This window comes from Clostridium sp. AM22-11AC, assembly GCF_003473545.1.
Lineage (GTDB): Bacteria > Bacillota > Clostridia > Lachnospirales > Lachnospiraceae > Enterocloster.
On sequence record NZ_QUCM01000028.1, the window covers coordinates 1 to 42,528 of the forward strand.

General features: G+C 46.1%; 45 protein-coding genes. 4 read left to right on the forward strand and 41 right to left on the reverse strand.

The window, feature by feature from the left end:
* Positions 1–192 precede the first annotated feature (192 nt).
* From DW251_RS16105 to nth, 8 genes are all read right to left on the reverse strand, one after another.
* Positions 193–1,233: a hypothetical protein gene (locus DW251_RS16105; RefSeq protein WP_021869023.1), complete on the reverse strand. Its 1,041-nt coding sequence runs from the start codon at positions 1,231–1,233 to the stop codon at positions 193–195.
* A gap of 186 nt (positions 1,234–1,419) precedes the next feature.
* The gene (locus DW251_RS16110; RefSeq protein WP_347474687.1) at positions 1,420–1,935 is read right to left on the reverse strand and encodes a tRNA (cytidine(34)-2'-O)-methyltransferase; all 516 of its coding nucleotides are present in this window, start codon (positions 1,933–1,935) and stop codon (positions 1,420–1,422) included.
* A 7-nt stretch (positions 1,936–1,942) separates the two neighbouring features.
* The gene (locus DW251_RS16115; RefSeq protein WP_118301736.1) at positions 1,943–3,115 is read right to left on the reverse strand and encodes an aminotransferase class I/II-fold pyridoxal phosphate-dependent enzyme; all 1,173 of its coding nucleotides are present in this window, start codon (positions 3,113–3,115) and stop codon (positions 1,943–1,945) included.
* Complete coding sequence (locus tag DW251_RS16120) at positions 3,112–3,594, reverse strand: Lrp/AsnC family transcriptional regulator (protein WP_021869026.1); 483 nt, start codon at positions 3,592–3,594, stop codon at positions 3,112–3,114. Before DW251_RS16120 ends, DW251_RS16115 begins: the two co-directional genes overlap by 4 nt.
* 47 nt (positions 3,595–3,641) lie before the next feature.
* Complete coding sequence (locus tag DW251_RS16125) at positions 3,642–4,247, reverse strand: AIR synthase-related protein (protein ID WP_021869027.1); 606 nt, start codon at positions 4,245–4,247, stop codon at positions 3,642–3,644.
* Complete coding sequence (locus tag DW251_RS16130; protein ID WP_118301737.1) at positions 4,244–5,821, reverse strand: VanW family protein; 1,578 nt, start codon at positions 5,819–5,821, stop codon at positions 4,244–4,246. Before DW251_RS16130 ends, DW251_RS16125 begins: the two co-directional genes overlap by 4 nt.
* 175 nt (positions 5,822–5,996) lie before the next feature.
* Entirely contained in the window at positions 5,997–6,719 is a 723-nt protein-coding gene (locus DW251_RS16135) for a 3'-5' exonuclease (protein WP_118301738.1), read from the reverse strand.
* A 55-nt stretch (positions 6,720–6,774) separates the two neighbouring features.
* Positions 6,775–7,455, reverse strand: a complete 681-nt coding sequence (gene nth, locus DW251_RS16140) for an endonuclease III (protein WP_118301739.1) — start codon at positions 7,453–7,455, stop codon at positions 6,775–6,777.
* Between the two features lie 317 nt (positions 7,456–7,772).
* Here nth and DW251_RS16150 point away from each other — a divergent pair, with 317 nt between their 5' ends.
* A complete protein-coding gene (locus DW251_RS16150) occupies positions 7,773–8,621 on the forward strand; it encodes a MerR family transcriptional regulator (RefSeq protein WP_118301740.1) in 849 nt (282 codons plus the stop codon).
* Here DW251_RS16150 and DW251_RS16155 read toward each other — a convergent pair.
* The 24 genes from DW251_RS16155 to DW251_RS16270 all read right to left on the reverse strand — a co-directional run bounded on the left by DW251_RS16155 (position 8,589) and on the right by DW251_RS16270 (position 29,761).
* Positions 8,589–10,358, reverse strand: coding sequence for a B12-binding domain-containing radical SAM protein (locus tag DW251_RS16155; RefSeq protein ID WP_118301741.1), 1,770 nt, complete (start codon positions 10,356–10,358; stop codon positions 8,589–8,591). The two genes, DW251_RS16150 and DW251_RS16155, sit on opposite strands and share 33 nt — an antisense overlap.
* A 1-nt stretch (position 10,359) precedes the next feature.
* On the reverse strand, positions 10,360–10,854 hold the full coding sequence (locus DW251_RS16160; protein WP_021869034.1) for a dCMP deaminase family protein: 495 nt from the start codon (positions 10,852–10,854) through the stop codon (positions 10,360–10,362).
* A gap of 202 nt (positions 10,855–11,056) precedes the next feature.
* A complete protein-coding gene (locus tag DW251_RS16165; protein WP_021869035.1) occupies positions 11,057–11,434 on the reverse strand; it encodes a DUF1667 domain-containing protein in 378 nt (125 codons plus the stop codon).
* Entirely contained in the window at positions 11,431–12,690 is a 1,260-nt protein-coding gene (locus DW251_RS16170; protein ID WP_243035015.1) for an FAD-dependent oxidoreductase, read from the reverse strand. The genes DW251_RS16165 and DW251_RS16170 overlap by 4 nt, the downstream gene beginning before the upstream one ends.
* Before the next feature lie 8 nt (positions 12,691–12,698).
* Positions 12,699–14,156 carry an NAD(P)/FAD-dependent oxidoreductase gene (locus DW251_RS16175; RefSeq protein ID WP_021869037.1) on the reverse strand — a complete coding sequence of 486 codons (1,458 nt, stop codon included), beginning with the start codon at positions 14,154–14,156 and terminating at the stop codon, positions 12,699–12,701.
* 280 nt (positions 14,157–14,436) lie between these two features.
* A complete protein-coding gene (locus DW251_RS16180) occupies positions 14,437–14,997 on the reverse strand; it encodes a rhodanese-like domain-containing protein (RefSeq protein WP_021869038.1) in 561 nt (186 codons plus the stop codon).
* 45 nt (positions 14,998–15,042) lie between these two features.
* On the reverse strand, positions 15,043–16,125 hold the full coding sequence (locus DW251_RS16185) for a phosphotransferase (protein ID WP_021869039.1): 1,083 nt from the start codon (positions 16,123–16,125) through the stop codon (positions 15,043–15,045).
* A 14-nt stretch (positions 16,126–16,139) separates the two neighbouring features.
* Positions 16,140–17,474, reverse strand: a complete 1,335-nt coding sequence (locus DW251_RS16190) for a TIGR04283 family arsenosugar biosynthesis glycosyltransferase (RefSeq protein WP_118301742.1) — start codon at positions 17,472–17,474, stop codon at positions 16,140–16,142.
* The gene (locus DW251_RS16195) at positions 17,475–17,903 is read right to left on the reverse strand and encodes a C-GCAxxG-C-C family protein (protein WP_118301743.1); all 429 of its coding nucleotides are present in this window, start codon (positions 17,901–17,903) and stop codon (positions 17,475–17,477) included.
* 4 nt (positions 17,904–17,907) lie between these two features.
* Positions 17,908–18,612, reverse strand: a complete 705-nt coding sequence (locus tag DW251_RS16200; protein ID WP_118301744.1) for a TVP38/TMEM64 family protein — start codon at positions 18,610–18,612, stop codon at positions 17,908–17,910.
* 14 nt (positions 18,613–18,626) lie between these two features.
* Positions 18,627–19,583 carry a (Fe-S)-binding protein gene (locus DW251_RS16205; RefSeq protein WP_118301745.1) on the reverse strand — a complete coding sequence of 319 codons (957 nt, stop codon included), beginning with the start codon at positions 19,581–19,583 and terminating at the stop codon, positions 18,627–18,629.
* Positions 19,583–20,299, reverse strand: coding sequence for a TVP38/TMEM64 family protein (locus tag DW251_RS16210; RefSeq protein WP_243035013.1), 717 nt, complete (start codon positions 20,297–20,299; stop codon positions 19,583–19,585). Before DW251_RS16210 ends, DW251_RS16205 begins: the two co-directional genes overlap by 1 nt.
* Before the next feature lie 170 nt (positions 20,300–20,469).
* Positions 20,470–21,147: a FadR/GntR family transcriptional regulator gene (locus tag DW251_RS16215; RefSeq protein ID WP_021869045.1), complete on the reverse strand. Its 678-nt coding sequence runs from the start codon at positions 21,145–21,147 to the stop codon at positions 20,470–20,472.
* A 27-nt stretch (positions 21,148–21,174) separates the two neighbouring features.
* Positions 21,175–22,284 (reverse strand): L-threonylcarbamoyladenylate synthase, encoded by a 1,110-nt coding sequence (locus tag DW251_RS16220; protein WP_021869046.1) that lies wholly within the window; start codon positions 22,282–22,284, stop codon positions 21,175–21,177.
* Positions 22,285–22,459: 175 nt separating this feature from the next.
* Complete coding sequence (gene atpC, locus DW251_RS16225) at positions 22,460–22,864, reverse strand: ATP synthase F1 subunit epsilon (RefSeq protein ID WP_021869047.1); 405 nt, start codon at positions 22,862–22,864, stop codon at positions 22,460–22,462.
* 17 nt (positions 22,865–22,881) lie between these two features.
* Positions 22,882–24,279, reverse strand: coding sequence for a F0F1 ATP synthase subunit beta (atpD, locus tag DW251_RS16230; RefSeq protein ID WP_021869048.1), 1,398 nt, complete (start codon positions 24,277–24,279; stop codon positions 22,882–22,884).
* A gap of 15 nt (positions 24,280–24,294) precedes the next feature.
* On the reverse strand, positions 24,295–25,152 hold the full coding sequence (gene atpG, locus DW251_RS16235; RefSeq protein WP_021869049.1) for an ATP synthase F1 subunit gamma: 858 nt from the start codon (positions 25,150–25,152) through the stop codon (positions 24,295–24,297).
* A gap of 76 nt (positions 25,153–25,228) precedes the next feature.
* The gene (atpA, locus tag DW251_RS16240) at positions 25,229–26,749 is read right to left on the reverse strand and encodes a F0F1 ATP synthase subunit alpha (RefSeq protein ID WP_021869050.1); all 1,521 of its coding nucleotides are present in this window, start codon (positions 26,747–26,749) and stop codon (positions 25,229–25,231) included.
* Positions 26,750–26,763: 14 nt separating this feature from the next.
* Positions 26,764–27,303: an ATP synthase F1 subunit delta gene (atpH, locus tag DW251_RS16245; RefSeq protein ID WP_021869051.1), complete on the reverse strand. Its 540-nt coding sequence runs from the start codon at positions 27,301–27,303 to the stop codon at positions 26,764–26,766.
* The gene (atpF, locus tag DW251_RS16250; RefSeq protein ID WP_118301746.1) at positions 27,300–27,806 is read right to left on the reverse strand and encodes a F0F1 ATP synthase subunit B; all 507 of its coding nucleotides are present in this window, start codon (positions 27,804–27,806) and stop codon (positions 27,300–27,302) included. Before atpF ends, atpH begins: the two co-directional genes overlap by 4 nt.
* A 96-nt stretch (positions 27,807–27,902) precedes the next feature.
* Positions 27,903–28,184, reverse strand: coding sequence for an ATP synthase F0 subunit C (gene atpE, locus DW251_RS16255; protein ID WP_021869053.1), 282 nt, complete (start codon positions 28,182–28,184; stop codon positions 27,903–27,905).
* A 65-nt stretch (positions 28,185–28,249) separates the two neighbouring features.
* Positions 28,250–29,011, reverse strand: coding sequence for a F0F1 ATP synthase subunit A (locus DW251_RS16260; RefSeq protein ID WP_021869054.1), 762 nt, complete (start codon positions 29,009–29,011; stop codon positions 28,250–28,252).
* A 22-nt stretch (positions 29,012–29,033) separates the two neighbouring features.
* Positions 29,034–29,456 (reverse strand): hypothetical protein, encoded by a 423-nt coding sequence (locus DW251_RS16265; protein ID WP_021869055.1) that lies wholly within the window; start codon positions 29,454–29,456, stop codon positions 29,034–29,036.
* Between the two features lie 38 nt (positions 29,457–29,494).
* Positions 29,495–29,761 (reverse strand): AtpZ/AtpI family protein, encoded by a 267-nt coding sequence (locus DW251_RS16270; RefSeq protein ID WP_021869056.1) that lies wholly within the window; start codon positions 29,759–29,761, stop codon positions 29,495–29,497.
* A 392-nt stretch (positions 29,762–30,153) separates the two neighbouring features.
* Here DW251_RS16270 and DW251_RS16275 point away from each other — a divergent pair, with 392 nt between their 5' ends.
* The 3 genes from DW251_RS16275 (at position 30,154) to pcp (ending at position 32,546) form a co-directional block, all read left to right on the forward strand.
* Entirely contained in the window at positions 30,154–30,837 is a 684-nt protein-coding gene (locus DW251_RS16275) for a DUF969 domain-containing protein (protein WP_347474688.1), read from the forward strand.
* 1 nt (position 30,838) lies between these two features.
* Positions 30,839–31,771 (forward strand): DUF979 domain-containing protein, encoded by a 933-nt coding sequence (locus DW251_RS16280; protein ID WP_021869058.1) that lies wholly within the window; start codon positions 30,839–30,841, stop codon positions 31,769–31,771.
* A gap of 133 nt (positions 31,772–31,904) precedes the next feature.
* The gene (gene pcp, locus DW251_RS16285) at positions 31,905–32,546 is read left to right on the forward strand and encodes a pyroglutamyl-peptidase I (protein ID WP_021869059.1); all 642 of its coding nucleotides are present in this window, start codon (positions 31,905–31,907) and stop codon (positions 32,544–32,546) included.
* Positions 32,547–32,665: 119 nt separating this feature from the next.
* Here the strand turns inward: pcp and larE are convergent, their stop codons facing one another.
* The 9 genes from larE to DW251_RS16330 all read right to left on the reverse strand — a co-directional run bounded on the left by larE (position 32,666) and on the right by DW251_RS16330 (position 42,451).
* Positions 32,666–33,505 (reverse strand): ATP-dependent sacrificial sulfur transferase LarE, encoded by an 840-nt coding sequence (gene larE, locus DW251_RS16290; RefSeq protein ID WP_207663362.1) that lies wholly within the window; start codon positions 33,503–33,505, stop codon positions 32,666–32,668.
* Between the two features lie 144 nt (positions 33,506–33,649).
* The gene (gene larC, locus DW251_RS16295) at positions 33,650–34,966 is read right to left on the reverse strand and encodes a nickel pincer cofactor biosynthesis protein LarC (RefSeq protein ID WP_118301747.1); all 1,317 of its coding nucleotides are present in this window, start codon (positions 34,964–34,966) and stop codon (positions 33,650–33,652) included.
* A complete protein-coding gene (gene larB, locus DW251_RS16300; protein ID WP_021869062.1) occupies positions 34,966–35,712 on the reverse strand; it encodes a nickel pincer cofactor biosynthesis protein LarB in 747 nt (248 codons plus the stop codon). The genes larC and larB overlap by 1 nt, the downstream gene beginning before the upstream one ends.
* A gap of 139 nt (positions 35,713–35,851) precedes the next feature.
* Complete coding sequence (locus tag DW251_RS16305; RefSeq protein WP_021869063.1) at positions 35,852–36,451, reverse strand: ATP-binding cassette domain-containing protein; 600 nt, start codon at positions 36,449–36,451, stop codon at positions 35,852–35,854.
* Complete coding sequence (locus DW251_RS16310) at positions 36,448–37,581, reverse strand: ABC transporter ATP-binding protein (RefSeq protein WP_347474686.1); 1,134 nt, start codon at positions 37,579–37,581, stop codon at positions 36,448–36,450. Before DW251_RS16310 ends, DW251_RS16305 begins: the two co-directional genes overlap by 4 nt.
* 128 nt (positions 37,582–37,709) lie before the next feature.
* Positions 37,710–38,507: an ABC transporter permease gene (locus DW251_RS16315; protein WP_021869065.1), complete on the reverse strand. Its 798-nt coding sequence runs from the start codon at positions 38,505–38,507 to the stop codon at positions 37,710–37,712.
* A 94-nt stretch (positions 38,508–38,601) separates the two neighbouring features.
* Complete coding sequence (locus DW251_RS16320) at positions 38,602–39,546, reverse strand: ABC transporter permease (protein ID WP_118301757.1); 945 nt, start codon at positions 39,544–39,546, stop codon at positions 38,602–38,604.
* A gap of 113 nt (positions 39,547–39,659) precedes the next feature.
* Complete coding sequence (locus DW251_RS16325) at positions 39,660–41,321, reverse strand: ABC transporter substrate-binding protein (protein ID WP_118301749.1); 1,662 nt, start codon at positions 41,319–41,321, stop codon at positions 39,660–39,662.
* A gap of 338 nt (positions 41,322–41,659) precedes the next feature.
* Entirely contained in the window at positions 41,660–42,451 is a 792-nt protein-coding gene (locus DW251_RS16330; RefSeq protein WP_118301750.1) for a hypothetical protein, read from the reverse strand.
* Positions 42,452–42,528: the final 77 nt, after the last annotated feature.

Consider the following 42,528-nt stretch of genomic DNA (forward strand, 5'->3'; position numbering starts at 1 on the left):
TTCTTTCGAAACATTTGCTGCTCTCTCAAGCGCGAAGATTATAATAGCAAATCACAAAGCGTTTGTCAACAACTTTTTTAATAATTTTAAATTTTTTTAAAAGTATAAAAAGTTTAAACAATAATAAAAAGTCAACAATAAAAATGCCCCGAATTTTAAGGACTTTTCAGGGCATTTCATACATATGATCCTCTAACTCATTAATACGGCTTCCAGCCTACTCAAAAACCGTCCTCTGGCACCTTCCTGGTTTTTAAGGCTCTTTAACTTATCCGTGCTCTTCGCCGGGATCCATGCTTTATTGGTATTATAATAAAAATTCAGCTGCTTCCAGTACTTTTCCGGAAACAGGAACATATAGTAAAGGCATTTTCGCTCTTTCTTATCCATAGGGCGAACCCGTTCATAGGAGTCTAACATGGATATGCCAAGATCACAGTCCCAGCTATGTTTTTCCATTACTTTTCTCATAAGCCGGTACAGGTCTTCTGCCTGGACTCCCAGGTGCATGCGGTTATATTCAATAATCGCTGTGTAACCATTTCCCATAAGTACATGATGCTGGTCCAGGTCGCCGTGACAGAGATAGCCCTGATTTTCCCCGGATCCTTCCGGCGCCAGTTCCGCGGCTTCCAGCCTGTCAGTGATCCCGTTTTCTGGAAACAGGCTGTTCATCTGCCTTACGGCTTCTTTTGCCTGGTCAAAGAAATGATCAAAGCTGTCTATTACACAAAGTTCAAATTCTGTTTTTCCCCGTTTGCCCCGGATAAAATTCCTGGCACGCTTCATTTCCCTTACATGGCGTTCCTGCTCTTTTTCCAGGCTTTCTATACAGATCGACCCCATATTCCATTCTTCTCTTACAGGGATCTGACGCAGCTGGCCATGGAGCATGGCAAGCCGGGAAATCCCCTGACGGATCTCATAGCTGTCCCTGATATTACATTCCCTGTCAGAAAACCATTCTTTCATAATATAACCTGTTCCATCCCCGGCTTTGCTTAAAAGAGCTCCTTCCTGGTTACGTACATACTGATCTGCCCGGAGACTTCCCCTGGTATCCAGGCATTCCAATACCTGATCTTCAAATTCCAGTCTGCGCACAGTCCCCTTATATTCCCGTAAAAGCTTCAGTCCCTTATCGGTTTCACAGATCCAGGCGCCCCTGCCTTTTCGCACAGACAGGGTCTCCACTTCATATTGTTCTAAAACCTCCTGGTATCTTTCATTCATTTTAACCCTCCCACCAAGTTCAAACCTCTGACCACATTTACAGTTTTCCATGATCTTCACTTAAACTGTCTTTTACTGCTTTTACAGACTATGTAGACAAAGGCCTGATTATGCGGAAGTTTTTGCCCTTAAATGTTTACAGACACAAAAAGTCCCCCTGCAAACGCAGGAGGACAATTGGTTCATTTATTTCTGTTCCCAGCCATCTTTCCACTTCATGTGATGAAGCTGGCCTTCTAATGCCATTTTTTCAAAATCATTATGGCGCAGGGCCTCGTAAAGCACCACTGCCACGGAATTTGACAGGTTTAAGGAACGGATCTCGCCCCACATAGGGATGCGGACGCAGTGATCTTCATTTTCCACTAAGATCTCTTCCGGGATACCGGCGCTTTCTTTTCCAAACATAAGATAGCAGTCCGGCTCGTAGTCTACTTCTGAGTAGACTTTATGTGCCTTTGTGGTAGCAAAATACATTTTTCCCGGGGCATCCGGGTTCTTCTCCAGAAAATCCTGGTAATCGCTGTATACATGTACATCTAATTTATCCCAGTAATCCAGACCGGCTCTTTTTAAAGCTTTTTCATTTAACTTAAAGCCCAGAGGCTCGATCAGGTGGAGTCTGGTGTTGGTAGCCACACAGGTACGGCCGATATTTCCTGTATTAGAGGGCATTTCCGGCTCTAAAAGTACAACATTCATCATAATCTTATTCTGCCTTTCCATCATGGCGCTTTACAAAGCGCTCAATACGGCTTAACGCCTCTTTCAGGCTCTTTAAGGAGTACGCATAGGAAATACGTACAAAGCCTTCTCCACAGGCACCAAAGGCCGTTCCAGGAACTACAGCTACCTTTTCTTCCATCAGAAGCTTGGTAGCAAATTCCTCAGAAGTCATACCAAAACGGCTGATATTTGGGAATGTATAGAATGCGCCTAATGGCTCAAAGCAGTCGATTCCCATTTCACGGAATGCATTTAATAAAAATCTGCGGCGCTGGTCGTAGGACTCACGCATCATCTCTACATCCGGATCACCATTTTTCAGTGCGGAAACTGCTGCATACTGGCTGGTGGTAGGCGCGCACATAATAGCATACTGGTGGATCTTTAACATCTGCTTTAAGATCAGGTCTGGCGCTGCCGCATATCCAAGACGCCAGCCGGTCATAGCATAGGACTTGGAAAAACCGTTGATCAGGACGGTACGCTCTTTCATGCCTGGAAATGCTGCAATAGTAGCGTGTTTTCTCTGGTAAGTCAATTCAGAATAGATCTCGTCTGTTACTACAAACAGGTCTTTTTCAATGACGATCTTTGCGATCTCTTCCAGTTCATGTTTTTCCATAATAGCGCCGGTTGGGTTATTAGGGAATGGAAGGACCAGGATCTTAGTCTTGTCAGTGATCTTTTCCAGCAGCTTCTCAGGAGTCAGCTTAAACTGGTCTTTTTCCTCCAATTCAATGATCACCGGAACACCATCTGCCAGAGTAACACATGGAAGATAGGAAACATAACTTGGCTGTGGGATCAGTACTTCATCTCCCGGATTTAACATAGCACGCATGGCAACGTCGATGGCTTCACTTCCGCCCACTGTTACCATAATTTCTGTATCCGGATCATAGCTTACTTCAAAACGACGCTTTAAGTAATTACAGATCTCATCCTTTAACTGTTTTAAACCTGCATTGGAAGTATAGAAGGTACGGCCTTTTTCAAGGGAGTAGATGCCTTCTTCCCTGATATGCCAGGGAGTGTCAAAATCCGGCTCGCCTACACCTAAGGAAATAGCGCCTTCCATTTCATTTACAATATCAAAAAATTTACGGATCCCGGAGGGCGGGATACTTACGATTTTGTCAGATAAGGGGTTTCTCATGGTGTGATCAGCATCCTTTCATCCTGGACCGGCTCACTGATAATGGTGCCGTGGTCCTTATATTTTTTCAGTACAAAGTGGGTTGCTGTACTTAATACAGACTCCATAGGAGCTAATTTGTCAGATACAAACTGTGCTACCTGGCGCATGGTCTTTCCTTCGATAAATACGGTAAAGTCAAAAGATCCGCTCATCAGATATACAGCGTTTACTTCATTATACTGGTAGATGCGCTCTGCGATCTTGTCAAAGCCCATACCTCTCTGAGGAGTTACTTTTACTTCGATCAGGGCTACTACTTTTTCTTCACTGGTGTTATCCCAATTAATGAGAGTGTGGTATCCGCAGATAATGTGCTCTTTTTCCATCTCGGCGATCTCGTTGGCCACTGCGATCTCACTTTCACCAAGTAATACCGCCAGGTCTTTGATATCGATCCTGCTGTTCTTTTCGATCACCGCCAGAATTTTTTCCCTCATGATAACTTCCTCCAATATTAAAATCACAATATTAAAATCATATATTCTTATATGGTATTGCCGTCAATACGGCTCAGTTCATCGGCTCTTGGCCGCTCTAAATATCCGGCTGTTTCCTCTCCGTGGCGTATAACACGGGCAATTCCCTTTTCTGCGCTGCCGATCACTGCTGCAGGGATCCCCTGTGCGCTGAGGCTTCGCACCATCTGGCCGCCTCTGTCACAGGCTAAGATCACGCAGTTTTCACTGAAAAGACGGTAAGGATTGACCTCAAAGATCTCACATACTTCCACTACTGCCTGTTTCATAGGGATCATGCGCAGATCAATGTCTACGCCTACGTTATAAATACCGGATAAATTCCATACTGCCGTGAGAATACCGCCTTCTCCTGCGTATTCCCAGGCTGTAACCGGACAATTTTTCTGCTTTAATTCATTTTCAAGCCACTCTTTTACGTTGTAGCTGTCTTTTTCTTCCAGACATCTAAGGAAAGAAGGCGCAAAATGCCCTTCCAGTTTTTCCCTTTTTTTCTGGAAGATCTGTCTGGTTCCGGCAAGACCGGCAAAACCAGCCACTACCAGATCCTGACCTGGCTTTATAAAGCCATCTCTTTTTTCAAATCCGCCCGGACCCTGTCCTGCTGTTCTCATGGATTTTCCTCCTGTGCGGGACTGGCCGGGCTTTCCGCACCAGCATTATCCCCCGCGGGCTGCGCTGCAGTGGTGGGAACAACTCCCGGTCCGCCATTTTCTCCTGTAACTGCTTTATGTTCCGCCTCTGTCTGAGCCGGTTCTGTCTGGGCAGTTTCAGGTGTATGATTTTCTGCTGTTTCAGGTGTAGTGGCAGGTGCTGTCTGCTCTGGTACCGGTGCAGGTGCCGCATGGGCCGGTCCTACACGGTAAATGGCTTTGGAAGCATTGTAAGTATCCTCATTTAAAAGGGTACGCTCCTGTTCCACGCCGTCTACGGTCACTACCTTCCAGAGTCTGGACTTATATCCGGTATGGGCAGACTGTACTTTCACCTTTGCACCTGGTGCAAGGCTCTTATCCGTGATCATTTGCGGCTCTCCTGGATTAGTCGTGCCTATGGTCTCTGAAACATATTCTACCTGTCTGTTAGAAGGTCTGGTCTCTTTTCCGTAGAGAGTAAAAGTCAGCTTCTTTCCAGATGTATATCCTTCGATATATACAGGTGTGCTGTAATTATTCTTAATTTTAATATCTTTATAAGTGCCTGCAATGGCTGCATCCATAGAAGGCTTTACATAAGTTACGATCATGGAATGGTTCTGTCTCTGAACGATCTCCATTTCTGCCTGCAGTGCCGCATCATACAGTGTAGTAGCGATCTGGCAGACACCACCGCCGATACTGTCTACTACCTGACCATTTTCATAGGCTGCCGCTGTCTTGTAGCCATTTTCAAGAGTAAACGGCTGAAGGCATTCGTAACCGGAGATCACCTCTCCCGGCATAAGCACACGACCGTTGATCTTTCCCGCACCAACTGCAAGGTTGGTGGAACGTGCCGCGCCGCTGCTGGAAAAGTCAGTGGTACAGGTTCCTAAAACATCTTCTATGGTCTTAAGATCATCGGAAGTAATAGCTGGCTGTTCTTCTATGATCACTGCCTGGACAGAGATTTCACCATTAGAGTCTTTTAATCCCTCAAAAGCTGTATCTAAAGCGGAAGCCGTGGCATCTGCATCCACGACTTTTCCTAAAACAGACTCTGTGATCACAAATGCGCCGTTTTCTCTGCGGATAGACGCATCCTGAGGCTGTGCCAGTACTCCGTCGCAATGGGTATCTACAAAATCTCTTATCTTATCCGGATCGGCTGCTGTCTTGATGGAAACATCCACTGGTGCCTTTTCCAGATCCTTTTTGTTCATATACTGACGGATCAGGCTTCCGCCTACATAGCTTTTTAGCTCTTTTTCAGCTTCATCCTGATTGCTCCAGTGAAAGCCCAGCTCTCCGGCTGTAGTCTCTGCCTTTTTGTCCTCAATGGTTAAGGCAACGGATGTACCCGCCTGATCTTTCACTTTTTCTTCTGCTGTATGCAGGGCATCTTCCCAGGTTTTTCCAGCCAGACTTTCCCCGTCTGCGCTGATACCTTCAGGAAATACCGGTGCCGCCCATGCACTCATGGGAAGCACCCATAAAGCCCCGGCAGCCAGTGCTGCAAAAAGGCCTGCTTTTAATGTCCTGTTTCCCATAAATTCTCCTAATCTTTTACCGTTTTAATCAGTGCTGCATTTAAGCAGCATTTAATTAATACATCAGTGCGCTCAGTGCCATTGGTACGATCATGGCAAGTACCAGAATTACAACGATAACAGTAGAAATGATCTTCTTTACTTTAGGGTCTCTCATATTTAACATTTTATCACCTCATTTATTCTGTGGCTTCACCCGTCCGTACTGGAGGATGATCTTGTCGATCAGTCTGGAAGCGTCGCTCCGGCTTATATCGTCTAACTGCACAGTTATGTCTATTCTATGACATTTTAATAAATCCTGCAAGTATTCTTTTTGCCTTTTCGTTGCCGGTTGCTGCCGCTTCATCCGGCAGTTTAAAGGGGTTGTCACAAAGAGTTCCGGCTGTTCTTCTCCATAAAGGGCAACCAGCTTCTGATACAGGAAATGGGCGGATAATGCATCGGCCTCTGCCCGGTGCGCCAGGGGCTGTTCGATCTTATAATAGGTACAGGCATTTCCCAGATTTTTCTTTTCCTGCTCCGGCATTAGTTTCCGGCACACTTTCAGTGTATCCACTGCCTCACATTCAAATTCCATTTTCTGGTTCACTGCAGCCTGTTTTAAGAAACTGTAGTCAAAGCGGATGTTGTGACCTAAAAGAGGCAGGTTTCCGATAAATTCCAGCACTTCCCCTATAATATCCTCAATTACAGGAGCATCTTTTAACATGTCATCGGTGATGCCTGTTAATTCCACGACCCTTTCTGTCAGCGGCCGTTTTGGATTTACCAGAGTTACGAAACGGCCTGTGATCTGTCCATGCTCTACTTTCAGAGCTGCGATCTCCGTTATTTTTTCTTTTTTCGGCTCCAGACCTGTGGTTTCTAAGTCCAGGGCTATGTATGAGTCAGTCATTTCGACGTATTCCTTTCTATTATGTCAGAAGTTTTATGATTTTACATTTTCCTGTTTAATCTATTTTTTCTGTTTCTTTGAAAACTGCCGGCACTTCACAGGCAGGACACCATTGTTTTAAAAAACAATTCCCGCAGTCCGGTTTTCTGGCTGTACAGATGGTCCGTCCCAGTGTGATGATATGGATATTCCAGAGGATCCAGTGATCTTCTGGCAGCACCTTCATAAGGTCCGCTTCGATCTTTTCCGGCTCTGTTTCTTTTGTAAGGCCCAGCTTCCTGGAAATACGCTTTACATGGGTATCTACTACAATACTTGGCACATGGTAGATATTTCCCCGGATCACATTTGCCGTCTTTCGTCCTACGCCTGCCAGTGTAAGAAGATCCTCCAGTTTTTCCGGCACAACGCCCCCATATTCTTCCACCAGCCGCTTCGCGCACTGGATAATGTTTTTGGCTTTCATATGATAAAATCCAATGGAATGGATGTCCTGTTCCAGTTCTTTTAGATCAGCCGCCGCAAAATCTTCCAGGGTCGGATATTTCTTAAAAAGATCGGCTGTTACAATATTCACTCTGGCATCTGTACACTGGGCGCTTAAGATCACCGCAATGAGAAGCTGCCATGGGGTCTCGTAGTTTAAATAGCAGATGAAGTCAGTGCCATATTCTTTGTCTAAGGCTGATAATATATGAACGATCCGTTCTTTTAATTTTGCTGTCATTTTGATCATATCTTTTTTATCCTTTAATTCTACTTTTCTTTCGCTTTTATTCCGCTTCAGTTTTATTTCCTGTTTTGCATTTTACAATTCCATTTCCTGTGTCTATAATAAAGGAAAATGTGGAAAAGGTAAATGTTATCTCGGAGTTTTTCTGTGCCTGATTTTGTGAAAAGATTTTTTGTCAGTTGTTCCCAAATTTCTGAGGCGTACGCGGTGCGTACGTTGAGGAAATTCGGGAGCGCTGCCGGAAAATCGGCCGCAAAAGCAGGTGCATGAAAGACTCTGAAAGGACATATAATGTTTGAGAGGATAAAAGAGGATAAAACATGCAGTCAAAGAAAGATTTATACCAGATCGGCGAAGTGGCCCGTCTGTTTCATTTAAGTATCAGCCTTCTGCGCCACTATGACAAGACGGGGCTGGTAACGCCGGAGTATACGGATCCGGACACTGGATACCGGTATTACAGCATCCGTCAGTTTGAATGTTTAAATACAATACGCTACCTGCGGGCCTTGGACATGCCACTGGAAGAGATCGGGGATTTTCTTCACAACAGGGATACCGGGCGCATCCAGGAGCTTTTGTCAAAGCAGCTGGTACAGGTGCATAAGAAACAACAGGAACTGACTGTAATTGAGCATCAGATAAAAAACCGTTTAAATCAGATCCAGGGAGCGCTTTCCGCTCATCCAGGAGAGATCTTTTTAGAGAAAAAGTCACCTCTACAGCTGGCCTGCATGAAAAAACAGCTAAATCCGGAAAATTATCTGGATCTGGAGTATTCGATCCGGGAAATGGAACAGGGAAACAGCCCTGCTTCTATTTTCCTGGGAAAAGTAGGAGTAGGGCTGTTTTATGACTCTTTAAAGGCACATCGTTTTAAGCCTTATGATTTTGTTTTTATCATTCTGGAAGAGGATGATCCTATCAATGGTCAGGTCATCCGCATCCCGGAAAGCACCTGGGCTATTGTCCGTTTTCACGGAAGTCATGAGCAGGCGCCGGGATTTTATGAAAAACTTCTGTCCTATTTTAAGGACGAGGGACTTGCGCCAGAAAGCTTTGCTCTGGAAATGACTCTCATCGACTATGGTCTTACCCATGACCAGTCCCAGTTTATCACAGAAATCCAGATCCCATTAAACCCGGACTGTCCGGGCATTATAGCTTAATGGATCCCGCTTTTTGTAATCAAACAACAGATAGGTTCCGTCTCTTAATGGTTCCAAGTGGGCCATTTTTGCCATTTGCCTGGAATCGTAGCCTTCGTAGCCAGATAAATGCTCTGGTGTCTTCTCTTCCCTCTGGAAAAATTCGCGGACAAAGTCCTTGGAGTCGCTTAAATCTCTTGCAAAGGTTGGGCGGCTCTTTACATTTTCACGAAGATACAGGTCGGTCATTAGCAGGTCACGGTATTGTTCCAGTTTTTCAGAAACTCCACCATTTTCCGGCTTTCCCTGAGTTTCACATTTTCCATTTTTTTCCAATCTCTCCTGTATTATCTTCCAGAGGATCTCATATCTGGCAATGCGGCTGTGGCTGATTCCAAACAAATGATTTTTGTTGTAATAACCTGCCATAAAGGAAAACATTTCATAAGGAGTATCAAATTCCTTTTCCAGTTCTTTTAAAGTACAGGTAAACTGACGGCTGTTGTAATGAACTTCCGTCATTTCTTCGATATCTTTTAATTCCAGCACGTCCCCATAGGAAAGCCATTTGGTACACAGCACCTCATAAGGCGGCGCGGCACTGTAAAGCAGGTCACAGGTCGGGATCAGTTCTTCCATATAAGAGCCTTTTAATACCTTTAAAAAGCCTAACTGCAGCTGCTCCGGCTCCATTTCATATACGTCATTAAAGGACTTTTTAAAGCTTTCCAGATCTTCCCATGGAAGTCCTGCGATCAGATCCAGATGCTGGTGGATGTTGTGCCAGCTGTTGATGGTTTCTGTGATCTCACGTATCTCTTCGATGTCGGTTTTGCGCCGGATGGCTTCCAATGTTTTCTCATTGGTAGACTGAACGCCGATCTCCAGCTGCACCAGTCCCGGGCGCATGGTGGAAAGCAGATCCAGCTCGTCCTTATCTAACAAATCCGCTGCAATCTCAAAATGGAAATTGGTAACGCCGTTATCATGGTCCCTGATATACTGCCAGATAGCCATTGCATGGGACTTTTTACAGTTAAAGGTTCTGTCTACGAATTTTACCTGGGGCACTTTCGCCTGAAGGAACCACTCCAGTTCCGGCAGTACCAGATCCAGGCTGCGAAAACGCAGTTTCTTATCAATGGAAGACAGACAGTAGGCACAGGAAAAAGGACATCCTCTGCTGCTTTCGTAGTAGATAATGCGGTGTTCCAGTTCTTTCATATCCATAAAAGCATAGGGAAATGGGATCTGGCTCATGTCCATTACCTGGCGAAAACCTGTATCTGTAAATGTGCCATCAGCATTTCGCACCATAAGACCGGGAACCTGTTTTAAATCTTCTCCTTCAAGGAGTGCCTTTAGAAAATGGGCGAAGGTGATCTCTCCTTCCCCCATCATAACAAGGTCCACTGCCGGTTCTTCTTTCAAAAAGGCTTCCCCATGATAGGAAACTTCCGGGCCTCCTGCCCATATTTTCACATCTGGAAGCACCTTTTTTATGTCAGCCAGTATCACTTTCACATAGGAAATGTTCCAGATATAACAGGAAAATCCAATGACATCCGGCTTACGCTTATAAATATCCTGAAGGATCTGCTCCATCTGGTGGTTAATGGTGTATTCTGCCAGAGAGATCTCCGCCTGCTCTGCCAGTCCCCATTCTTTTAACATCTTCTCCCCATAAGTTTTCAGGCTGTAGATGCCCAGATTGGAGTGGATATATTTTGCATTGATCGCGGCTAAAAGAACCTTCATTTTACACCTCGATCTCGATCTTGCGGCCGGTAGGCTGGTACTGATAATAACGGACGCCTGCTGCATTTAACATGCGCTTGGATGCTTTTACAGCCGGTGTATGGGCGTACTTGTCCCCGCCATAGATAATGGTCTTAATACCCGCCTGGATAATGGCCTTGGCGCACTCATTACACGGGAAAAGAGTTACATACAATTTGCTTCCTTCCAGACTTCCCCCTCTGTAATTTAAAATGGCATTTAACTCGCTGTGGGTGGAATAGAAATATTTTGCATTGTACGGATCGTCCAGTTCATGTTCCTTGCCCCATGGAAATTCATCATCGGAGCATCCCTTTGGGAAGCCATTGTAGCCCATGGAAAGGATCTTGTTATCCTGGCTTACGATGCATGCCCCCACCTGGGTGCTTGGGTCTTTGGAACGTCTGCCGGAAAGAGTGGCAACTCCCATAAAATATTCATCCCATGTAATATAATCAACACGTTTATCTGACATTGTATTTCTCCTTCTTGCATCAATTTCAACTATGATACCGGATTGCTGCGTGCTTCGCACTCTCGCAATTCTTAAAAATATTTATAATTATCATATAATAGACGACCTTAAAATGCAAGAAGGAGCAGCCGGATCAGCTGCTCCTGTGTATAGAATTACTGCTATTCCTGCATTACACTGCAGGTAATGTAACGACCGCTATTTATGCCTTAGCCACATTCTTGGTCACGATCACGTCTGCATCCAGACCTACTATTCCCTTGATCACAACGGTACCTGCTTTCACAGGCGCTTTCAGGCGGCATTTTTTGATCTCATCCATTGCATCGAAAATACGCGCCTTGGGGATCGGGGCAGTAAGGCGTACACTGGCAAGAGGCAGTTCTCCTCCTTCTACCAGTACGGAGGTTGCAATGTTTCTCTTCGGATCTGTCAGCTCCTGTTTTACATACTCTGCTCCTCTTTTGCAGGTGGCGCCCTCTAATGAATGGATCACTACGGACTGATCTGCCTGTATCTCATAATCTGCGCTTATTTCACAGCCATTTGGACAAATGATGCATGTAAATTCTCTTGTCATTCTACCTTCACCTCCAGATCTCCTTTATTTTCCAGTTTTTCTGCTTTTAAATCTATATGGATCATCTCTGCCGGAAGGGCTTTTTTCATCTTTTTGCGGGCAATTTCTTTTCCATTCTGGCTTACAACTAAAACACAGTCCTTAAATGGCCGGTTCACACGCAGGGACAGACAACAGTCTTCTGTTCCGGAGATCCTCTGTGGAACCGTATGATTGATATTTTTATCAGTCTTTACCTGGATCTCACATGCAGGCAGTTTTCCCTCTTTGATATACCGGGCTGCGGAGTCTGCCAGCTTTTCTGCTTCCATGGATACAAAATCCACCAGATCGTGCACATGAAGGACATTTCCTGCTGCGAAAATTCCCGGCCGGTCCGTCTGGAAATATTCATCTACTGTAGCGCCTTTTGTCCTTGCATCCAGTGTTACTCCTGCATCCAGGGAAAGTTCATTTTCCGGGATCAGACCAACAGATAAGATCAGTGTATCACAGCTGTATTCCTCTTCCGTTCCCGGGATCGGCCTCATATGTTCATCTACTTTTGAAACAGTTACGCCGGTCAGACGCTTATCTCCGTGGATCTCTGTCACTGTATGGCTTAAATACAATGGGATATTGTAATCATTTAAGCACTGCTCAATATTCCTTGGAAGGCCGCTTGGATATGGCTGGATCTCAAAAACTGCCTTTACATGGGCACCTTCCAAGGTCAGTCTGCGGGCCATGATCATTCCAATATCACCGGAACCTAAGATCACCACTTCTTTTGCAGGCATACGGTTATAAAGGTTCATATATGCCTGGGCAACTCCTGCTGTAAACACTCCAGTTGGCCGCTCTCCTGGTATGCCAAGTGCCCCTCTGGTGCGCTCCCGACATCCCATTGCCAGGATCACAGCTTTGGCTTTCCACTGTTTCAGACCATCAGGAGTGGCTGCTGTGATCACTTTATCCTCTGAAATCTCCAGAACAGTTGCATCAGTAAGATAACGGATCTTCTTTTCGTTTGCCAGGTCAATGAATTTCTGGGCATATTCCGGTCCGCTGAGTGTAGTTTTAAAACGGGCCAGTCCAAAACCATCATGGATACACTGACGTAAAATGCCGCCTAACTGTTTTTCACGTTCCAGGATCAGAATATCTGTGATCCCGTTTTCATACAGGCGTACAGCCGCTGCCAGACCTGCCGGGCCGCCGCCTACGATCACTGCATCTGCCTGTTCTATTTCCCACATTTCTGTTTTATGTTCCATGTTCACAGTCACACCTCCCGTACCTTTCCAAATAAGACATTAGAACCTTCCCGCTCATACTGCACTTCTGTCTCTTTTTTGCCAAGTTCCTGTTCGATCAGCTGTTCAATACGCATCTGGCAGTAGCCCCCCTGACACCGTCCCATCATGGATCGGGTCCTGTATTTCACACCTGTCATAGTATCTACGCCTAATGGATTGTGAATTGCCTGAAGGATCTCTGCTTTTGTCACCTTTTCGCAGCGGCAGATCACTTCGCCGTAATCCGGGTTCTCTTTGATCAGCTCTGCCTGCTCTTCTTTGGTGCACTGGGCGAAATGGCGGATTCCTTTTCTCACCGGGTTGAAATCCGGATTTTCCTCTAATGTTTCTCTTTCCTTCATCAGTTCAATGGCGTATCTGGCAATGGGCACTGCTGCTGTCAGTCCCGGTGACTCGATACCTACCAGGTTTAATGCATGAGGCGCGATCTCGTCTTTGATCTCGATCTTAAAATCCTGGATCACACCCTTTTCATCTACCCATTTTGGAAGGATACCAGAATAATTGCGGATATAATCTGCCTTATGGATACATGGCCACAGGTCAGAAGCACTTTCTGCCAGATAATCCATATTTTTCTGAGGCACACCGTAATAAGTAAAATCTGTTACCATATCTGCGTTAGGGCCGATGATCACATTTCCGTCTGTGGTATTTGTCACATGAATTCCCATATAGGTGTTGCTTGGAACCGGATAAACAGGCATAGGAAGAAGCGGTCCGGTGCGCTTATCCAGGATAATATAATCTCCCTTGGAACCGATGATGCGGTAGCCGGTGATCCCCAGCATATCAGAGATCTTGCCGCAGCCAAGGCCTGCGCAGTTTACTACCCAGCGGGTCTTAAAGTTTCCCTTGGTTGTGGTTATTTCATAAGTATCATCATCTTCTCTCCGGATTGCAGTCACTTCACAGCCAAAATGATACTCCACACCGTTTGCATGGGCATTTTCTGCCAGGGCAATGGTATAGCCAAAGGGATCTACGATACCGCTGTTATGGGAAAACATGGCAAATTTTCCTACTACTGCAGGAACCAGCTCATGAAGGCGTTTTTCATCGATCAGCTCCAGGTTAGTAGCTCCGTTGTCTTTTCCCTGCTCCATGGTACGCTTTAAGGTCTCCATATCTTCCTCGGTATTTCCTACCAGCACCTTACCGCAGCGGATAAAATGGAAATCCAGCTCTTTTGCCAGATCTCCCATCATCTTATTTCCTTCTACACAAAGTTTTGCCTTTAAGCTTCCTCTGTCATAGGCGAAACCACCGTGGACAACACCGGAATTTCGACCGCTGGTCTCATTGCATACGTCCAGATTTTTCTCCAGCACACCGATCTTTAAACGGTACCGGGACATTTCTCTGGCCATGGCACTTCCCACTACGCCACCACCGATGATCAGAACATCATACATCTCCTTCATTTTCCTGCCTCCTGTGTTCAGCATTTTATTTTGCTTTAAATTCATCCCATGAATATATTTTATATTTATCATATATGACAATATAAGTCAATGTATTTCTGATTTTCTTTGTAAATTTATAGGATAAATTCAATCTATAGTCAACAAATGGATCTCTGATACGTTCTCAGTATATATTGCAGCAAAAAAGCAGCCATTACCCATTTTTGAGTAAGGCTGCTTCTTGCTGATATTTTCGCTGAATTTTACTCTTAAAGATAAATTTGGCAGATCACAGATATTATTCTGTAACCAGAGCTGCTGCTACATCTTTGCCCTTTGCACCGTCTTTGATGATGAACAGTTCGTTGGTATCAAAACCAGCGTCCTTCATAACAGCGATCGCGGTCTTTGCACACTTGTTACCGCTGTAGCAGAGAATGTATACAGGCTTGGAAGAATCCATGGTCTGTGCCAGTTCGTACATTGCCTTCTGTGCATCTGCGCTCTCAAAATCTTTTAATCCGCACTGCAGGGATCCCTTTAAATGTCCCTGTGCATAGGTGTCATCATCACGTACATCTAAGAACTGAACGTCATCGCTGCCTACTGCTGCAACTGCGTCTTTGCCATCTACATACTGCCAGTCAATGTCTTCTTCTGTACGGTTTCCGCCGAAAGTTACCTCTGCTGCAGCCTCAGACTCTTCTGCCTTTGCCTCTGCTGCTGTGGTTTCAGCTGCTGTAGTCTCAGCTGCAGTTGTTGCTGCTGTGGTCTGTGTAGATGCAGAATTACCGCATCCTGTTGACATAACGACTGCTGCCGCTGCTGCTAAAAATAAAACTCTCCACTGTTTCTTCATAATAAAGTTCCTCCTTGTGAATAAAAAAATATATTTATTTATAGTTTAAAACCGGTTCCAGATGTTCTCGATCCGGCTTAAAAACTCATCAGAAAGATATGCTTCCAGCTTATCAAAGGTGGACTGGTTGAATATCTCTTTATCCGGCTGCTGATACTGTACCCATGCCATAGCGCACCAGGTGATGCCCCGCAGGCAGGTGACCGGAATATAAATATAGGTCCGCTCCTTTAAGCCTGTAGTATCAAAACGGCCGTTTACTTTTTCTATATATGTATCTAAAAAGGCATCTATCCGATCCTGATCCAGGATCACATCTGTTTTCCAGAAGGTAGTCGTAGGCGCCAGAAAATGTCCCAGATCCTGGGCGGGATCTCCATACAATGGCTTTTCCCAGTCTACCAGATATGCTTTTTTTTCATTGTCTTTTATGCAGTCACCCGTTTTTTCACCAACACTATTCTCATTGATCCTTCTGCCATCAACATTCCTGTCATTAACAAGAAAATTGGTAGAATTTAACTCTGTGTTGATACAGCAGTGATAGGGAATATCCGTTTCTAAATTTTCCACTGCCTTCCAGCCCTGGTCTAACAGGCTGCGTATCCTGCGTTTTTTCTGCTCATCCCCCAATTCTGACTCCATATAGGTCTTTACCATGGCTTCACACTCTTCCAGTATGGCTTTTAAAGGTTCTTTTGGCTGGATCAGCGAATGGGTTTCCGGCATTTTTACACTGTGTATATCTGCCAGACAGCCTGCGGCAGAAAACAGTTCTGTTTTATAATCCAGACTATGTCCTGGCAGAAATTCCATGACCATAACACCATAGGGAAGATTTTTGCAGCTTCCGTCTGCATAAATAGCTTTTGGCGTACGCCCGGAGTTTTCCAACAGCTTCAATGCCCTGTATTCATATAGGATCTGGTCTTTTAAATGCATCTGGCTGCCAAAATTGATCCGCAGCACCAGCTTCTGTCCCGTTATGGGATGAGTAAAGGTATAATTGCGGTTGTATTCTCCCTGGGCAAGCATGGTATAGGTTTCTGTCACTTGTCCAGACAGCCCCAGGCTTTCCCGGTACTCTTTTGTTTGAATGTATTCTTTTAATCCTTTCGTCCGTTCCATGACCTGCGGCTCACCTACCTTACATCCCGGTATAACCGGTCGATCTTTTCTATTGGAACATGATCCCGGTACATTTTTCTTAACCGGTTCATTTTCCACATTAATTTTAATTTGGGTATCGTACCTTTTGGGAAGCGGCGATCCGATGTATAGATCCGCTTTTTCGCCATTCCCAGCCGGACTCCCATTTCTTTTAATGTCAATGAAAACTGGTAATCTTCCATAACCGGGATCACCGGAAATTTTCCTGCCTGTAAAAACAGCTTCCTGTCAATAAAGATCCCCTGATCCCCAAACATCACCTTCCGATCCTTGATCCTGTGATTGGAAATGACCCGGCAGGTAAACATAAAGAAATTCCCGGAATGAAAGGCGATCCCAAAACAGCCCGCGCTGTGGTCTTTCATCACCCGGCGGATCTCTTCTAATGGTCTTGGGGGCAGTTCACTGTCACAGTGAAGGAAAAACAGGATATCTCCATGGCTTTCCTCTGCTCCCAGATTCATCTGATTGGCCCGCCCTTTTTCAGAACGGAGCAGTTTAAAATCCGGTCCGATCATTTCCGGCGTCCCGTCTGTGCTTCCTCCGTCTACAAAAAGGATCTCACAGCGGGAGCGGTAGGGATACAGCTGCTTTTTCATAGCTTCTATGGTCTTTGCCTCGTTATAGACCGGAATGATCACAGATATTTTTACATTTGCTGCCAGATACCGGCCTGTATGGCTGTTCTGAAGTCTCCTGTCCTGACGCATCCGCCATCTGTAACATTGAAGGTCCTCCGGCGTATCCATATCCTGATGTTTCGTTGTAAATCCAACATTTATTCCTGCATCTGAAAGTTCTTTTAAAGTATCTTCAAACACATGGCTGTGACCATATTGCTTTAAGCCAAAGGCCTCAGGTATGGGCCGCTTCATACCAACCAGATAATAGCCGCCATCTGCCGTTCTTCCAAAAACAGCGTCTTTTTCTTTCAATACCTGAAAAGCCTTTTCCAGATCCGGGCTGCTGACTTCTGGAATATCTGTCCCCATAAGAAGGCAAACGTCATATCCCAGCCCCAGAACATATTCCAGGCTGTGATACATCCTCTGCCCCAGGGACTTACCTGTCTGTGGAAAATATTCTTTCTGCTTCCCAAGGATATCCTTAAGTTCCTTCACATCCCCGTCTTCGGCTGCATAGCATACAAAACAGTCGGCCTTTACTTTTCTGCACTGTTCACTGATATCTTTCAGAAAACAGGTATGCAGCTGCGCACACTGCTTTGGTGAAAAATAGGGCATCAACCGGGTTTTTGTCTTTCCCGGTACCGGGATCCTTGTAAAAAGGATCAGCGCCTGTCTCATTTAAACCAGCTCCTCTAAAATAGGCAGCACATCCAGAACAATCTGCGGACAGAGATCAAACATAAGGCCTTTTTCCAGCACCTTATCCATTTCTCCCGGTTTTGAAATATCATGTCCCAGGATCTCACGGCACATATCGGAAGGATATTTTTCCAGAAAACGCTTCTTAAATTCAGCCACTTTTCCTGCCATGACGCCCTTCTGGTCGCCGTCATTTTCTTCACTGTGCCCAAATACCATTCCAAGGACCATTAACGCGCCGGTCACAGCGCCGCAGGTCTCCCCGCACATCATTCCACCTCCGAAACAGGCTGACATTTTCCTTGCCTGTTCTTTGGTCATTCCCATTTTTTCTGCACATGCGCCGGTCACTACCTGAGAACAGTCAATACCGGCCATAAACAACTGACAGACTTCTTCTTTTGTCATGTTCTTATCCTCTTTTCTTTTTCATATGTTCCATATAAATACTGCGCATCATAAAGATCAGCGCTGACAGGGCAAAGATAATGAGAAGCCCTGTAACAAATAACTTTGCTCCGCCGGTCAACATGCCGCCTACATAAGAATAAACAATGGTTGCAGGCAGCTGTCCAATTCCCGTTGCAATAAAGAAGGAGGAAAAGGACATAGATGTAAGTCCTGCTGCGTAGCTTACAATATCAAAAGATACAAAAGGCAGCAGACGGCAGATCAGAATCGTATTTTTTCCGTATTTTTCAAAAAATGTATCGATCTGTGCCAGACCGGAACGGCTGGTCAGCTTTTCAGCCACATCACGACCTAAGATCCTTGCAATGTAGAAACAGATTGCTGCGCCTGCCATAGCACTGGACCAGGATAAAATAGCTCCCTTCCACCAGCCAAATAAGTTTGCATTGGCAAAGGTAATAAGAAATGCAGGCAATGGCGCGATAATGGACTGCAGGATCATTAACAGAAAAGATAATGCCGCTGCATAGGCTCCATAGGACGCTACAAAATCGCGAAGCACGGTAAAATCACCGGTTGCAAACATGGCAAAAACACGATTCATGCCCTGGTGTACGGACGGTACTGCCATGTATACAGCTATAGCTGCTACCACGCAAACGATCAGGATCACCTTTTCGATCCATTTATTTTTATTCTTCTTCATACTTTCTCCCTCTTCTATCTTCCTGCACGAACCCGGTTCCACAGAGAATGCCTTACATCCGGCACTTCTTCTCTTCCAAGGATCTGTACCAGCAGATGTTTTATATTTTTTCCGCCGGCTCTTGTGAGATTTCCGGCACAGGAGGCACAATACACGCTTGTATTCTGTATACTGCCTGCTGACTTTGCCATTTGACCTGCAAGTTCCGGTTCTTTCAATGCTGCGCAGCCTCCAAGGCCGCAGCAATTTGCGCTGGAAAGGATCTTCGGTTCTGCTGTCAGAAATGACCGTATCTGTTTTAAAAGTTCTCTCTTTTCACGTTCCGGACATGGAAGGAAAATATTCTGCTCTTCCATGATCCTGTTTCCCAGCCCCAGTTCCTGTAATTTTTCGTAAATACTGATCACCGGAACAGAAAGTTTGTCTTTCAAAAAAGCATAACAGTTTGGACAGACCATAACCACTTCTCTTACCCCCGCTTCCAGGAGCTTTTTATTTAAGCGTTCCAGGATCACTGTTTCTTTTTCTTCCAGTCCCAGCTCGGCTATCGGCTTCCCACAGCAGTCAAATACAGAAAATGCATCTGCTTTTTCTGCCAGCAGTTTCCCCAGATAACGGGTAGTCTCCGGATAAAAAGAAGGAAAGTTACAGCCGAAAAACAATGCTGTTTTTCCCGTTCCTGTGTATCTGCGAAATTTATAATCTTCTTTCTCCCACAGGAGCATCCCATAACCCTTTTCAGGTATCCTGCCGCCTGCTTCTTTTACCCGGTGTCTTCGGATTTGGAGTACTATTTCCCGTCCATCAATCCCCTGGGGACAGACTTTGGAACATTTTCCACAGAGGAAACAGTGATATGCCATCTTGGAAAGTTTTTCTGTATCTCCGATGGTTAGGTCATATTTCTTTAAAAACTCACAGTTTTCTGTGCATACGCCGCAGTGGGTACAGCCTGTGACCGACTCTTTCATCACATCTCATCTCCATTTTTCAGATCCGTTTTTTCCTGTTCTGCAAGGACTTTTTTCTTTAACAGGACACCTGCTGTTGTTACTGCCACCGCTAATATAGCGGCCCCAAGGAAACAGGCTTTTCTTATACTTGGATCTGCCAGACCTGCTGTTCCAAATGTATACATGGCAGTTCCCGGAAGCATAAAAAGAAAAGTTCCAACCGCATAGGTTTTAAGTGGCATGTCTGTTACCCCATAGGCAAAGTTTTGCAGATTATAGGGAAACAAAGGAACCAGCCGGGTGATCATCAGGATCCAGATCTGTTTTTTCCCTGTTTCATCAAACAGTAAGCGGCGCAGATATGGATTTTTTCTGGCAGCTGCCCCTACTGTATCTTTCAGAAAATATCTGCCTAAGAGAAAAGCTGCAACTGCTCCCAAAGTAGCTGCAACTGTACAGCAGATCGTCCCCAACACCGGACCAAACAGCAGTCCCGCAAGGATTGCAAAACTGATCCCCGGCAAAGCGAAAGCTACACTTCCCACTGCGGTAACCACCAGATATATGAAAATGGCAGCAGGCAGATTTTCTACTGTTATATGCTGTAATGCCTGGGTAAGATCCCCATTTAACAGCCGCCCGGACCAGCCAGAATATTTTCCAATCAGGAACAGTAAGATCATCCCTACTGCAAATACATATATTTTTCTTTTACCTGCTTTTTGTTTCTGCACTGTATTTCTCCTGTATACAACGTACAACTATTTTACCATTAATTCCCATTAATGTCCTATTGATATATTTGGTGAATATATGCTATTTATTGATATTTTCTATAAATATATTTATAATCAGACAACAAAAAACGCGCCATTGGCGCGCTTTTTCTATACATGGTCATCTCTTATTCTTTTCTGTACCGGTTGTGGTTATACATCAAATGAAAATACATTTCCTGTCTTGCATCTTCTCCCCGTCCATCACGGATGGCTTCAAAAATGCGCCTGTGGGACAATAAAGTCTGCTCATATTCTGTTTCTTCCACAGAGTCCGCAAAAACACGTACTCCCTCTGTGATCACCGGGATCAGATTGGTCATAACACGGTTGTGGGAACAGGTTGCGATCTGGGCATGGAACTGGGAGTCTTTTTCGGAATAATCCTTTTTATCCCGGATCAGTCCTTCCAGTTCTTTTAAAATGTATTCCAGTTCTTTGATTTCTTCTTCTGAACCATTCTGGGCTGCAAGCGCTGCAAGTGCCGGTTCCAGGATCAGTCTTGCCTGGAGCAGATCTTCGGTCAGCTGGCGTCTGTCATCCATCATAAAGAAGCCTAACGGATCATCTGCCACCCCGTTTTTGTCGGAAATAAAGGTTCCTGAGCCCTGACGGATGGTAACGATATTCCGGGACATAAGGATACGCAGGGCCTCCCGCACTGTGTTTCGCCCGACCCCCAGTGTTTCCACCAGTTCCGCCTCTGTAGGCAGTTTATCTCCCGCTCCGTAACCTTTCTCCTGGATCATTTCCAAAAGGTTCTGGGCTGTTTTTTCTGCTAAGGTCTGTTTTTCTGTATATTTCATTTCCATAGATCCTGTTTTTCTTTCTTCTCAGACTTTATAGATCTGGTATCCGGCTGCTTTGGACAGACGGTTCATAATGGCCTGTCCTAAATGATCCTGACTGAAGCTTTCGGAATAAATATAGTCTACTTTTAAATCATCAAATTCACGAAGGAGGGCATACAGGTTATGGGCTACAGATGCCTGGCTCTTTCTGGCACCGATGCTGCGTACCTCCCCCTCCGGATAATGGGATCTTGACTCATCGGTACAGATGATGCCTACTTTGTATCCTGCATCTATTTTTTCTTTTGCCAGTTTCCACACAGTTTCCACCATAGCGTTTACCTGCTCCTGTGTCATGGCAACGGCTTCCCCTGTTTTTCTGGCTTCTGCCACATTTGCAGGTTCCACCAGAGTCAGATCTGCCTTTGGAGCATAATGTTTATATTTCATGCCTGGTGCTTTTGGGCGGACACCAGCTGCCATCGGTCCTAAGATAGCCGGGTCAATGGTCACTTCCCCTAAAACATCTTTTAACATTTCCATGGTAATAGCACCTGGACGTAAAACTGCAGGAACATCACCGGAGACATCTACAATCGTAGACTCCACACCGATCCCAACAGGACCACCGTCAATGATCATCTCAATCTTGCCGTTTAAATCCTGCCATACATGATCAGCAGTAGTAGGGCTTGGACGGCCGGAAGTATTGGCGCTTGGCGCTGCTACCGGCACACCAGCCAGTGCGATCAGACGGTTTGCAACCGGATCAACTGGCATACGCACTGCTACTGTATCCAGTCCACCTGTGGTTCCATAAGGTACAATATCACTCTTTGGGAAGATAATAGTCAACGGACCTGGCCAGAACGCATCCATTAATTTCTTTCCTGCTTCCGGAATATATTTTACCAGTGGTGTAACTTCCGCTGCACAGGATACGTGAGCGATCAGAGGGTTGTCGGAAGGTCTGCCTTTTGCAGCGTAGATCTTTCCTGCCGCTTTCTCATCCAAGGCATTTCCCCCTAAACCATATACAGTTTCTGTTGGAAATGCAACAAGACCTCCGTCACGTAAGATCTGGGCAGCTTCTTTTAATTCTTCATCATTTATATTTTTGGTATCACTTATTTTAATTCGTTTGGTTTCCATAGTGAATTTCTCCGTTTATGTGTGCTTTTTGCTTATAGACTCAGGTTCCCTGCGCTGACGCAGGCAAAACCCACCTTCAGAGTATAGCATATTTCCAAAAGAAAAAACAGTCGTGAGAACACTAACATTCTCACGACTGCCTAAAATCAGCCTGAAGCCTTTTATTTTAAATCTTTTATTTCCCTACAGTTCCAATACGGACTAACGCACGGTGAAGCTTTGCTTCTGCCAGCTTTACTTCTTTGTCATCCATACCGGACTGGCTCAGTTTATCTTCTGCCCTCTTTTTTGCTTCTTCAGCACGGGCTACGTCGATGTCTTCGCTCCACTCCCAGGTAGTTGGGATCAGACGGCATTCGCCGTTCATCATGGTCAGCATTCCGCCGATGCAGGCTGCTTTCCTTTCTGTTCCGTCCTCTAATACTACATGGGCTGTTCCCATTCCAATGGCCGTGCAGTAATTCATATGGCGGGCCAGAATGGCAAGGTCTCCGTGGATGGTACGGCAGGATACGCTCTGTACCTGGCCGTCAAATACATTTCCGTCCATGGTCGCGATCTGTAAATGGAAGGTCGTCATATACCTGTTCCTCCCTTCTACTGCTGCTGTTTTGCTTTTTCGTATACATCATCAATGGTGCCCGCAAACAGGAAGCAGCTCTCCGGGATGTCATCGCATTCGCCGTCTAAGATCTTCTTAAATCCGCGGATAGTCTCTTTCAGTGGCACGTACTGGCCTTTCATACCTGTGAACTGCTCTGCTACGGAGAAGCTCTGGGATAAAAATCTCTGTACCTTACGTGCTCTGGATACGGTCAGCTTATCTTCTTCAGAAAGTTCGTCCATACCCATGATGGCGATGATATCCTGCAGTTCCTTATAACGCTGCAGCACTCTCTGTACGGAACGTGCTACCTGATAATGCTCTTCGCCTACTGTCTCAGGGGACAGGATACGGCTGGTAGAATCCAGAGGATCTACTGCAGGGTAAATACCCTGGCTGGCAATATCACGAGAAAGTACGGTGGTTGCATCCAGATGGGTGAATGTGGTTGCAGGAGCCGGGTCAGTTAAGTCATCCGCAGGTACATATACAGCCTGTACGGATGTGATGGATCCCTTCTTGGTAGAAGTGATACGCTCCTGTAAAGCACCCATTTCTGTTGCCAGTGTTGGCTGGTAACCTACTGCGGAAGGCATACGGCCAAGGAGCGCGGAAACCTCAGAACCAGCCTGGGTGAAACGGAAGATGTTATCAATGAACAGAAGCACGTCCTGATTTTTAACATCACGGAAGTACTCTGCCATGGTAAGGCCTGAAAGGGCAACTCTCATACGTGCGCCCGGCGGCTCGTTCATCTGACCATATACTAAGGCAGTTTTATCGATAACGCCGCTTTCCTGCATTTCTCCGTAAAGGTCGTTTCCTTCACGGGTACGCTCTCCTACACCGGTGAATACGGACAGACCGCCGTGTGCAGTTGCTACGTTGTGGATCAGCTCCATGATAAGGACTGTCTTACCTACACCTGCACCTCCGAACAGACCGATCTTACCACCCTTTGCATAAGGGCAGATCAGGTCTACGACCTTGATACCTGTTTCCAGGATCTCAGTTGCAGGTGTCTGCTCTTCGTAAGACGGAGCCTGGCGGTGGATCGCCCAGCGCTCTTTTGCTTCCGGAGCAGGTTTATTGTCTACAGGATCGCCTAACAGGTTAAATACACGTCCCAGGCACTCATCGCCTACAGGTACGGTAATAGGGCTTCCTGTATCTACTGCGTCTGTACCACGCACAAGTCCATCTGTAGAACTCATGGCGATGCAGCGCACTACGTCATCACCGATCTGCTGCGCAACTTCTGCGATCAGCTTATGACCGTTGATGTCGATCTCAATCGCGTTCAGCAGTGCAGGCAGTTCCCCTTCCTTGTACCGGATATCCAGTACCGGTCCGGTAACCTGCACCACCTTTCCAATGTGTTTCTCTGTCATATATCTATCTCCTCTTTAAGGCTCCTCTGCACCAGCTACGATCTCAGTGATCTCCTGGGTTATGCTGGCCTGACGGGCACGGTTGTAATACAGGCTGAGCTGTTCGATCATCTCTCCTGCATTCTTGGATGCGGCATCCATTGCTGTCCTTCGCGCTGCCAGCTCACTGGCAACAGACTCGCACATGGCACCATATACCATACCAGCCAGATACTCCGGCACGATGGCGTCAAACACCGTTTCGCTGTCCGGCTCATATAAGATCAGGGAATGGATCTGTTTCATATCCTTTTCTTCCCCTGAAAGGTCTTCTAACGGAAGCATGGATGATACACCCGGCTTCTGGGAAAGCATGGAGACAAAGTTGGTATAGCCAAGGGCTGCATGACCGAATTCACCGGCCTTGAATGCCCTGCACAGTAAGGCTGCGATCTCAAAGCAGTCAGATACAGAGATATCTCCTGCCTCTGCGAAGTCTTCCGTTACCAGCTGTATGCCCCTGCGCTTGTAGTATTCCACTGCTTTCTTTCCGATTGGAAGTACGCAGTAGTCTTTCCCGGCAGTTTCGCTCTCCATTTCCTTAAACAGGTTGGAATTGTATCCACCTGCCAGTCCTCTGTCACCGGCGATCACTACATAGCACCATTTTTCACTTTTGCTCTTCTTTGTATACACGGAAGAAAGGTCTGTGTTGCCTGCAGCGATCTGTTTCAGTGTGTTTTCCAGAGTGTGGAAATAAGGCCGGCTTGCGTCTGCCCGTTCCTTTGCCTTACGCAGCTTGGAGGATGCCACCAGTTCCATTGCTTTGGTGATCTGCATGGTGCTCTGTATGCTCTTCATACGGAGCTTCACGGCTTTCATATTTGCAGCCATGTGTTCCCTCCTTATAATTCATATCATCAGCCCCCGCGCCCCCAAAATGAAGGCAGCAGGGGACCCGATATCACTCTTATCTGGTCTTTAAGAACCGGTCGGTATAGTCAGCTAAAGCAGCTTTTAACTTCTCTTCTGTCTCGCCTTCCAGTTTTCCGGTGGTACGGATACCTTCCATAGCAGCTACGCCCTGTGCGTCACTGTCAAGGAATGTATAAAGTCCTTCTTCATATGCCTGGATATCTTCTACTGCAACATCAGTCAGGACACCCTTTACAACGGCATACAGGATAGCAACCTGCTTCTCTACAGGTACAGGTGTACTTCTTCCCTGCTTTAAGACTTCCACGATACGTGCACCCTGTGCCAGACGTGCCTTGGTATCTGCATCCAGGTCAGAACCGAACTGTGCGAAGCTCTGTAACTCTCTGTACTGGGAGTATACCAGTTTCAGGGTTCCGGCAACCTTCTTCATTGCCTTGATCTGTGCGTTACCACCAACTCGTGATACGGAGATACCCGGGTTTACAGCTGGCATGATACCGGAGTGGAACAGCTCTGTCTCCAGGAAGATCTGTCCGTCGGTAATGGAAATAACGTTGGTAGGGATGTATGCAGATACGTCACCTGCCTGTGTCTCGATGATCGGAAGGGCTGTAAGGGAACCGCCTCCCTTTTCATCAGAAAGCTTTGCTGCACGCTCCAGTAAACGGGAGTGCAGGTAGAATACGTCACCAGGATAAGCCTCACGGCCCGGTGGACGGCGGATCAGAAGGGAAAGTGCACGGTATGCAACCGCATGCTTACTTAAGTCATCATAGATGATCAGTACGTGTTTTCCCTTGTTCATAAAGTACTCGCCCATTGCACAGCCTGAGTAAGGTGCAATGTACTGTAATGGGCTTGTCTCAGATGCAGTTGCAGCAACAACGATGGTATAATCCATAGCGCCGCCTGCCTGCAGTTCAGCTACCAGGCTGGCAACAGTAGAACGTTTCTGTCCGATAGCAACATAAATACAGATAACGTCTTTGCCCTTCTGGTTTAAAATGGTATCAGTAGCGATGGTGGTCTTACCAGTCTGACGGTCGCCGATGATCAGCTCTCGCTGTCCTCTACCGATTGGGATCATGGAGTCGATTGCCTTGATACCAGTCTGTAATGGTTCTTTAACCGGCTGTCTGTCGCAGATGCCGGGTGCCGGTGATTCTACCGGTCTGTATTCGGTTGTCTCAATAGGGCCTGCGCCATCGATTGGCTGGCCGATCGCATTTACAACACGTCCGATCATTGCCTCGCCTACAGGTACGCTTACTACTTTTCCTGTACGCTTAACAGTCTGTCCTTCACTGATCCCCTGATCAGAACCGAACAGAACGACGGAAACGCTGTTTTCTTCCAGGTTCTGAGCCATTCCGAAGGTGCCATCTTCAAACTCCAGCAGCTCTCCTGACATACAGTTGGTCAGGCCGCTTACTCTGGCAATACCATCACCTACGATCAGAACGGTTCCTGTTTCGCTCTGCTCAATAGCATTCTGGTAATATTTGATCTGGCTTCGGATGACTTTGGATATCTCTTCCGGTTTTAATTGCATTCCATTCACATCCTTTATACGATGATTTCCGTAACTTTTTTCTTCAGACTTGACAGACGCTCCTGTACGGTGCCGTCAAGCTGCTTTCCTTCTAACTCCACACGGATACCGCCAAGTACGGTGCTGTCCGTTTTCTGTGTAAGAAGGACGGTCTTGCCGCTGATTTTTTCCAGTCTTTCTTTTAATGCCTGTGCCTGTGCTTCTGTAAGGGCTACTGCTGTAGTGACCACTGCTTCCGCAATGTTGTGGTCCTCGTTGTAGCGCGCCTTAAACTGTCTGCAGCTGTCACGGTATTCCCGCAGCATACCGCTTTCGCATAACAGCTTTAAGAAGTTTAACAGATACAGGGAAAGCTGTCCTTCAAAAGCCTTGTCCAACAGCCCGACACGTTCTGTTTTCGGGATGGACGGCTCAGAAAGCAGGGTCAGGTAATCCGGGTTCTCCTTAAAGAGAACTGCCACCTGTTCCATCTGCGGAAGGATCTCTTCCGTCAGCTTTTCCTCTGCGGCAAGGTCATAGAGACTGTCCCCGTAGATCTTTGCGGTCTTGGTCATGATGCCTCACCTACATTCTCAATAAACTCGTCGATCAGCTTCTTATGGTCTTCTTCTGAGATCTCGCGTTCAATTACCTTGCCAGCAATATCCATGGCAATGCCACCGATCTCATTTTTAATGTCATTAACTGCTTTCTTCTTCTCCTGGGCAATATCAGCCTCAGCTTTTGCCTTAATTCCGGCTGCCTGTGTCTGAGCTTCCTGGATCATGGCTTCACTGCGTGCTGCAGCGTCCTTCTGGGCATTCTGGAGAATGGAATTTGCAGTTTCTTTTGCTTTTGCCATTTCAGCCTCATAATCAGCCTTCATGGCATCCGCTTCTTCCTTTGCCTTTTTCGCATCCTGGATCTGAGAGTCTGCTAATGCTCTTCTCTTCTCGATGATCGCGCATACAGGCTTGAACAAGAACTTCTTGATCAGCCAGCACTGAATGAACAGGTTGCAGATCTGGGCAATGAAAGTCCACGGTATGATCGTTACTAAATCCTGTGTTTCCCGCATCTTTCTACCCTCCTGTCTGTGGAAACCGCCTTCTGTTTTTCAGAAGTCTTCACATATTATATGCAGACTTTGAAACAGTAAGTGTTTCTGTAAAAATTAGGACAGGTAGTTCATGAAAGTACCAGGTGCTACGAAGATCAGCAGCAGACCGGTAACGAAACCGTAAATACCAGTAGTCTCTGCGATCGCACAACCAAGTAACATTGTACTGGTTACATCGCCCTTGCACTCTGGCTGGCGTCCGATTGCTTCCAGTGCCTTTGCAACTGCGTTACCTTCACCAATACCAGGTCCGATACCTGCGATCAGAGCAGCACCAGCGCCGATAGCACAACCTGCTAAAGCAATACCTTTTGCTAATAACTGAAAATCTGTCATAATAAATTTCCTCCTAGAATAATGTGAATAATATCTTTGATAAGATTTTCCTACTGCGTGTTTTTTTAACCTTCTGCCGCATTTGCAATATACATGATCGTCAGCATACTGAAAATGAATGCCTGCATGAAACCGGAGAACCAGTCAAAGTAGACAGACAGAATAGCCGGAACACCCACATCAAGGAATGGGATGCTTCCTAAGACCTGTCCAAGCGCACCTGGCAGCCAGCCAAGAAGCGCTGATGTTGCTACCGCCAAAGCTGCATAGATCAGCCCGTTGATAACAACGCCAGAAAGAATATTTCCAAAGTGACGGCACGCCATACTTACCGGTGTTGCCAGCTCAGACAGAACATTGAAAGGTGTCATGACTGGGATCGGGGTGGTAAATCCCTTTAAGTATCCCAGGATGCCGCCTGCCTTGATCTTATTGGAAGTGATCATAATGAACACTACCACTGCCCAGGCTGCTTCTGTGGAAAGATCAGCCGTCGGGCTTCTAAGACCGGTAAGGCTGATAAGATTGGAAACTACACTGGTCGTAAACAAAGCTGCCACAAATGGGATCAGATTATCAAACTTTGTTCCGCCGGTATTATTTCTTACGAACTTCTGTGCCTGTTCTACCAGCATCTCGGCCACTGCCTGCCGTTTGGATATATTCTCTACCTTCAGGTCCCTGGTGAGCCAGATACACAGTCCCGTAATAAGTATCATTACGATCCAGCTGACTACCAGTGTTTCGGATATCAGGAAATCGCCAAGGATGGGTATCCCTGTAGGAATCCTGAAATAAACCGCAGCACCTGAAATATTAAAATTCATATCCGCATTTTCATCTCCTTTCTTATAAATTTGGCTTTGCTTTTATTATTCCCAGAATGTTAATAAGCTTAATGCTCAGACTGGGGAAAAACAGCGGTATAATGCCCGCCGCAGCATTAACAAATGGTAATACCATTGCCAGAACGATCCATAACAACTGGGCCATGGAACGATATCTGTAACTTATTTTCATACTTTTGTAGGCCTGTTCATCACTCTGTTCCCCGGATGCGATCTTCTGCACCGTAAGTCCCATAATAAAAAAGTTTCCTACAGAAACAGCTGCACCAATGACACCGCCAAGAACTACCTTGTAATCAAATGGTACTGCATCTGGAAAAAGTTTATGGCAGACTGCAAAAGCAACGATCATAAGGATCGTACCTGCACCACTCCAGCATGCGATATGTCCTGTTTCCTTCTTTACTGCCGGTTGGATCTTCATATTTCTACCTCCCTGCTGCACACATATGTGTCTTCAGATCATACATGCCTGTTAAAGGCTTTCTCATGTTCTCTGTTTTTTTTCTTCTTCTGTGTTTTCATAATGGCAAGATATAATTTATATGCCGTCATAAAGGAACCCCCAAGTCCCATGATAAAACCAGGGATGTAGATCCACCCGCCTATCATAAAACGGCTGTTAAGCCAGCTGCATAAAAAAAGACACAGCAGCAGCGGAGCCGCTAAGGAGATCCCCATCTGGCTGAGTAGTGAAAGATTTTTCAAAATATACTGCCAGTCTTTCATGGACCATCTTCCTTTCCTTGTCAATAGTATATCAAACACCTGGGTGTTTTTTGTTGTTTTTTTATAAATACAATCGTGAAATACCGAAATTATCCCCTTGAATTTTGTACAACTTGAATAGATTATACTCGATATTCTATAAATAAGCAATGGCATTTTTTGCATTGTTTGCAATTTTTTTTAGACATTCTAACTTTTTTTGTTTGTTTTGTCTTAACAATTCTCTAACGGACGTTACGTTTTTCACAAACTCTTCGTTTTCTTTTTGACAATTTTTCCCAATATCCGCTCTATCCCCGATTTCCAGGCCTTTCTCCTTGCCCGCAGATTATAATTATGTTACAATTCTCCATACTATATTTTAACTAGGAGGGTTTTTATTTATGGAAATCATCAAATTAATTGGTGTACTTATAGTCGTGATCGGCTTTATCCTTAAATTAGATACTCTGGCTGTAGTCGTTGTGGCAGGTCTTGCCACCGGACTGGTTGCAGGCATGAGTCCTATGGATATCCTGAACACACTGGGCACCGCATTTATCACCAACCGTACTGCCACCCTTTTCATCCTTACACTGCCGGTGATCGGACTGTGTGAGCGAAATGGCTTAAAAGATAAGGCAGTGGACTTTATCCGTTCTTTAAAGAACATGACCACAGGAAAGCTGATCGCCATCTGGCAGGTGATCCGTACCTTTGCCTCTGCTTTCTCCCTGCGTATCGGCGGCCATCCTCAGTTTATCCGCCCGCTGATCAATCCTATGGCCCAGGCGGCAGCAGTTGTACAGTATAAGGAACTGGATGAGAAATCCGAAGACCAGATCAAGGGAATGTGCGCCGGAAGCGAAAACTATGGCAACTTCTTTGCACAGAACTGTTTCATGGGATCTTCCGGAACACTTCTGATCGTATCCACCTTAAGCGAACAGGGCTATCCTGTAGACGCACTCCAGATCGCAGGCCAGTCTGTTCCGATCGCCGTGATTTCTGCTGTAGTAGGCGTGATCTACGCCCTGATCTTTGACCAGATCTTAAAACGCCGTCTGGCATCCAAAGCTGCAAAGGAGGATAAATAATATGACCTGGAACATAAGCACCATTGTTGCGGAAGTTTTCTACTGCATCATCGGACTTATCTTTATCGCAACGGGTATGAAGGCTTTAAAAGATGAAAGCTGTGCTCACAGAACTACAACTGCTCTTTTCTGGTTCATCCTTGCATTTACCTTTATTGCAGGACCTTATCTTCCAAAATGGATCACAGGTCTGTGCGTTGTATTTTTAGCCATCCTTACTGCATTTAAACGTGTAGCCCCAAGCAAAAGCGATATGCCAAAAGAGGCAGAAACCCGTGCTGCTGCTGACAGACTGGGCTACAGCGTATTTATCCCACCGCTGGTACTGGCTGTCAGCGCTGTTTTAGTTGCTACTTTCTTAAAGGTACTTGGTGCCAATAATGCTATCGGTATCTCCGGCTCCATCGCCCTGGTCACTGCTTTTATCTTTTTCAGGCCAAAGGCTGTTTATGCGGTAAAAGACTGTACCCGTCTTACTGACAATGTAGGTGTTACCGGTATCCTTCCTCAGGTTTTAGCAGCACTTGGCTCTGTATTTACAGCTGCCGGTGTTGGCGATGTGATCGCAGGGGGCGTAAGTGCCATTATCCCGGCCGGAAATCTGTTTGCAGCTACTGCCGTTTACTGTATCGCAATGGCTTTATTTACCATGATCATGGGTAATGGTTTTGCCGCTTTCTCTGTTATCACTGTAGGTATCGGTATCCCATTCCTCATCGCACAGGGCGCTGACCCGGTGGTTGTAGGGGCTCTCGGCCTGACTGCTGGCTACTGCGGTACTTTAATGACTCCTATGGCAGCTAACTTTAACATTCTGCCTGCAGCTCTTCTTGAAACAAAGAACAAATACATTGTTATCTTAAGCCAGCTGCCGGTTGCACTGGTAATGCTCGCTGTTCACATTGTATTAATGTATACTCTGGCATTTCGTTAAAATATTGTTCTTTTTTGTATACAATGCATAAACTATATCTAATATTTAACGAAGTTTACCGGGTAAATCTCAAAATATTTTGGGATATTTTGGGAAATAATTTTCAACAATTTTTCAGAAAGGATGATATACTATGAAACTTCTTCTCACTGCATTTGATCCATTTGGCGGAGAGCCTGTCAACCCTGCTTTAGAGGCTGTAAAACTGGTTTCCGATACCGTTGGATCTGTCCAGGTAGTAAAACTGGAAGTACCTACTGTTTTCGGCAAATCCATTGATAAAGTAGCAAAAGCTATTGAGGCAGAAAGACCGGACGCTGTTCTCTGTATAGGACAGGCCGGAGGCCGCTTTGACCTGACACCGGAGCGTGTTGCCATCAACTTAGATGACGCCCGCATCAAAGACAACGAAGGCAATCAGCCTATTGATGTGACGATCTTTGAAGACGGTGCTCCTGCTTATTTTGCTACTCTTCCAATTAAGGCTATGGTACAGAATATGCGAAATGCCGGACTTCCTGCCAGCGTTTCCAACACTGCAGGAACCTTTGTATGCAACCACCTGATGTATGGTGTTCTCTACACTCTGGCTAAGAACTATCCGGGAGTCCGTGGCGGCTTCATGCACGTTCCATTTATCCCAAGCCAGGTCGTAAACCGCCCGGCTGCACCATCCATGAATTTACAGGATATTGCAAGAGGTATTGAGGCTGCCATCGCTGCTATTGGTGAAAATGAGAGCGATATTGTAGCTGCTGAGGGTGCTACACACTAAGCAAAGCAACAAAAAGCTCCCCGCCCAAAATCATTGGGTTGGGAGCTTTTTACTATTCTTCTACTGTTCATGCATTCATATGACCATATGCAGCCGACATGCCTGCTTGTCCGCTTCTGTTATTTATCCAGGCCAACATCCATACTACCGGAACGGAAGCCTTCCAGATCCATGGTAATATAAACAAAACCAAGATTCTTTAATGTCTTTACAATCTCATCTCCATGCTCTAACAGTTTTCCAAATGAAGTCTTATCTGCTTCAATACGCACTACATTTCCATGAAGACGCAGGCGCACATTTCCGCCTAACAGCTCTCTTAAATAACCTTCGCCTACTTCGATCTGCTTCATTACATCATAGTCGATGGGAGTGTTATACGGCAGTCTGGTTGCCATACATGGGGTTGAAGGGCGGGATGCTACGGAAATGCCCCACTCTTTTGCCATGGCCTTTACCTCTGCCTTGGTAATGTGCAGTTCTGCCAATGGACTGACGATTTCCAGCTCTTTTAATGCCTGGATGCCCGGGCGGTATACATGGTGGTCATCTTCATTGGTTCCATCCATAACAGTCTCTGCACCAAGGCTTTTTGCCATTTCCTTTAAATTTACAAACAGATGCTTTTTGCACAGATAACACCGGTTCAACGGGTTCATTCGGATGGCTTCCTGTTCCAGTTCATTTACATGGATCACTTTGTGGACACCGCCCAGTTCTGCTGCCACGCGGTTTGCAATCTCCAGATCACAGGATGGATGCAGTCGGCTGTCAAAGGTAACTGCATAAACCTTGCTGCCATCCTTCGTAGCTGCCTTTACTGCTGCCTTTAAGATCAGGCTGCTGTCCACACCGCCGGAAAAAGCCACGCAAAGGTCTTTGCCGCCAGCTGTGTACTTTCCCATCAGTGCTTCTAACTGTTCCAGTCTTTCTTTTACTGAATAATTCTGTCCTTCCATCGTTCCGGTCTCCTTTACTGTATGTCTTGTAATGAATGTTTGTCTTCCCCGGTTATCTGTTTTTGCTGCGCCCCTGTTTGTATCTCCTGTTAGCAGTTTTCATTTGCATGTAGCGTTTTCATCTGATACTGTTGGTTGATAACTTTATAACTGCTCTTTCGCCGCTTTTGCTGCTGCCTGGTAAACCGTGTTAAAATCAGCCTTTTCCTGTTTATCACATAATGCAGAAACACTGTCATATTCCGGATAGCAGTAATTCTTTCCCTTATAGCTGCAAACCTTTACATCCGCTGTTCCATAGGCTGTTTCCACCTGGATCTTTCTGCGGTCTAAGGCAGTGCGCTCTGCCGGGAAACGACGAATGCCAATGGATGTGGTATGGGTAAAGATAATGTCTTCCATAACCTCACGGTTGCTTTCACGGCATAATACAGAAAGCATATAAGCCGGGCGGTTCTTCTTCATATAGATTGGTGTATACCATACGTCATTTGCTCCGGCCTTTAACAGCAGGTTCATGGTATATCCCAGTGCTTCTCCTATGCAGTCATCTAAATTGGTCTCTAACAGCTCTAAGCCGTCTGTTTTTTCTTCTTCCTCTTCCTCAATGAGCATGGCACGAAGGATGTTTGCATGGTCAAAATCCTTATTTCCGGCACCAATACCGATCTTTACGATGCGATAGTTCTTTGGCATGGAAGCACCGGTGCTCAGTGCTGCTGCGATCGCCGCGCCGGTAGGTGTGACCATTTCTCCCGGTGTTTCTGTAAAGCGCAGCTTCAGGCCATATGCCTGTGCAATATTCGCTGTAGCCGGTACAGGAACTGGCAAGGTGCCATGCTGGCATCTTACATAGCCCTGACCTTCTGCAAGTGGGGAAACAATGACTTTCTCAATGCCTAAGTTATCCAGGCAGACTGCAGTACTGATAATATCAACGATAGAGTCGATGGCGCCTACTTCATGGAAATGTACCTGATCAATTGGAAGGCCATGTGCCTTTGACTCAGCCTCTGCCACAATTTCAAAAATACGTCTTGCCAGCTGTTTTACTTTATCGGAAGACTGCAGGCGGTCAATAATGGTGTAAATGTCGTAGAGGTTGCGGTGGGTGTGTGGGTGCATGTGATCGTGGGTATGGCCGTGGTCATGAGTATGCTCGTGATCGTGGTCATGATCTCCATGATCGTGGTCATGATCTCCATGATCGTGAGTATGCTCGTGATCATGGTCATGGCAATGCTCATGTACATGCTCTTCATATTCCAGATGCACATCAAAATCATATGCCTTGATGCCGCATTTCTCCGTCGTTCCAAAATGCAGATGATAGCCGTCTACTCCCAGACTTGCCAGTGCATCTTCCAGTACCTTTCTGTCTGCTCCCAGATCAAGAAGCGCTCCTACGGTCATATCACCGCTTATTCCTGAATTACACTCCAGATATAATGTTTTTTTCATTATTTCTTCACCGCCATTCTGTTTATTTGTGTTGCAATATATCCGGCTCCATAGCCGTTATCAATATTTACTACCGAAATTCCATTTGCGCAGGAATTGATCATGGTCAGAAGAGCCGACAGACCATGGAAACTGGCTCCATATCCTACAGATGTAGGTACTGCGATCACCGGTGCGTCTGCCAGACCTGCGATCACCGTTCCAAGAGCCCCTTCCATTCCTGCTACCGCAATAATGCAGTTTGCCTTGCAAATACGCTCTCTCTGGCTTAACAGCCTGTGGATCCCAGCAACTCCCACATCATAGATGCGGTCTACCTTTGTTCCGAAATACTCCGCTGTCTGGGCTGCCTCCTCTGCCACCGGGATATCTGCTGTGCCGCCGGTACATACTGCCACACAGCCTACAAGCTCCTTATCCGGCTTTTCCACCTTTACAATGCGGGAAATAGGATCATAGACTGCTGCCGGTACCAGAGAACGGATCAGCTCATACTGGGCCTGACTGGCTCTGGTTCCAAGAACTTCCCCGTCTCTTTCATAAAATTTCAGGAATATCTCTTTTAAGTACGGATCCGGTTTTCCCTGGCAGAAAATAGTTTCGCCAAAACCGGAACGCAGTTTCCTGTGATGGTCCAGCTTTGCATAGCCCAGATCCTCATAAGGCAGATCTTTAAGCTTCGCCTCTGCCTCTGCAATATCCAGCTGGCCCGCTTTTACCTGTTCCAGCATCTTATGCACATCCATGCTTCATGCTCCTCCTTTTATCCACAATTATTCTATTAGAAATCCACCGGCACCGGCAAAACACTCTGTCGATATCCGGATCTGTATACTTTTTAATATCTGCCGACAGCAGGATTTTAATATAGGTCCTGCAACTACTCTACAACTGGATCCGTCCTGTACAGATTCGCTGAAGCAGCGGCTCTGAATGGCTTACCACTAAAAGTCCGATCTCCCGGCTCCGTACTTCCTCCAGCAGAAAATTCCATATCTGGCTCTGTGTGATCAGATCCAGCATGGCTGTGATCTCATCTGCCAGCAAAAAACTGGTTTTTTCACCTAATGCCCTTGCAATACAGAACCTTTGAAGTTCTCCTCCGGAAAGTTCCCCAGGATACCGCTCCATCCATTCCTTCTCGATCCCAAGACCATGGATCAAGCGTTCATCTAATACGCCGCCTTCTTCCAGAACTGTTTTCATCTTTCGTCTGGGATTGACTGCCTCCTGTGGATGCTGCCAGATCAGCTGTACCGGACAGTAACCTTTATATTCCGAAAGTGGCTTTCCGTCCAGTAAAACCTGGCCTTCATCTGGCTGTTCATAACCGGCCAGTATTTTACAGAACGTAGTCTTGCCAAAACCACTGGGTGCCGCAAGCCCCAACCGGTCACTGCTGTCAAGGCTTACAGATACATGGTTTAATATCTGTCTGTTTCCTTTATGATAGCGGAAAGACAGGTCTTTTGCTTCTAATCTCATAAGCTGACGCCTTCCTTTCCCCATGCATTGTATTCACCGGACCTTTGTCCCGACGCCATCTGCTCTGACGTTATTTGCTCTGACGTCATTTGTCCCTTTAATCCCGCTGGTCCCGATAATATTCCAGGTAAGATCTCATTTTCATCTCCCGGACAGATACAGCGCACCAGTCCCCCCTGATAGGGCACATAGGAAACTTCTTTGCTGCATTCGGTCTTATATTTGGGGCATCTGGGGCCATAGGGACAACCCTCAGGAAGATCTCTTACATAAGGCTGGATCCCCGGTTCCGGGGCAAATCCATGCTCCGGCATTGCCCGAAACAGCGCCCTGGTGTACGGATGGCGCAAAGCCGCCTCCCGGTTAAAATCCACGGTATCCGCTTCTTCCACAGCCGTTCCCGCATAGAAAACAACGATCTTATCTGCTGTTTTTAACGCCAGCTCCAGATCATGGGTGATCAGAAGCACTCCTGCCCCCTGATCTGCGATCTCACGGAAATGGGACAGCACCCGCAGGGCCGCTTCCATGTGAAGCCCAGGCGTAGGTTCATCTGCGATCACCAGCTGGGGCTGTTCCACCACCGCTGTTCCGATCAGCACCCGCCTTGCCATTCCGCCGGAAAGTTCAAAAGGATACATATGATCCACTTCTTTATCAAGGCCATACCGGGCCAGTGCCTTCCGGCTTTTTTCCAAACTGATCCGTTCTTTCCCGCCTGCTACCTGCTCTCCCACTTTCATCAATGGGTCCAGATAAGAAACACTCTGGGGAACCAGGACGATCTCATGGCCCCGCAGCTTTTTGATCCGCTTTGAGGTCAATTGCTCGCCTTTATAATAAATATCTCCCCCACATTTTCCATTATAAGGCAGAACCCCCATGACTGCATGGGCTAAAAGGCTTTTTCCGGAGCCGCTGGAACCAACCACAGCTACCATTTCTCCCCGTGAAACACTGAGACTCAGATCACGGATCACAGGCAGTGTTTTTCTTGAAAACCAGCCGTCATATTGGGTAAATGTAACGGATAAATGTTTGATGCGAAGAAGTTCTTCTCTTTCAAACTTTTTCTGTTTTCCTGTTTTTTCAGATTTTTCTGTTTTCTCATACATCTTTATGTTTTCCATCTGCATCGGCGCCTCCTTTCCACCTTTTTCCCGCACTTTCCTGCGTTCTCTTTTTATGCTTTTCCTGCGTTTTTCTTCATGATCATCTTTTAACAGCATCTATCTTTTGCTTTTTATACTCATTTTCCCTACTCATGTGCCCTGGACGGATCCAAAAGACTGTTTAACGTATCACCGATCACATGAAATAACATGACTACCAGCACCAATAGTATTCCCGGGAACAGCGCCAGCCACCATTTTCCCATAGTCAGATATTTCATGCTTTCAGAAAGGATCACACCGATAGCCGGCTGCTCCGGTGATAGTCCAAAACCTAAAAATGTAATGCTTGCTTCGTGGAGTATAGCATGTGGAAACATAAGTACCATTCCCACTAATACCTGTGGCAACAGATGGGGCATCATATGCTTGACACCTATCTGCCATGGACTCATACCCATTTTTTCAGCGATCTTTATAAAATGGCTTTCCTTTAATTGGAGCACTTCCCCGCGGATCAATCGTGCTAAAGAAGTCCAGTGTGTCAGGATAATGCCTGTTGCCACGCCTTTTAAACCTTTTCCCAATGCAAAAGAGATCAGGATAAGAAGCAGAATATGGGGTATTCCCATGACCAGGTCAATAAAACCACTGATCAGGCTGTCTGCCCATTTTCCGCCTGCCGCACAGGCAAGTCCCATTCCCACTGCGATCAGGGAGCTGAAGGCAGATGTAATCAGGCCAATGCGTATACTTAAGGACAAACCTGTAAGGGTACGCACAAACATATCCCGGCCCATCCAGTCTGTTCCAAAAGGATATTGTATACAGGGTGCTATATTTTTCCTGGTAAAATCCGTAGTCAGTGCCTGTTCCTTCAGACAGACGCCTGCAACCAGCACTGCCCCGATCACTAATACCGCCAGTGCCATAAGCGCCGTCATAAGCACACGCCTGCTGCTTATCCCCTCTGTCCGTTTCAAATACTTCTTCAAATTATCATTACCTTTCATCCCCCATTTTCAAGGTTTTGCGATTTTATTTTGCGCCTCTTCTCATTCTGGGGTCTATGATCTCATATAAAATATCAGCAATAAAATTGCCTGCAAACACCATCGCTGCACTGATCATGGTAATTCCCATAAGCAGCGGAATATCACTGCCAAGACCTGCGCTTACTGCCGCCTGTCCCAGTCCCGGATAGGAAAATACCTGTTCCACCAGAACGGAGCCGCCGAAGATCTCGCTGATCGAAGCAAACTGCAGGGTCAGGGCCGGAAGGATCATGTTGCGGAGCCCATGTCTTAAAACAATGGAACTCATGCTTTCCCCTCTGGTTCTTGCAAAAAGCACATAATCACTTTCCATAACCTGGATCATTTTCTCCCTGGTATGGAGGGTGATATTGGAAATGCCTGTAAGACTTAAAGCCGCTGCCGGCAATATACCATGACGGATGCGGTCTGCTATAGAAACGGTGGCTGCATCTGCGCCTATGGGAACGCTTAAACCTACGGGAAGGACTTTTAACCACACTGCAAACACCATAAGAAGCACCAGAGCCACCCAGAAGGCCGGTGTACTGGCTGTAACCAGTGCATAGGCGGAGATCACACGGTCTGTGAGACTTCCCTTTCTTGCCCCCGCTGTCATCCCAAGGATCACACCGGTAACTCCGGATAAGATCCACGCAGCCGCCATCAGCCATACAGAACTGGCGAAACGGACCTGGATCACTTTTGCCACAGGCTGATGATATAAAAGGGAAATTCCCATATTTCCCCGGATAAAGTCCCCAGCCCACGCAAGATAGCGTTTTAACGGCGGGATTCCTTCGCCCCAGTAAAGGCGGAGACGCTCGATTTGCTCCGGGCTCATGGAACCCATAGCCGCCTGACCTACGTTAGTCTGCAGCGGGTCCAGAGGTGCCATGGAAACCAAGGCAAAAGCCGCAATACTGACGAAGAAGAGAAGGATCAGCATCCGTATGAAATTTTTACTGATAAATATAGCCTGCTTTTTCAAACTTATCTGCTCCTAACTATTTTCCGTAAACATCCGGTTTTTTTCCACAATAACTGTTTTCCACAATATCTCTACTCCCAGGTCCACTGATCCACATTATTTACAATTGACCAGCCATGTCCATGTGGATGAAGCTTCTGATCAGCTACATGGAGACCCTTTCTGGACCAGTAGAGATGATCAATGTTTACCAGCCAGATCCATGGGATATCTCCCTCCTGGGTCACACCGTTTTCTCCATCCCACTGTGCTTTTTTCCAAAGATCATAGGACTCTTCCAGAGACGGGCTTGCAAGGGCCTGATCCATATATTCGTCCACTTTTTCGTTGGAATATGGGGAATACTCTGCAAAGGAACTGTTCTGGGCTGTATGGTAAATATTGTAAAATTCCATTGGGGTGTGGGCGCCCCAGCCCCACATAAGAGGAGTGGACTGGGCTCTGTCATAGGCTGTATCCCAGCCTACACCTTCAATGGATACCTGGATACCAAGTTCTTTCAACTGGTTGGCTGTATCCGCTGCCAGCGCCTGACGGACAGAGTCGCTTGCAGGATACATTAATGTAAATCCGGCCTGAACGCCGTCTTTTTCGCGGATGCCATCTTTTCCTTCTGTCCATCCAGCTTCTTCTAACAATGTTTTTGCAGCTTCCGGGTCATAGGAAGTTTCAGAAGCCTCATTGTACCATGGCATTTTATCACAGACACTGTAAGCAGGGCTGCCGTATCCATTTAACACATGTTGGATCATTTCTTCCCTGTCGATGCCTAAGTTAATGGCTCTGCGCACCCTTACGTCACTGGTAAAATCATTTCCTGCTGCCACACCATCTGCGGTCACTGCGCCGGAAGGAACAGCCGGAAGGTTAAATCCACGGTTATCTACTGTTTTAAACGCCAGCAGATCATAGCCATCCACCGTCAGGTCAGAATAGGAAGCCGCTGTGTATGCAAGATCTGCCTGTCCAGCCTGAACTGCTGCAAAAGCCGCATCTTCTTCCATAAATAAAACGGTCACATGCTTCATTTTCGGCGCTTCCCCATAATAATCCGGATTTGCCTCAAAGATCACCTGCTGTCCCTTATCCCACTGTTTCATAATATAACGGCCGGAACCAATAGGGTTCTGTCCATAATCAGGGCCATAGGCATGTTCCGGAAGGATACCTGTGATCGCCATGGTGTATGGCCAGATAGAATAAGGCCGTTTCATATGGAATACTACGGTAGTATCATCTGTGGCCTCTGCCTCGTCCAGCATGGTAAAATCATTTACTGTACTGTTATCACGAAGCGTATTATAGGTAAACGCCACATCCTCTGCTGTCAGCGCTTCCCCGTCTGTAAACTTCACATCCGACCGGATGGTCACTGTCCAGGTCATGCCATCCTCAGAGGTCTCCATATCTGTAGCCAGGTCATATCCAATGGTCAGATCTTTATTTGTCACAGTCAATGTACTCTGGATCAGCGGTTCATGAACATGTTCCCCTGCGCCCCAGCCATAAACCGGGTCAAAACCTGCCTCTGGTTCTGAGGATGGACCCATGACTACGATAACAGAGTCTTTTTCTGCATCCTCCGTCTGCGCCTGTGCCAGCTGGTCCGTCTGCCCATTTGCGTTCTCTGTCTGCTGACCAGAAGCACTGTTGCCTCTTCCGCAGCCTGCAAGGCCTGCTGCCACCAGGATTGCCATCATTGCCAATAAAAAACTTTTACGGCTCTTTTTCATATTTTTCGTTCTCCTCTAAAATATCTGAATTTGATCAATACTTCATTCGGTACCTTCTCAATAAACAAAACAAGAAGGTATGAACTGCCCCTTCCTATGGCATTCACACCTTCCTGGTATGGTTATCTTTCAAAATTCTGTTTTTATAAATCCTGTTTTTTATCTTATGATCTTTCTTGTTACACTCCCGTTCATCAGGAGAACCACCGGCTTCTGTCGGAAACTGTATAGAATTGTAACACCTAAGCAGTTGTTCGTCAACCGATTGCAGCCTTTTTAAGTGTTACTTATTGAAACACTCCTGCTGTCCATGTATTGCATGTACAATAATAAACCGTTTACAATGTCCCCGCCTGAAATCTTACATACGTCCTGTCATCAAAACTTTTATTACCTGGTTTCAGTCCCTTGGTAGACTCATATAATCTGCAGCACTGGGGATCTTCCTTTAAAAGTCTGTCCAGATCCTGTTCTGACTGCTGTAAGGTCGGCCTTAACAGCGGATATCCGTCGCTTGCCAATATGATTTCATGTTTCCCTTCCGAAAGATGGATCACTTTTATTAATTCATCCGGTATCTCTTCTCCGTTCAGCACGGAATACCCATAAGAAGTTCCAACTTTATTAGCAAAGGCTGTAGCATTTACGATCCAGGGTTCCACTTTTGCTCTGGCCTCACTGGCAGGTACCTGCAATGCCATCAGCAGACTGCGAAACTGACTTAAGATCACATCACTTCTCTTAGGCTGCAGATATTCCCGGCCATCCACCATTGCCTGACAATCCCCGATCATCCATATTTCATGTAAATATTCCGAATAAATAACTGCTGCCACCTGCAAACCCTTTGAACGGATGTCATAAGGGAAGTCCACTTTCTCATAGAAATCATGAAACTTCTGATTGCACCGTTTAATAAATGTCTGGCAGTCTTCCGTTCCTTTCAACTCTCTCACTGCCTGCCCTGCAAGTTCTGCTGCCAGTCTTCCTGTAGACTTTCCTTCATAGGTAAAATTAGACTTTGGTGTCACTCCATCGATCACTGCAATGAAATCCGGCATGATCACCAGAATGTCTTCACTTAAGCGCCCTGGGGATTTTCCTTCTGTTTTGGACTCGATGATTTTCATAAAATCTTCTCCTGAAATTAATACTAAATTACTAAAACTTCCCACACCGATGTGGTGTGTTGAACCTTGAAAATTCA

What these genes read in the sequence shown, in the direction of transcription:
- DW251_RS16105 (WP_021869023.1), bottom strand. Translation starts at nt 1,233, where the DNA reads ATGAATGAAAGATACCAGGAGGTTTTAGAACAATATGAAGTGGAGACC.
- DW251_RS16110 (WP_347474687.1), bottom strand. Translation starts at nt 1,935, where the DNA reads ATGAATGTTGTACTTTTAGAGCCGGAAATGCCCTCTAATACAGGAAAT.
- DW251_RS16115 (WP_118301736.1), bottom strand. Translation starts at nt 3,115, where the DNA reads ATGAGAAACCCCTTATCTGACAAAATCGTAAGTATCCCGCCCTCCGGG.
- DW251_RS16120 (WP_021869026.1), bottom strand. Translation starts at nt 3,594, where the DNA reads ATGAGGGAAAAAATTCTGGCGGTGATCGAAAAGAACAGCAGGATCGAT.
- DW251_RS16125 (WP_021869027.1), bottom strand. Translation starts at nt 4,247, where the DNA reads ATGAGAACAGCAGGACAGGGTCCGGGCGGATTTGAAAAAAGAGATGGC.
- DW251_RS16130 (WP_118301737.1), bottom strand. Translation starts at nt 5,821, where the DNA reads ATGGGAAACAGGACATTAAAAGCAGGCCTTTTTGCAGCACTGGCTGCC.
- DW251_RS16135 (WP_118301738.1), bottom strand. Translation starts at nt 6,719, where the DNA reads ATGACTGACTCATACATAGCCCTGGACTTAGAAACCACAGGTCTGGAG.
- nth (WP_118301739.1), bottom strand. Translation starts at nt 7,455, where the DNA reads ATGATCAAAATGACAGCAAAATTAAAAGAACGGATCGTTCATATATTA.
- DW251_RS16150 (WP_118301740.1), top strand. Translation starts at nt 7,773, where the DNA reads ATGCAGTCAAAGAAAGATTTATACCAGATCGGCGAAGTGGCCCGTCTG.
- DW251_RS16155 (WP_118301741.1), bottom strand. Translation starts at nt 10,358, where the DNA reads ATGAAGGTTCTTTTAGCCGCGATCAATGCAAAATATATCCACTCCAAT.
- DW251_RS16160 (WP_021869034.1), bottom strand. Translation starts at nt 10,854, where the DNA reads ATGTCAGATAAACGTGTTGATTATATTACATGGGATGAATATTTTATG.
- DW251_RS16165 (WP_021869035.1), bottom strand. Translation starts at nt 11,434, where the DNA reads ATGACAAGAGAATTTACATGCATCATTTGTCCAAATGGCTGTGAAATA.
- DW251_RS16170 (WP_243035015.1), bottom strand. Translation starts at nt 12,690, where the DNA reads ATGGAACATAAAACAGAAATGTGGGAAATAGAACAGGCAGATGCAGTG.
- DW251_RS16175 (WP_021869037.1), bottom strand. Translation starts at nt 14,156, where the DNA reads ATGAAGGAGATGTATGATGTTCTGATCATCGGTGGTGGCGTAGTGGGA.
- DW251_RS16180 (WP_021869038.1), bottom strand. Translation starts at nt 14,997, where the DNA reads ATGAAGAAACAGTGGAGAGTTTTATTTTTAGCAGCAGCGGCAGCAGTC.
- DW251_RS16185 (WP_021869039.1), bottom strand. Translation starts at nt 16,125, where the DNA reads ATGGAACGGACGAAAGGATTAAAAGAATACATTCAAACAAAAGAGTAC.
- DW251_RS16190 (WP_118301742.1), bottom strand. Translation starts at nt 17,474, where the DNA reads ATGAGACAGGCGCTGATCCTTTTTACAAGGATCCCGGTACCGGGAAAG.
- DW251_RS16195 (WP_118301743.1), bottom strand. Translation starts at nt 17,903, where the DNA reads ATGACAAAAGAAGAAGTCTGTCAGTTGTTTATGGCCGGTATTGACTGT.
- DW251_RS16200 (WP_118301744.1), bottom strand. Translation starts at nt 18,612, where the DNA reads ATGAAGAAGAATAAAAATAAATGGATCGAAAAGGTGATCCTGATCGTT.
- DW251_RS16205 (WP_118301745.1), bottom strand. Translation starts at nt 19,583, where the DNA reads ATGAAAGAGTCGGTCACAGGCTGTACCCACTGCGGCGTATGCACAGAA.
- DW251_RS16215 (WP_021869045.1), bottom strand. Translation starts at nt 21,147, where the DNA reads ATGAAATATACAGAAAAACAGACCTTAGCAGAAAAAACAGCCCAGAAC.
- DW251_RS16220 (WP_021869046.1), bottom strand. Translation starts at nt 22,284, where the DNA reads ATGGAAACCAAACGAATTAAAATAAGTGATACCAAAAATATAAATGAT.
- atpC (WP_021869047.1), bottom strand. Translation starts at nt 22,864, where the DNA reads ATGACGACCTTCCATTTACAGATCGCGACCATGGACGGAAATGTATTT.
- atpD (WP_021869048.1), bottom strand. Translation starts at nt 24,279, where the DNA reads ATGACAGAGAAACACATTGGAAAGGTGGTGCAGGTTACCGGACCGGTA.
- atpG (WP_021869049.1), bottom strand. Translation starts at nt 25,152, where the DNA reads ATGGCTGCAAATATGAAAGCCGTGAAGCTCCGTATGAAGAGCATACAG.
- atpA (WP_021869050.1), bottom strand. Translation starts at nt 26,749, where the DNA reads ATGCAATTAAAACCGGAAGAGATATCCAAAGTCATCCGAAGCCAGATC.
- atpH (WP_021869051.1), bottom strand. Translation starts at nt 27,303, where the DNA reads ATGACCAAGACCGCAAAGATCTACGGGGACAGTCTCTATGACCTTGCC.
- atpF (WP_118301746.1), bottom strand. Translation starts at nt 27,806, where the DNA reads ATGCGGGAAACACAGGATTTAGTAACGATCATACCGTGGACTTTCATT.
- atpE (WP_021869053.1), bottom strand. Translation starts at nt 28,184, where the DNA reads ATGACAGATTTTCAGTTATTAGCAAAAGGTATTGCTTTAGCAGGTTGT.
- DW251_RS16260 (WP_021869054.1), bottom strand. Translation starts at nt 29,011, where the DNA reads ATGAATTTTAATATTTCAGGTGCTGCGGTTTATTTCAGGATTCCTACA.
- DW251_RS16265 (WP_021869055.1), bottom strand. Translation starts at nt 29,456, where the DNA reads ATGAAGATCCAACCGGCAGTAAAGAAGGAAACAGGACATATCGCATGC.
- DW251_RS16270 (WP_021869056.1), bottom strand. Translation starts at nt 29,761, where the DNA reads ATGAAAGACTGGCAGTATATTTTGAAAAATCTTTCACTACTCAGCCAG.
- DW251_RS16280 (WP_021869058.1), top strand. Translation starts at nt 30,839, where the DNA reads ATGACCTGGAACATAAGCACCATTGTTGCGGAAGTTTTCTACTGCATC.
- pcp (WP_021869059.1), top strand. Translation starts at nt 31,905, where the DNA reads ATGAAACTTCTTCTCACTGCATTTGATCCATTTGGCGGAGAGCCTGTC.
- larE (WP_207663362.1), bottom strand. Translation starts at nt 33,505, where the DNA reads ATGGAAGGACAGAATTATTCAGTAAAAGAAAGACTGGAACAGTTAGAA.
- larC (WP_118301747.1), bottom strand. Translation starts at nt 34,966, where the DNA reads ATGAAAAAAACATTATATCTGGAGTGTAATTCAGGAATAAGCGGTGAT.
- larB (WP_021869062.1), bottom strand. Translation starts at nt 35,712, where the DNA reads ATGGATGTGCATAAGATGCTGGAACAGGTAAAAGCGGGCCAGCTGGAT.
- DW251_RS16305 (WP_021869063.1), bottom strand. Translation starts at nt 36,451, where the DNA reads ATGAGATTAGAAGCAAAAGACCTGTCTTTCCGCTATCATAAAGGAAAC.
- DW251_RS16310 (WP_347474686.1), bottom strand. Translation starts at nt 37,581, where the DNA reads ATGGAAAACATAAAGATGTATGAGAAAACAGAAAAATCTGAAAAAACA.
- DW251_RS16315 (WP_021869065.1), bottom strand. Translation starts at nt 38,507, where the DNA reads ATGACGGCGCTTATGGCACTGGCGGTATTAGTGATCGGGGCAGTGCTG.
- DW251_RS16320 (WP_118301757.1), bottom strand. Translation starts at nt 39,546, where the DNA reads ATGCTGATCCTTCTCTTCTTCGTCAGTATTGCGGCTTTTGCCTTGGTT.
- DW251_RS16325 (WP_118301749.1), bottom strand. Translation starts at nt 41,321, where the DNA reads ATGAAAAAGAGCCGTAAAAGTTTTTTATTGGCAATGATGGCAATCCTG.
- DW251_RS16330 (WP_118301750.1), bottom strand. Translation starts at nt 42,451, where the DNA reads ATGAAAATCATCGAGTCCAAAACAGAAGGAAAATCCCCAGGGCGCTTA.